This window comes from Streptococcus sp. 23.2 (assembly GCF_016648665.1).
GTDB lineage: Bacteria > Bacillota > Bacilli > Lactobacillales > Streptococcaceae > Streptococcus > Streptococcus salivarius_E.
In genome coordinates, this window is the sequence record NZ_JACLQJ010000006.1 from 1 (window position 1) to 57671 (window position 57671).

The following is a 57671-nucleotide window of genomic DNA, read 5'->3' on the forward strand; positions in this document are numbered from 1 at the left end:
ATTCTTGTAAATTGACAGGTTATAATTTCTTCTATCATAACCCTGCACTTGGTTTCTTATTCAGTTCTCAAAGGTCTTTGTCTCTCTCAAGACAACTCCTACATTCTAGCAAATCTAGAATAGCTTGTCAACACTTTTTTTGAAGTTTTTTACTTCTCGTGTTCGCCACCCCTTCCGAAGCAGCTTATTTATAATATCATCTCTGACTTATCTTGTCAATAACTTTTTTAAAGTTTTGGAACCTTTTCAAGTTTGTGGCAAGTCTGTTAAGACAACTTTTATATCTTAACACCCAAATAAGTTATTGTCAATAGGGTTTTGCAAAAAAATAAAGGAAGCATGTCTCTCAACCTACTTCCTTTTTTATTACTTAGCTTCAATCAGACCGTAGTTACCGTCTTCTCGTTTATAGAGAACATTAGTTGTATGATCTTCGCTATCAGTATAGATAAAGAAGTCATGACCCAACAATTCCATTTGAAGGATAGCTTCTTCAACATCCATTGGTTTCAACTCAATGTTTTTAGTTCTTACAACTTCAACAGCTGGTGCTTCTTCAACTTGTTCGTTATTAAAATCAGCTGAGAATACTTCTCCTGTTGGAACTTTTTCACGATGCTTACGTGCAATTTTTGTTTTGTTTTTACGGATTTGTCTTTCAATCTTATCAACCACTAGGTCAATAGAACCATACATATCTTGCGAAACATCTTCTGCTCTTAGTGTTACAGAACCTGTTGGAATGGTAACCTCTACTTTAGCTGTCTTTTCGCGATAAACCTTAAGATTTACACGTGCATTCAATTCTTGGTCTTCGTTGAAGTATTTTTCAACTTTGCTAAGTTTACTTTCAACATAGTCACGAAGTGCTTCAGTTACTTCGATGTTTTCGCCACGGATACTATATTTAATCATAAAAGACCTCTTTCTCGCTTGTTAGCGTTTTCTTTATCTTTATTATATCCTTTTCATGAAAATTTGCAAGGATTTTTATTATCTAGCTAGTGAAAAGGTCAAAACTTCTTTAATACCTATACCTTCTAACAGTTGAACCATCTGATATAAAGTGGAACCCGTTGTATAGATATCATCCACTATAATAATCTTATCTGGTAGATTTATACCTTCCTTGAGACAGAAGGCATTATCTTGATTTAGACGCTCCTCGCGTGTTTTTGAGGATTGCTTCTCAATATCTCTTTTCTCAAAGATATCCCGATAGGAAATTCCCTCTATCAATCCCTCAACTTGGTTGAATCCTCTTTCTGCCAAGCGTTCTTCCGATAATGGGACTGGCACTATGGTATAACCTTTCTTCAAAAATGGTTTTAAGTTGTTTTTAATATCTTGTTGAAATATTTTTCTAAGACAATAGTCTCCCATAAATTTATAGCGACTAAAATACTCTTTCATATTTTCTTCATATCGATAAATAGCAAGGTGCTTAGGAATATAGCCTTTTTTCATCCAAAGTTTACAATCAATACAAGCATCTCCATATAACTCTTTATTACAATTTTGACATCTTTCTTTTGAGAGGTTTTTAAACTGATGTTTACAAGATCGGCAAAAGTACTCCTTTCTTTGGTTAAACATAATAAGGTCTCTTAATTTTGGTAGTGATTCAATCCAATCATTACATAGCAGACACTTCATTGTTAAACCCTCCTTTTTTATTCATAGCTTTTATCTCTTCTCGACACCGAAGCATTGATTTGGATAGTCCTTCATGAAAGAAATAAAGCTTTCCTGTCGGTCTATCTGGTGATCTTCCAACTCGACCTCCAATCTGAATAAGACTCGAACTAGTGTATAAGTGATGATTTGCCATACAAACAAAAACATCTACTTGTGGAAAGGTTACACCACGTTCGAGGATAGTTGTTGTCACTAAGATAGACAGTTCTTTTTCTCGGAACTTCTCTACGATAGTTGAACGCTCCTCGCTTTTTGAGGAAACAAAGGCCATTTTTTCATCTGGAAGATATTTTTGTAGAATACTTGTAAACTTTTCACCTATCGCTATATTTGGAAAGAAGATTAATAGAGGAAATTTTGATTTACGTTGCTTTTTAATCTGATAAAGAAGAGGTCTTGGAAGCTTGCCTCTTGTCAGAGATTTTTGTAATCTGCCCTGCCAGAAGAATTTAGGAAGTACTAAAGGATTTCCATGGAAACGTCTAGCAAGGTGATGTTTTTCTAAAGTCCCAAGTCGAACTTGCTCTTCTAAAGATAATGTTGAAGTCGCTGTTAAGTAAATAAATCGACCGGTTTCGGTCTTCGCCTGTTCTACAGCATGATTTAACATGACATTTCCTACAAAAGGATATGCGTCTACTTCATCTACAATAACTAAGTCAAAACTCTGGTAAAACTTTAGTAGTTGATGTGTGGTAGCTATTACAAGCGGACTACCATCATATGGTTCACTCTCAGCATGAAGCAGGGAAATACTACAAGTAAAATCCCTTTTCATACGTAGAAATAATTCTCGACAAACATCAACCCGAGGACTTGCGATAGCTACATGACCTTTATTTTCAAGAACATAGGCAACGATGTTATAAATCATTTCTGTCTTACCAGCACCGGTCACAGCATGTACGAGACTATCTTTCTGTTTTTGATAAGTTCTCAAAAGTTTCTCTGAGACCTTAGCTTGATAGGGAGTCAGTTCTCCAAACCACTTCAAAACAGGAAATTCAATTTCTGATGTTTTGGAAGGAAAATAATAAAGTTCTTTTCCTTCTTGGTTTCTACCAAAGACAATACATGCTCTACAATAATACTGACCTCCCGGTAATTGCCAATCTTCCTCTATCCGACTGTAACATCTTTTACATCTAAGTTGTTTATCGACCTTTATCATACTTTCTAATGTTAAAGCCTCTGGGTGATAGTTCACTGGCAACTGCTCTTTCGTAAATAGTCGTCCATAATATTCTTTAGGTACCATATCTTTCTATTCGAAAATATGTTTGAATTCATCTTTTTATGATAAAATTTTTTTATGGATTACAAAACTATTGCCAACGATGGAATCGTTGAAGAAGAAATAAAAAAATCTCGTTTTATTTGTCACTTGAAACGTATCAGCCGTGAGGAAGAAGGAAGAGAATATATCGCTCAGATTAAGAAACAGCATCACAAGGCCAATCATTCTTGCTCTGCAATAATCGTTGGTGATGATGGCCAAATTAAGCGTTCCAGTGATGATGGTGAACCTTCTGGAACAGCTGGGGTTCCTATGCTTACTGTTCTAGAAAAACAAGGTCTTACTAATGTCGTAGCAGTTGTGACTCGTTATTTTGGAGGAATCAAGCTTGGGGCAGATGGTCTTATCCGAGCTTACTCTGGTAGCGTTGCCCATGCTATTGAAGAGATTGGCCGAGTTGAAGTCAAGGAATTAACAGGACTAACCGTAGAGTTAACCTACTCTCAATACCAAGTCTTTTCCAACTTCCTTGAAAAAGAAGGACTCCAAGAATTTGATACAACTTTCTTATCAGATGTTTCTACTACTTTATTTGTCGAAGAGTCTGAGATTGAAAGACTCGGTCAGGAACTAACCGAATTCTATCAAGGGAAAGTTACTTATGAAAAATCTGGAAAGAAAATCGTTGAAATTCCTATCTGATAGTCAAACGTTATCACAGTGATAAAGAAGATGTATTTTACAAGTTGGCCCTACCGTCGTATACTTAGAACCATCAATCAAAGATTAAGAGGATTTTAAATATGACAATTTACAACTCAATTACCGAACTTGTTGGAAAAACACCTGTTATTAAACTTAACTCTATTGTTCCAGAAGGGTCAGCAGATGTTTACGTTAAACTCGAAGCATTCAACCCTGGTTCTTCAGTAAAAGACCGTATTGCTCTTCGTATGATTGAAGATGCTGAAAAAGCTGGTACGATTAAACCTGGTGATACCATTGTTGAACCAACTTCAGGTAACACTGGTATCGGTCTTGCTTGGGTCGGTGCTGCTAAAGGCTATAAAGTTGTTATCGTAATGCCTGATACAATGAGTGTTGAACGTCGTAAAATCATCCAAGCTTATGGAGCTGAGCTTGTTTTGACTCCTGGTAGCGAAGGAATGAAGGGTGCAATTGCTAAGGCTAAAGAAGTTGCTGCTGAACGCAATGGTTGGGTACCTCTTCAATTTGCTAACCCATCAAACCCAGCTGTTCATGCGGCTACAACTGGCCAAGAAATTCTTGAAGATTTTGGTGCAGAAGGTTTGGATGCTTTTGTTGCTGGTATCGGTACTGGTGGTACTATTTCAGGTGTTTCAAAAACCCTTAAGGCTGCCAATCCAAATATCAAGGTTTATGGTATCGAAGCTGACGAATCTGCTGTCTTGAATGGTGATAAACCAGGACCACACAAAATCCAAGGTATCTCAACTGGTTTCATTCCTGACACATTGGATACAAAATCATATGACAGTGTTGTGCGTATTCCTTCTGATGAAGCTATCGCAACATCACGTACATTGGGTAGCCAAGAAGGTTTCCTAGCTGGTATCTCATCAGGTGCTGCTATTGCTGCTGCCCTAAAGGTTGCCGCTGAGCTTGGCGAGGGCAAAAAAGTCTTGACACTCTTGCCTGACAATGGTGAGCGCTACCTCTCTACAACACTTTACGATTTTCAAGACTAATAAAAAAGAAGCTGGAGCATAATGCTCTAGCCTCTTTTTATTGTATAAAGTTAAACCTGTAGTTCATTAATTACTAGAAAAAGTAAGGATTTTAATCTTATTTCCACTGAACTGTTCCTACAAACTTTCTGTTTTTTTTATCCTTGTTATTAGTCTAACTCTTTTGCTTCTGTTTCTGCAATTTCAGTAACTGTAAATCCTGATTCTACAAAAACCTTCTTGAGTTGTTCAATCCCAATCTCTCCTTCAACTTGAAGTTCAACACGAAGCACAGTGTCATTTTTAGGGGCAACAATTGTACGTTCGATGTTGAGATTCTCACTAGCAATAAGGTTCGCAATTTTTTCCAAAACACGTGGAGTATCTGTAACTTCCAACCCAATACGAATTCCAGCTTGACCATAACCGGAAATTTCCAAGAAAGCACGAAAGACATCTTTATCTGTGATAATTCCTGAAATTTGGTCATTGTCCACAACTGGAAGGACTCCAACCTTATTTTGAAGCATGATATAGATTGCATCCTCAAGGCTAGCATATTTGGAAACAGTAAGGACATTCTTGATCATGATATCTCCTACTTTTGTCTTATTAAGGAGATAGTTCATTTCATAAATTGACAAGCTTGTTGCTTTTGATGGTGAGGCCTCCGCCATTGTACCTTCTGTAACAAGCCCAACAAGTTTATCGTGTTCAATTACTGGCAAACGGCGCAAACCTTTCTCACGCATAATATCTGCAGTTGCTGCAACTGTTGTTTCTGGTGAGACATAAACTACACGTTTCGTCATAAAATCTTTTACTGCCATGTTTCATTTTCCTCCGAATGATTTCTTACTTGTATTATACCACACTAAGTGAAACCGATTGCAATATTTTACTGAAAAATTAGTATTTCACAATCAGCATGAGACGATAGAAAAACGCCCTCGGGCGCTTTTTCTTATCCTCCAAGATAGGCTTTACGAACTTCATCTGATGCAAGAAGTTCTTCACCAGTACCTGAAAGAACCACTTTACCTGTTTCAAGAACATAACCGCGATCAGCAATTGACAAAGCCTTATTGGCATTTTGTTCAATCAAAAGAACTGTAGTTCCTTGCGCCTTAATATCTTCGATAATATCAAAAATTTCTTGAATAAAGATTGGAGCAAGTCCCATTGAAGGTTCATCCAAAAGCAAAAGTTTTGGACGGCTCATAAGGGCACGACCCATTGCAAGCATTTGTTGCTCACCACCAGAAAGTGTCGCTGCATCTTGATTCTTACGTTCTTCTAGACGTGGGAAACGTTGGAAGACTTTTTTCAAGAGAGCTGCGTTCTCTTCTTTATTTGTATGAAGGAAAGCTCCCATTTCAAGATTTTCCATTACGGTTAATCCTGCAAATACATGACGTCCCTCAGGTACTTGAGCCAAACCTTCGGCAACAATCTTACGTGCTGGTGTTTTGTGGATGTCGTTTCCAAGATAAGAAATGGTTCCCTCAGTTGGACGAACAAGACCTGAGATGGTACGAAGAATTGATGTCTTACCTGCACCGTTAGCTCCGATAAGAGTTACGACTTCACCTTCATTAACTTCAAAGCTGACGTTTTTTACAGCTTCGATCGATCCATATTTAATTGAGAGATTTTCAACTTTCAACATTGCCATTACGCTTCACCTCCCAAGTAAGCTTCAATAACGCGTTTGTTATTCTTAATTTCATCAGGTGTTCCTTCGGCAATCAAGCGTCCATATTCCAAAACATAAATACGTTCAGTAACATCCATGACCAAACTCATATCGTGCTCAATCAAGATGATGGTAATTCCGAAGTCTTTTTGAATTTGACGAATATGAGCAGTCAATTCAGCCGTTTCTTGTGGGTTCATACCCGCAGCTGGTTCATCAAGGAAAAGAATTTTTGGTTCTGTTGCAAGTGCACGAACAATTTCCAAATGACGTTGTTGTCCGTAAGCCAAGTTTTTCGCAAGTGTATCTGCCTCACCATCCAAATTGAAGATAGCCAACAGTTTCATAGCTTTTGCTTTTAACTCTTCTTCACTTGAATAGTACTTAGGCAAACGCAAAAGAGATGCAAAGAAATTTGAAGGTTGCTTATTTGATAAACCAACAAGAACGTTTTCAAGTACAGTCATGTCTTTGAAAAGACGGATATTTTGGAAAGTACGTGACAAACCGAGTGAAGCGATTTTATAAGGTGCTTTACCGTTTAGGACTGTACCATCAAGTGTAACAGTCCCTTTACTTGGCTCATAGACACCTGTCAAAAGGTTAAACAAGGTTGTTTTACCAGCACCATTTGGTCCGATAAGCCCAACCAACTCACCTTCATTAAGTTCCATTGAAACATCACCAACGGCAGTCAAACCACCGAAGTTTTTAGTCAGATTTTTAACTTCAAGAAGTGCCATTTTTATTTGCCCTCCTTAGATTTATTGAAGAATTTTGAGAGATAGAGTTCTTTTGTTCCAAGAAGTCCACCTGGACGGAAGAGCATTACAAGAATCAAAGCCAAGGCGTAAATAATCATACGAAGGTTTGAAACATTTTGTAGGAACATGTTGATAATACCAAGAACAACAGCGGCAATGATAGTACCTGTGATAGATCCAAGACCACCAAGAACGGCAATGATAAGGTAATCAATTGATTTCATGATGGTGAAGTCTTTTGGCACGACTGTACCGATGTAGCTGACATAAAGTGAGCCAGCAATCGCTGAAATCATGGCACCGATAACAAAGATAAGAACCTTCATTTTTGTGACATTAACACCCATTGACTCAGCAGCAATTTCATCTTCACGAAGAGTGATTGCTTGACGTCCAGTTGCTGAACGTAAGAAATTAAGCACCAAAATTGTAATGATTACCACAAAGAAATAAATTACAGGCCAACTAGTATAGGGAAGGATACCTGTCAAACCAGCGGCACCATTGGTCAATTCACCACCATTAACGATAATGATACGGATGATTTCAGCCATACCAAGAGTTGCAATGGCAAGGTAGTCACCTTTCAAACGAAGGGTAGGTAGACCAAAGATAAGGGCAACAATAGCTGCGATGATGACACCGACAACCATTGAGAGGTAGAAACCGTCATATGTTGGCATCATACCAGTGATGATAGCTGATGAATAGGCACCAATTGCCATGAAACCAGCTTGCCCAAGTGTAAATTGCCCTGAGAAACCAAGAACCAAGTTAGTACCAAGTCCCATAAGGATTGAGATTCCAATCCCCATTAAGATTTGGATATAGTAAAGGTTCATGATACCTGAAAGTTCAAGAGCTTTCAAAACAAGGAAGAGCCCAATGATAAGACCAAACCAAATAAGGTTTACTTTTAGATTTTTCTTCATGTCTTACACCTTCTCTTTCACATTTTTACCGAGGATACCCGCTGGGCGAACCAAAAGGATAACAATCAAGACACCATAAACGATGGCATCACGGTAACTTGACAAACCAATTGCAGTTGATAATGTCTCCAAAATACCGATAACAAATCCACCAAGTGCTGCACCAGGGATAATACCGATACCACCAAGAACAGCGGCAACAAAGGCTTTAATACCTGGCGTCATACCCATAAGAGGTTCGATAGAGTTATAGTAAAGACCAATAAGGACACCCGCTGCCCCTGCTAGTGATGATCCAAGAGCAAAAGTGAAGCTAATAGTGTTATTAACATTAATACCCATCAATTCAGCGGCATCACTGTCTACAGATACGGCACGCATAGCTTTACCCATCTTAGTCTTTTTAACAATCAATTGAAGAGCAACCATAAGCACAAGCGCAACTACCAAGATAAGCAATTGCACATTTGTTACAGAGATTGATCCAAGATGATAAGTCTCAATTGCAATCTTTTGAGGGAATGAACGTGTATCTGCCCCTACAAATAGAACCATGATGTACTCAAGGAAGAATGAGACACCGATAGCTGTAATCAAGGCAGAAATACGTGTCGAATTACGGAGCGGGCGATAAGCCAAGAACTCAATAACAACCCCTAAAATCGCACAGACAAGCATAGCAAAGACAAGGGCAACCCAGAAATTCATTCCAAGGCTATTAATCGCATAGTAACCAACGAAGGCACCCATCATATAGATGTCTCCATGGGCAAAGTTAATCAATTTGATAATCCCATAAACCATGGTATATCCAAGGGCAAGTAGGGCATAGATACTACCCAAGATAATACCATTGACTAGTTGTTGGGGAAGTTGTTCAAAAAACATATATAACCAAACTTTCTAGTTCATTTTCAGTATAGATAATAGATTATTTTTCAATTTCAACGGCTTCCGCTGAAACTTCTTCACCATTATCTCTTTTAACCATAAGAGCTGCTTTAATAGGGTTATGATCCTTATCAATCGTCATTTTACCAGTAACCCCGACAAAGTTTTTCAAATGTGCTAAGTTATCAGCAATATCAACTGATGTTTTCGCATCTTTAGATGCTTCTGCAATCATATAAACTGAATCGTACGCTAGAGCAGCAAACATATTTGGTTCAGTTTTGTAAGCTTTTTTATATGCTTCGATGAATCCTGATGCTTTGTCAGAAAGAGAAACATTTGTTGAATATCCTGATACATAGTAGACGTTTGACGCATTCTTTTTACCTGCAAGCTCAGTGAATTTCGCATCACTGAATCCATCAGGTCCAAGGATTGGTTTATCAATTCCAAGGTCACGTGCTTGTTTAGTGATAATACCAGTCTCAGTATAGTAACCAGGCATTACAATCGCATCATAATCAAGGTCTTTAAATTTAGTCAAAGCTGACTGATAGTCCTTGTCACCTGAAGCAAAGGTAGCTTCAGTAACGATTTTACCTTTATATTCACGCTTGAATTCATCTGCAATCCCCTTAGCATAATCCGAAGCATTATCATAGTAGAGAACTACTTTCTTAGCATTCAAATTACTGTAAGAATAAGCTGCCAAAACTTTACCTTGGTAGCTATCTTTAAAGGTTGTACGGAAAACAAATTTCTTAGCTCCGTTAGCATCTACCGTAAGGTCATCCTGAGTACCAGAAGGTGTCAACAAAGGAACCCCTGTTTTTTGTGATACGAGGCTAGCCGCAGCGACAGCACCTGATGTCGCTGGACCAACGATAGCATTTACATTACTCTGAATAGCCAAGTTCGTTGAAGAGGTTGAAGCTTCAGCGTTTTCAGATTTATTATCTTTTGTGACAAGCTCAAGTTTTTTGCCATCGACGCCACCAGCTTTGTTAATTTCATCAACAGCCAACTTAATACCATTTTGCTCTGCCTTACCATAGGCTGCAACGGCACCTGTCAACTCCATATTAACACCAATTTTGATGGTATCGCCAATCTTAGTACCATTGGCATTAGCAGTCACATCTGGTGACTTGCCACAGGCAACCAAGAAAATGGAAGCAAAAAAGGCTAACACAATAAGTGTGATCTTTTTAGACATAAGATTTCTCCTTAATATTTTCTTAAAAAAGTCCACCTTATAGCTTACAGAATTATCAGACAATTGTCAACTACACATAACTAAGCTTTAGCCACAGTAATCGTTTCCATTACTTTAAGAATAACTTTTTGAAAATAAAAAAACTTTTCTCCTATTAAAGAGAAAAGTTCTTAAACGGTTCAGGAACTGAGGTGTCGTAGCGTTCCAGACTACCTACAAAGTCCATATCAATATCAGAATAGTAGGAAGGCAGAACTTTTTTCACTGCTTTCATTCCATCGAGCTCTTTCAAAATATCCTCGACCTTGTCCTCATCTACATAAAGGTGCACATAACGCATCTTATAAGAATGGTAGACAACATCCCCAAACTTGGTAATTTTACGTAAGTCTCTATTGTAGTATAAATAAACAATAATGCCTTGACGCTTAATCATGACTCATTTTCTCCTTTATGTTAGTGTCTCCCTTTTTATGATGCGGTTTGTGAGGGGCAAGAGGTAGCCCAGAATCGATAAAAATCTGGTCTGAAACAGCTTGGGCAATCTCCTCACCAAGATTGGCTAAAATAGTCTGCAAATCGAACTCTGCCTGACGATAGCCAATAACCACCTCGTTCAAATCAATTTGGCGCTTCATTCGCAAAACCTGACGTTTCAACTCTCTCACATCTGGTCTAAAAGCCTCGTACTCCTTAGCAGTATCATAGCTATCCTTTAATTCCTGAAATGCAAAGAGTTGCTCTTGAAGTTCTCTGTCATTTTCGAATTTCTGGCGTTTCAAACGGTAATTTTCTACCTCAGGTAGCTTTAGAAAATACGAAACAAGACAATCTATAGCTTGATCAATAGCAAGCAACTCCTCATTGATTATTAACATGTTTTCTATTATAACACAAAAAGCCAGATGAAACGGTCCTTATACAACCGATTTGCATCTGACTTTTATTTAAGACAAGCTCAGTCTATTTTAATTGGTTATTAGCCATGATTTCATCGATAAAGCCATATTCAAGCGTTTCTTGAGCACTCATCCAATTGTCACGTTCAGCGTCTGCATGAACTTTTTCAATTGGTTGTCCAGAATTATCTGCCAAGATTTGCTCCAAGTTATTACGTGTCTTGAGCAAGTGTTCAGCTGCGATAGCCATGTCTGTTTGTTGCGTACCGCCACCAGTACCACCCATTGGTTGGTGAATCATGTACTCTGCATTTGGCAACATGAAACGTTTACCTTTGGTACCGCTTGAAGCGATAATTGTTCCCATAGATGCTGCCATCCCCATAACGATAGTCTGAACATCAGACTTGATGAAGTTCATTGTATCAACAATGGCAAGACCTGCCGAAACGGATCCACCTGGTGTATTAACATAAAGATAGATATCTTTTGTATTGTCTTGAGCATCCAAGAACAAAAGTTGGGCGATAATTGAGTTTGCCATATTATCTTCAACAGGACCTGTTAACATGATGATACGATCCTTGAGCAAACGCGAGTAAATATCATAAGAACGCTCACCGCGTGATGTTTGTTCAATTACTACAGGAATCATATGAATCCTCCTTTTAATATTGTCTTGATGCTATTATATGATTTTAGTCAAATTAGGTCAAATAAAAAACATCATTCTTAGCACTCTTTTGGAAAGAGTGCTAAACTCCCCTAAAATAATTTCACTTTAAACTTATTAATCTAGTAAAAAAAGGGAAATTTTCCCTTTTCAACTTATTTTGTACCAAAGAGACGGTCACCTGCATCTCCAAGACCTGGAACAATATAACCGTTTTCATTAAGTTTCTCATCCAATGATGCTGTGTAGATATCAATATCTGGGTGAGCATCTTGCAATTTTTTGACACCTTCTGGTGCTGCAACCAAGCAAACAAACTTGATATTAGCTGCACCACGTTTTTTAAGTGAGTCTACTGCCAAGATTGCTGAACCACCAGTCGCAAGCATTGGGTCCACTACAAAAATCTGACGTTGATCAATGTCTTCTGGTAATTTAACCAAGTACTCAACCGGCTCAAGAGTTTCCTCATCACGATACATACCAATATGACCAACTTTAGCTGCTGGTACAAGGCTAAGGAAACCATCGACCATACCAATACCCGCACGAAGGATTGGAACAATTGCCAATTTCTTACCAGAAAGTTGTTTTTGTACTGTTTTTGTAATTGGTGTTTGAATTTCAACCTCTTCGAGAGGAAGGTCACGAGAAACTTCGTAACCCATGAGCATAGCAATTTCATTAACTAGCTCACGGAAGTCCTTAGTAGAAGTATCCTCACGACGGAGGATTGAAAGTTTATGTTGAATCAGTGGATGTGAAATAACTTGAAATTTACCCATAATAGTTTCTTCCTTTGCTTTATATTCACTCCATTATATCAAAAAGGCAAAAAAAACGCTTGCTTTACTGCAAACGTTTTTGAAAAGGATTATTTTTTAGGCAAATGAATCTTTCCTGTGACCAAACCATAGCCAAGAAGAGCTAGACTTGCAATGGCTGCAAAGATAGTCGCCAAGATTGAAAGAATGTTGCTGTTTGAACCTTCTGAATCACTTGGTGTCTTAGGAGTCGTAGCAAGTTTGGCAGCAACTTTAGTATTGTTGTCTTTACTTGACTCATCAGACTTAGTTACTTCATCAGCTTTAGCGACTCCGTGAGACTGAACTTCCTCTTCAGACTTAGCTGGTTTTGGAGCTTCTGTTTCAGTGACAGACTCTTCTTTAACAGGAGTCGTTGAAACAGTTGGTCCAGTTGCTACAATAGCCTCTGGTACTGGTGACGCAATCTCTGTAGCTTGAGCTACTGGACGACGATCACCAACAGAACCCTCTGTTGAAGGTTTCGCAGGAACCTCTACATGATGATCATCTGATGAATTATTATCATTAGATGGGCGGTCTGCGAAATAAGGGAACGGATTACGAACTGGAGAATCTGGATTCGTCGGCGTTGCTGGTTTATCTTCTTTATTAGTTGATGGTTGATTATTGTCTGCTGGTTTAGAAGGTGTATCTGGTTTGTTAGACTTATCATCAACAGAATGGTTACCTTCTGTTGGACTTACTGGTGTTTCTGGCTTATCTGCCTTCTTGTCTTCACCATCTTTAACAGTTACAGTCAAGACACCGTGAGCTTCAGAAACGCCTGTTGAACCATCAACTGTAGGATAAGTATGTGGTTTAAGACCATAACCCGATACCGCATAATAATCTACATTAAAGTCCTCGTTTGGCAATTTAGCACTGTTTTGATCGGCTACGTGTACCAAGCTTTCACTAGATTTATCCCAAATCCAGTCACCTTGATTCGTCATCTTAGGAAGAACTTCTGTAGTATCATCTGCATTCATCTTGATAAGGAAGCTTGGAGCCCATGTTGATTTATTCTCAGCACCGGCAATTCCACCACGGTTAGTCATGTAAGAAGTTACCAAAAGAGTATCTGATGAGCCTTCAACAGGAACCGCATAGTAAGAATAGGTAGATGTACGCCAGTCAGCTGGTACAGAGGCTGTCAAGACCACACCTGAGCCATTAAGTGGACGGTATTCTCCACGGAGGCTGTCTGATACGAATCCAAGCATGACAACATCATCACCGACAGCTTCACGCGCTGCCACAGTACCTTCAGCATCCGTAGATTTATTGATACGTGAAGCAGTGAAGAGGTAATACTTGTTACCCATCTTAACAACACTTGGACGTTCTACTTCATCAGTAACCATATGGCTAGTAACAAGTGGTGTATAAAGTTCAGCTACAGATGGATTTTTCTCGTTGTCGTCAAGTTTCAAGATACCAATAGAACCATTTGCCCATGAAGCAAGGTTATAAAGGTGTTTATTATTGACAATATTGAGGAATGACTTAAGGTTAAATGCGTCATCTCCTCCATAGTTTGACCAGTTGTAGATTTGTTTTTCGCCTTGGTAGTTTTCGTCACCTGTATTTGATTCGAAAATAAGGTAGCGACTACCGTTATCTTCAATGATGTGTGGGTCACGAAGACAGTAGTTATCTGTACGGTCTGGATTTCCATCGTGGTTGTGGTCGTCGTTGAAAGTACTCATGAATTTTGGATAACTTTGATAATGATAGTTATCCCCACCAAAGAGAATGTGGTCATTTTCAACTGACTTAATAACAACTTCGTCGTTTTCAACAGCTAGGTTAAGTGTAGCACTAGCCAATTGTTGCCAGTTCAATTTACCGCCACTAGTATCATTCTTAGTGTAGTAAAGTTGGATACTACCGTCAGAGTTTACCGTCGCTGAACCTGACCATTGTTGGTCATCTTCAAGGGCATTATAACCAAAGATTGGACCCGCATTTTTCCAATGTGTAAAGTCATTATCTCCGTATTTACTATAGAGCAAGTAAATGTGGTTTGAGTTTTTATTTGGTGCACCGGCCATTGAGATAACCAACTGATAACCGTTCCAGTTGCTTACTACACCTGACTCAGCATCTTGGACTGGCCAAGAATCCCAAACGTCGATTTCTTCTTTTTTCATCGTTTGGGCATCAACAGTGTTGAAAGCAGGCATATTGATGATTGTATCTGCTTTAAAGTAAGGAACTGCCAATTTGCTGTCTTGCTTCAAGAAGCTAGCAACGATATCTTTCAAGTTACGGTAAGTCAAGCTAGTACCTGTACCCTTGATAGCATCATCGCTAAAGTCAACTTTATTAAGTGCTTTAATTTCTTCCTCAGTCAAGGCAACGATTTGATCTGAGGTCATATTATCTTCAACAATAGACTTGATACGACCGTTAAGTTTGCTAAGGTTTGCATTAGCAGCACTGTTTTCAGTAGGTTTAAGGGCTACTTCAGTGTGTGTATCAGCTGTTTCTGAGCTTGCTGTTGAAGTTGGTGCCTCTACTGCAGCCTCTGATGTATGAGCTGGAGCAGAAACCGCAGCAACAGTTGCTGAAGGTGTTGTTGCATCTGATGAAGATGTCACTACTGTGCTAGACGCCTTTTCTTCGACTACTGATGGAGTTGTGTTGCTTGGTTGTGTCTCTGTAACTGGTGTAGTTGCAACCTCTGAATGTGCAACTGAAGATTCAACTGCTTCTGAAGTTGCCACACTTGTTGCTGTTTCACTGGCTACCGTTAGAGATGCTGTGCTTGTTTCTGGTGTTGCTGTCGCAGTAGCTACAGCTGGTACTGTTTCTGTAACTTGATCAGCTTTTACCTGAGTGGCACCCAAAAATGCCAAGGTACCAACGAGTGCTGATGTTGCCCCTACTGTGGCTACCTTACGGATGCTATAACGCATCTTTTTGCACTCTGCTTGCTTAGGTGCTACTGTATTTGACTGTGAATTAACTGTACTGTCCATATAAACTCTCCTTTTAGGTTTTCACATGTTTTATTCTATCATTTTTTAATCTAAATTCCAATCTTTTTTTAATGACAAATTGATATTTTTTGTAAAAAACTATTTTTTTGTTAAAATAATAACTATATAAAAAGCAATTTAATCAGGAATTATCACTATATGGAATCAAAATATCCTCCTCTAATCATTATTCTTATTTTTTTAATCTTATTTTTTGTTTTTATAATAAAAAATGAGAACGCTAACAATCCTTCCCAAAAAACAAATAAGGTTTCTATGAGTCAAACCTTTCATCTAGCATCTCATAAAGGATGGTCTAACGACCTACAGACTATCGTGTGGAATCAAGAAAAAAATTACTATGATATCTATTTTCTACATTCTGTAGATGGGGCTACTGATCCTTTTGGACCTAACGGTCAAGATTGGACACATACAACGACTAAAGATTTTATCACCTATAGTAAACAAGAGACTGCTATACCAGCAAAGGGTGGCGACTCTAAAGAAGGATGGCATTCTGCTTGGACAGGGAGTGTAGTCACAGATAGTCAGGGGATTTCTAGTAGCCAAAACGAAGAACCTGTCGCCTATTTTACTGGACTCATGGATGATGGAAGCCAAGCAATCTATGCTAGTGCATCAAATGACAAGGGAACTAGCTTTACTAAAGCCTTAAAAGATGGTAAACCTTTATTGACAAAGGAACAATCCTATAACGGTAAAGACTTCCGCGATCCTTATGTCTTCCACTTCAAAGACAAATTACTCATGTATGTCGCTGAAGGTGACGCCTTAGGTGTTTATCAATCTCAAGATGGTATCAACTGGACCAAAGCAGATAGCAAGGGAGACTCCAAAATCCTACCCGAAACATTTTTTAAGGGTCGTAACTGGCAGGACAACGCTCCTATCGAGTGTCCCGTTCTCAAAACAATGACAACAACTGATGGTCGGGACAAGCAAGTTCTCTTTTTTGGAGCTAAGGATACAGCCTCAGGCGAAACAACTGGAACCTACTATACTGTAGGGCATTTAGATGGTAACGGCTTATTTATTGCAGATACAGAAACAAAACGCTTAGATCAAGGCTCAGACTATTATGGCGCTAACTTCACTGGAAGCGATCGAATTGAAGAAAGCAACCATAACCTTATCAGTCTTGGCTGGGTTGGTAATTGGAACTACTTCACGTCAGGCATTCACAGTGACCAAGAGGCCAAGAGTGATTTTCTAAAAACTATCGGATTTTACGCTACACCCAGAAAGCTACAACTGGATAAAGACGGTATTATTCAGTCCGCCCCCCTCTATAAAAATGAACAATTAACCCTCAAAAATCAAAACGGCAACATTTCGAGTCAAAGGCCACTCACCAGTGACAATAGAAAACCTTGGATTGATAAAAGTCACAATCAGAATGCTAATGGCCTTCTTGATCTTGCTGGAAAAAATAGTGCAGGATATTACCAACTGCATTTTTCAAATATTAAGAAAGAAGGAGGCTATATCTACATTGATATCTGGCAAGGCTCTGATTACGTTAAAATCGGCTACCAAATAACAGGTAGTACCTATCAGGTCTCTGCTTATGCTGCTGAACTGAACAACAGCATGGATGGTAGCCAAACTGCCTCTTCTTACTATTACGATGGACTCTTGGGAAATGGTCAAGGTTATCAAGCTGACAGTCGCTATAAGGAAACTGATAATATTACTATAACGCTTATTACAGACAATCGTAGCTTGGAAATCTTCTTTCCAAATGGCCAAACCTACACTCTAGCTAGGTTTAATACTTCTGGCAAACAGGATGTCAAGGTCTTCTCCACTCAGAAAGACCTTCTACTAAACTTGAAAATCTACGATGTGCACTCATAAGAATAAGAAAAGTGATGCTATTTGCATCACTTTTCTTATTTTCCAAAGACAGAAACGAGGCGTTTCACCCCTTCTGCAACAACAGTAGTCGGTGTAGCTACGTTAAAACGGAAATGTTTTTCTCCTTCGGAACCAAAGGTAATACCGTCATTTAGCACTACCTTGGCTTCTTCTTTAAGCAAGCGTCCAAGTTCATTATGATCTTGATCATAGGCTGAAAAATCAAGCCATACCAAGTAGGTTCCCTCAGGTTTCATGACTTTGATATTAGTCTTTTCACTAAGTTCCTTGGTTAAAAGGTCAATATTAGTTTCAAAGACAGTCTTCAATTCCTCTAACCAAGGTTGCCCATAGGTCAAAGCTGCTTGCGTTGTAATCAAACCAATGGTTGGAATTTCATGTTGATTATTTGCCAATTGCTTTTGTTTAAAGGCTTTACGTAAGGCTTCATTTTCAATGATAGTAAAACTATTTTTAGTACCAGCAATATTAAAGGTTTTAGTGGCCGAACTAAGCACCAAGGTAAAGTCCTTGTAAGCATCTGAAATGGTATTCATAGAGATATGCTTATTCCCATATAAGGCTAAATCTTGGTGGATTTCATCAGATACTAAAAGGACACCATGTTTTTGGCAGAGGTCTGCCACCTTGGTCAATTCTTCCTTAGTCCAGACACGCCCACCTGGGTTATGTGGGCTACAGAAAACATAAAGTTTAACCTCATTATCGACGATATCACGTTCCAATTGTTCAAAATCAATTTCAAAATGCCCATTAACCTTAACAAGACTATTCTCAATCAACTGACGATTATTCAAACGGACAGAACGAGCAAAAGGCGGATAAACTGGTGTATTGATGAGAACAGCATCGCCTTCTTTCGTAAAGGCTTGAATAGCTGTTGAAATGGCTGGGACAACACCTTCAATAAGCACAATACTCTCTTTATCAACGACATAACCATGTTGATTTTTTTCCCAATTAATAATGGACTGATAAAGCTCATCACTTGGATAAGGATAACCAAAAATATGTGTCTCAGCATAGTTGATGACTGCATCCCTAATCTCAGGAACAGGTAGGAAGTCCATATCAGCAACCCAAAGCTCAAGGAGTTCTGGATTACTTTCAGCTTCGTGCCATTTCATGGTGTTTTGATTCAAGCGATTTGGTTGTGTTGTAAAATCATAACGTGTCATAGATAACTCCTTAAAGACTAAGGGCATTTTCCAAGTCAGCAATCAAATCTTGTGCTGCTTCAATACCAATTGAAAGACGAAGCAAGTCGTCTGTCAAACCATAGGAAGCACGTACATCACTTGGAATATCTGCGTGGGTTTGTGTCGTTGGGTAGGTAATCAAGCTTTCGACACCACCTAGGCTCTCCGCAAAGGTAAAGACCTTTAGAGAATTGATAATGGTTGGAATCTTGTCTTGATCAGCCACTTTGAAGGAAATCATCCCACCCTTGCCTGGATAGAGAACTTCCTTAACAGCCGGTGACTTTTCTAAGAAAGCTACAACTTCTTGAGCATTAGCTGTCGATGCCTCCATACGAAGTTTTAAGGTCTTAAGACCACGCATGAGCATATAGCTATCAAATGGTGATAAGGTAGGACCCGTAGTATTGAGGTTATAATAAAGTTTATCGTAAAATTCTTGGTTGCTAGTCACAACAACACCAGCCAAAACATCATTATGACCTGATAGGTATTTAGTAGCTGAATGTACAACGATATCAGCACCTTGAGTAATCGGTGTTTGATAGATTGGGCTATAGAAAGTATTATCAACAATAACCACTGCACCCTTATCATGAGCAATTTTTGCCACTTTTTCAATATCAAACTCAATCATAAGTGGATTTGTTGGTGTTTCGATGTAGACAATATCAGTATCATCAGTGATGGCCGCAATCATCTCGTCTTCGGTATTAGTGTATTCAAAAAAGAAGCGACCTTCTTTTTCCTTGTCATTAAACCAACGGAAAGAGCCTCCGTAAAGGTCACGCGCAGCTACAACCTTGCTACCTACTGGGAAAATTTCAAAGGCCAAAACAATGGCGCTCATCCCTGAACTTGTCGCAATAGCATAATCTGCTTTTTCAATAGCTGCAAGTGTTTTTTCCACTGTTGCGCGTGTTGGATTTTTAGTTCGTGTATAGTCAAAACCAGTAGAATGGCCAAATTCTGGATGTTGGTAGGTTGTTGAAAAATGAATCGGTGAAGCCAAGGCTCCTGTTGCTTCATCCGAATTGATTCCTGCGTGTGCCAAAATGGTTTCTAATTGATATTCTTGTGTCATAATGTGCCCTTTCTACATGGTAAAGTGGATATAATCCATATCTATGACCTCTATTTTATCACTATTTTCTGAAAATAATGGTAAGTTCATCATACGGATTCTTGATAGTTAGTTATAGTTTATTTCTATAACCTAAAAAGACAGATAGATACTGACTCTAATTTAAAATAAGGCCAATTTTTGAGATTGTCTAAAGTAGATTTTCAAGCATCAAAAAGTGCCTGAAACATCATAGTTTCAAGCACTAAGAAATGATTTAAAAGTCTCGCTGCAATCCGAAGTAAGCTACTGACTTACTTTTTATCAAATAAGCGATATCTGATTTCTTCCAAAGCCATAATAACAAACGGACAAGCAAGTAAATAGAGCCAATCATCAAGTCCAATAGGTGCAGTGTTAAATAGCGTGTGGAAGAAAGGCACGTAAGACAGGATGATAAAGAGAACAATTTCTAAAACAATCCCTAAGCTAATAATCCGATTAGCAAATGGTTTAACTTGGAATATAGACCCTCTACCTTTACGACTATTCATAGCCATACCAATTTGGGTAAAGATAATAGCACCTAAGGTCATAGTGGTTGCCTCTCGATAAAGAGGACCTGAGCTGGCCAAATGGTTTAAATTACCTTGATTAACCCAATAATTAAGGAAGAAAGCTCCCATAGCTAAGGCTGCTTCAATCAGTCCATACCAGACAAAAGCTTTAATCAATAATTGTCGATTGAGCAAGCGATCTGAAAGACGTCTTGGCGGTCTATCCATAACGCCCTCTTCAGGTGGTTCAACCCCCAATCCCAAAGCAGGTACCATATCTGTCCCCAAGTCAATAGCTAGGATTTGCATAACCGTTAAGGGAAGAGGTATGCGTCCCAAAGAGAACAAGAAGAAAGCAGAGGGTACGGCTTCTGGCGTGTTGGAATTAAAAATATAAGTCAGGAATTTTTGAATGTTTCTATAAACTGCACGACCTTCTTCAACAGCATGTACAATCGAAACAAAATGATCATCTGTTAAGATCATATCCGCAGATTCCTTGGCAACATCGGTTCCCGATACCCCCATAGCTACACCGATATCAGCTTTTTTAAGGGCAGGGGCATCATTAACACCATCACCAGTAACAGCGACAACCTCACCAAGCTCCTGAAGTGCATTGACCACACGGTATTTTTGTTCAGGTGCTACACGAGCAAAAACAATTTCCCCTTTAAGCGCTTCTTTGAGCTGGTCGTCATCCATGGCAGCTAGTTCAAGTCCCGAAACAACACGCGCATCATCACCTTGTACAATTCCGATTTTCTTGGCAATACTGAGAGCTGTCAAACCATAGTCACCTGTTACCATGATAATACGAATACTAGCTCTATGGCATTTCTCAATAGCCTCTCGCACCCCCTGACGTGGCGGATCACTCATGGCAACTAAACCTAGAAAGACCATACTGTCCTCCAGGGTCTGCATGTCCCACCGGTCTTCTCCAATATGCTCGCTATCTAAAGGTCTATAGGCCACAGCTAAAACACGTAGACCATCACGGGCAAACTTATCGTTAGCCGCAAGGATAGCCTGACGCTCAGTAGCTGTCAATGATTTAATCATCCCTTGATTATCAAAGTAATCTGAGCAAAGCTCCATCACTTCTTTTGGAGCACCTTTGGTGATAGATATATGATAACTACCATCCAATCCTGACTCAAGCTTATGCACTGTTGTCATCCGTTTACGATCAGAATCAAAGGGAATTTCCTTGATGCGAGGGGCCCAAGTATGATTGTCATTTAAATTAATTCCTGCTTTTTCAGCGAGAACATTAAGACAAGCCTCCGTCGGATCACCTAAAATCGTATAATTGGGATTATCAGCACTAGGAGCTACAACTTGAGCATTGCTAGCCAAATGTGAGAATCTGACCAAACGATTAAGGAGCTCATTTTCTTCAAGAGAAACAGGTTGTCCTTCCTGCTCAATCTGCCCTTCCGGTGCGTAACCTAGCCCAGTTACCCCATAACTGTCTGACAAGGTCCACAGGTGGTTAACCGTCATAGCATTTTGCGTCAAAGTCCCTGTTTTATCCGAACAAATAACAGAAGTTGCTCCTAGTGTCTCTACCGAAGACAACTTCTTAACCAAAGCATGATCCTTAGCCATACGCTGAACTGCCATGGCTAGAGAGAGAGTAACTGTGGGAAGAAGTCCCTCTGGAATAAAGGCCACAATCATCCCCAATGCAAAAATAAAGGCTTGAGACAAAGGCTGATGGACAAATAGAGTCGCTGCCACCATAAAGAAGAGACCTACAGATACTGCGATGACCGAAATCTGTTTGGTCAAATGGTCTAGTTCCTTTTGCAGTGGACTTTTTTCCTGAGCTAGGTTTTGCGTCAAGTCTGCAATTTGTCCGAACTCAGTTTTCATACCGATAGCAGATACTATAAAATGTCCAGAACCAGAAGAGACTGTCGTCCCTGCAAATACCATATTGTCATATTCTAACTCAGTCTTGTCGGGAGTCAAATCTGCTTGATCTGACTTATAAATAGGATTAGACTCACCAGTGAGGGCAGACTGGTTAACCTGCAAATCTGTCACGGCGACCAAGCGTCCATCTGCAGAAATACGGTCTCCTTCTTCAATGAAAACCAAGTCACCTGGCACCAAGTCCTGAGCTAGAATCTTATCCTCCTTACCATCACGAAGAACTCGCGTATAGGCTGGAAGAAGCTTGTTAAGAGCTGCCGTAGCCTGACTTGCTCTATATTCTTGAATAAAGCTAAAGAGACCATTAATAATGTTGACCAACCAGATTGCAATCCCCAACTCTAAACTATGAGAAAGCATAGCGATAAAACCACCGACCCACAATAAGAGTGCCATAAGACTGGTAAAATGCCTGAAAAAGACCAGCCAAATAGGCTCCTTCTTACTTTCCTTCAATTGGTTAGGGCCATAAGTCGCCTGCCTCTCCTTAACCTCTTGTAAGCTCAAACCTTGAGTGCTTGTCTGCAAGACTTGGTAAACTTGTTCGGGAGGATAGGTCCCTAATTTTATATTTTCTTGTCTAGAATCAACCATAATCCTTTCCTCGATTCTAAATCATTAAAACGATTTCATTTTTTCACCCTCATTATACTCCTTTTTCAGAAATTGTTGAAAAGAAAAAAACCAAGCCACACAACTTGGTTTAAATCTTATTTAATATGTAATTTAGCACGCAGACTAGCAGCTCGGGCACCAAGCAAGTGATCAGCCATACGAGTTACAAGAGCAAGAACGCCATAGACACCGATTCCAAGGCCTCCTCCAATGACCAAGTAAATCACACTACCCATACGGCTTGTTGGTGACAGTACAAACTGGAACAACCAATAGAAGACCGCAACTGGAATAGCCATGAGTACTGTAAGGATACAGATGAGCAAGGCTTTTCTAAACACTGTCTTACGACTAAAGTGCGTAACAGTGTGGAGGTGATTATACATGAGAGCAATTGGAACACCTAAACCGATGGCTGTTGAAATAACAGGGCCAAGGGCTCCTAGGAAAATAATCAATGGCAACTGTAGAACAGCCTTAACTAAAACCCCAATCGCAAAATAGTTAATAGCTTTACGGGTTTCAAAGATTGCCTGAAGCATTGGTGCTAAAACGCTATACAAGGCCAAGAAAATAACTTGAATCAGACTGGCTACAAATAGCAAGTGGGCCTGACTATCTGGGGCCCCATAAAAAACTGTATAAAGTGGTTTAGCTAAAATCACTGACCCCACAATAGCAGGAACAATAAAGAGCAAAAGCAACTGTAGGTTATTGATAATCAGTTTAGCCGCTCCCTTAAGATCTTTCTTAACCATATTTTCCGTCAAGAGTGGAATCCCAACCCCGGCAATAGAAAGAGCAACGGCAATCAAAATCATGGTAATCTTACTTGGGTTTGAAGACAAGTAAGCATAGAGAACCTGAAGTTGACTGTTACTATAGCTTGTAAACTTCTCCATAGTACGGATAAAGGTCCATTGATCAATCAGTTGGAAAAGCTGAATAGCAGATCCAGTGATAATAAAAGGGACAGCTTCCTTAAAGGTTTCAATAACAATTGCAGTTGGATTGATATCCGGATGAACAGCCTGCTTGCCAAAAAGGCTCTTGAGCTTGCCCTCCTTCCAAAGGTAGAAGAAAAGCACCCCATAACTAGCCAACATACCGATGAAAGCGGCAAAAGTCGATTGGACAACTGCCGTCACATAATCGCCTGTCCCAATTTTCATGATGAAGAAGGTAGCCAACAGCATCCAAATAACACGGATAATCTGTTCCGCAATCTGACTTAAGGCATATGGCTTCATATTGTTAAAGCCTTGGAAAAAGCCTCGTAAAACAGACATGGATGGGAAAATAACAACTGCCCAAGAAAGACTACGCATTACGCGAACCAGATCCTCATCTCCCCCAGAAAGGTAAGACATCCACGGCGAAGCAAAGTACATGAAAACGCCAAAGATCAATCCGAGACCAATCATGTAATACAAGATACGCTTGAGTAAGAAGAAACTCGTCTCCATCTTTCCAAGAGTGTTGTATTTAGACACCTGTTTGGCAATTGCGACTGGAATCCCTGCTGTAGAAATCAAAAGGAAAAGGGCATAAATGTTATACCCTTGACCAAAGAGGGCATTGGCTTGGTCGCCCTGTTTACCCATCCAAGCATACCAAGGAATAATGTAAAGTGCCCCTAATAGACGACTGATAATATTGGATGCTGTCATCCACGCCGTCCCTCTTAGCATCTGCTGCTGCTGTGTGTCAGTTTTAGTTTCAGTCATAATTTTCTTTCTAAAGAATAAAATATAATCTAGTTTATTATAAACTTTTGGCTGTGACTTGTAAAACAAGAACATTAAGGCTAAAATAGGAACTATGATTACTATTGAACAAGTTCTAGAGGTTCTCAAAAAGGACCGTAATTTTCGAGATATTATTGACCAAGACAACTACTACTATTCATGGACTGGAGTGACTTTTGATCATCTTTCTTACGACAGTCGTGATGTCACACCATCTTCCCTCTTTTTTGCCAAAGGGGCTGCCTTTAAGCCTGAATTTTTAGAGAATGCTGTCAAAGCTGGCTTGAGTTTCTACGTGGCTGAGAAAGATTATCAAGTGGGAATACCTGCCATTATCGTATCAGATATTAAACAGGCTATGAGCCTCGTTGCTCAGGCCTTCTACCAATACCCTCAAGACAAGCTTAAATTACTGGCTTTTACTGGGACAAAAGGGAAAACAACAGCAGCCTACTTTGCCTTCAATATTCTCAAGCAAAGTCATAAACCTGCTATGCTTTCAACCATGAACACGACATTAGACGGAAAAAACTTCTTCAAGTCTACCTTAACAACACCTGAGAGTTTGGATCTTTTCCGTATGATGGCTGAAGCTGTTGATAATGGCATGACCCATCTGATTATGGAAGTCTCAAGTCAAGCCTATCTGACTAAGCGTGTCTATGGACTGACTTTTGATGTGGGTGTCTTTCTTAACATCAGCCCAGACCATATTGGACCTATTGAACATCCAACCTTTGAAGACTACTTCTACCATAAGCGTCTTCTCTTGGAAAACAGTCGAGTTGTTATCGTCAATAGCGGTATGGATCACTTTGCTTTTGTCGCTGAGGAAGTTGCGGATAAAGAGCATGACTTCTATGGTAAAAACTCCGACAATGCTGTTAAACATGGCTCAGGTTTTAGCTTTAAGGCAAGTGGGAAATTAGCCGGCGACTATGATATCCAACTTATAGGTGACTTTAACCAGGACAATGCTATGGCTGCAGGTCTAGCCTGCCTACGTCTTGGAGCTAGCCTTCAAGACATCAAAGAAGGGATTACTCAGACCTCTGTTCCAGGGCGTATGGAAGTTCTTACACAAACTAAAGGAGCCAAGGTTTTTGTGGACTATGCTCACAATGGAGATAGCCTAGATAAGCTCTTACAAGTCGTAACCAGCCATCAAGATGGCCATATTAGCCTAATTCTAGGGGCTCCTGGAAATAAAGGTGAAAGTCGTCGTAAAGACTTCGGACATGTCCTCAATACCTACCCTGATGTTGATGTCTTCCTAACAGCCGACGATCCTAACAAGGAGGATCCTCTTGCTATCTGTCAAGAAATTGCCAGTCACATCAACCGTGAGGTACGTATCATTGTTGATCGAGAAGAAGCAATCAAAACAGCAATATCTGAGACTACAGACTCCAAAGATGCTGTGGTTATTGCCGGTAAAGGTGCTGATGCTTTCCAAATCGTAAATGGGAAACGTGATAACTATGCTGGCGATATAGAAGTCGCTAAGAAATATTTGTAAGCATTTAGTTAAAGCAATACTACCGATAACGTCTCAATTGAGGAGGCGTGTAGGACTGGACGAAAGCTTCAATTTCTGAAAAATCATCTGTAAAGAGGAATTTTGCTGCTGTTTCAGCCTCTAAAAAGTCATGAGTAACCATGGTATCCAACATTGTTTTCATAGCATCATAATAGCCATTGAGATTGAAGAAAACACAGGGTTTGTCCAGCTTACCGACGCGAGCAGCTGCAATAGCTTCAGAAATTTCTTCCAGTGTTCCTAGACCTCCTGGAAGGGCGATAAAGAGGTCTCCTTGCTCTAGCATAGCAGTCTTTCGTTCTGCCATGGTTTCTACTATGGTCATTGAAGTCAATCCCTCATAAGCTATCTCCCTATCTTTGAGGAATTGCGGCATAATTCCATGAGCCTCTCCCCCATTTTCCAAAATAGTGTCACCAAGAACTCCCATCAGCCCCATCTTACTACCACCATAGACTAGAGTATGCCCATTTTTAGCAATCCACTGGCCCAAGGCAATCGTTGCTTTCTTAAAGCTAGGATTGTCACCCATATTAGCTCCCAAATAGACCGTTACTTTCATTGAAGTTCTCCTTTTTATTCTATTATAACGCAAAATTCCTGCCATAACTGACAGGAATTTTTTCTTAGTCTTTACGCTCCAAATTACGAAGCATTTCATCAATTTTATTACCGTATTCGATAGACTCATCTTTAATAAAGGTCAAATCCGGAATCTTATACATAGTCAATTTTTTACCAAGTTCACGCTTGATTGTCCCAGTAGCCTTTTCAAGACCAGTTTGTGCTTTTTGGTTATCTGAGGCCAAGGTTGAATGAATAGTGTAAAAAATCTTAGCAGCTGACAAATCGCCTAGCATTTGCACATCTGTGATAGTGACATCTTGCACACGTGGGTCACGAACTTTCTTTTGAAGAATTTCATTGACCTCACGTTTGATTTCCATACCAACACGGTCTACACGAAATGAATTTCCCATAGTCTTATCCTTTCTCTCTTATTATGATGGAACAAAAGCCAGGCCAGATGACCTAGCTTTGTCTCCTAAGTAAGCTTTTTTTAAAGCTAACAAAATTAACGTTTAATTTCTTCCATAATGTAAGCTTCGATAACGTCATCAACTTTAATATCGTTATAGTTTTCAATCATCAAACCACCCTCTTGAGCGTTTCCGACTTCTTTAACGTCATCTTTAAAGTGTTTCAAGCTTGCCAATTTACCATCAAAAATAACGACACCATCACGAATCACACGGGCACTTGAATCACGAGTGATTTTACCACTAGTAACCATGAAGCCACCGATTGTTCCGACTTTAGAAACTTTGAAGGTTTCACGGATAATAGCTTCACCAATGACTTTTTCTTCAAATTCAGGATCAAGCATCCCTTTCATGGCATCTTCGATTTCTTCGATAACCTTGTAGATGATGCTGTGAAGACGAATTTCAACTTCATCAGTTTCCGCTTGTTGACGTGCTTGTGGTGTAGGACGAACGTTAAATCCGATAACAACAGCATCTGAAGCTTCCGCAAGAGTAATATCAGATTCGTTGATAGCACCTACTGCTGAGTGAACAACATTAACACGAACACCCTCAACATCAATCTTAAGAAGTGATGCTGCCAAGGCTTCAACAGAACCTTGTACGTCGGCCTTGATGATAACATTAACAGTCTTCAATTCACCAGCTTTAAGGGTATCAAAGAGGTTATCAAGACTAACACGATGTGTTTGTTGACGTTGTTTCATAAGGGCACGTTTGGCACGTTCTTCACCGGCTGCACGAGCTGCTTTTTCATCTTCATAAACGGCAAAATGGTCACCCGCCATAGGCGCTTCGTTCAAACCAGTAATTGAAACTGGTGTTGATGGTGCTGCAGTCTTAATACGACGACCAAGGTCATTGGTCATAGCACGGACACGTCCGAAGGTATTACCAACAACGATTGGGTCTTGAACATGCAAAGTACCTTGTTGAACAAGGAGGGTTGCAACCGCACCTTTACCTTTATCCAAACGCGCTTCAATAACGGTACCGATGGCACGAACTGTTGGGTCAGCTTTAAGTTCTTCCACTTCAGCCACAAGAAGAACTGTTTCAAGCAATTCTTCAATATTTTGACCAAACTTCGCTGAAATTTCAACGAATTCGCTATCCCCACCCCATGCAGTTGAGATAACGCCATGCTCTGCCAATTCACCGATTACACGCTCTGGGTTAGCACCTGGTTTATCAATCTTGTTAATCGCAACAATGATTGGAACACCAGCAGCCTTAGAGTGGTTGATGGCTTCAATAGTTTGTGGCATAACACCGTCATCCGCAGCGACAATCAAGATAGTAATATCTGTAACAGAAGCACCACGGGCACGCATAGATGTAAAGGCCGCGTGTCCTGGAGTATCAAGGAAGGTGATTTTCTTACCACCCTCTTCAATTTGATAGGCACCAATATGCTGTGTGATACCACCAGCTTCTCCAGTCGCAACACGTGAGTTACGAAGGGTATCAAGAAGGGTTGTTTTACCATGGTCAACGTGTCCCATGATAGTAACAACTGGTGCACGTTCTACCATAGCATCTTTATTGAGGTAGTCTTCGTCAACAAAGAAACGTTCGATATCAGCATTATCGACTTCTTCTTTCTTGGTTGCTTCAATACCGTAGTCAACCATCAACAACTCAATAGTATCCCCATCAAGAGATTGGTTTTGAGTTGCCATAACACCCATCATGAAGAGTTTCTTAACGATTTCAGCTGGCTCACGTTTAATACGTTTTGCGATTTCTGCAACCGTCATGCCTTCAGTGTATTCAAATTCTTTTGGTAATTCATGGAATTTACGCTCTGTTACTGGTTTTGGAGCTGAATTACCACGGTTATTTTTACCTTTTTTATTTTTGTTTTTATTCCAGTTACTATTTCGTTGATTTCTCACTTGGTTTTGATTATTCCACTTATTATTTCTTGTTTGCTTAGGTCCATCTTCATTCTCGCGACGATTATCACGTGATTTATCTGGACGTGCCTTTTTACGACGTGTATCTTGTGCTTGCGCAGCTGGAGCTGGTTGAGCAGCCGGTGCTGGTTTGGGAGCTGGCTTAGCTTCAGCAACTGCTTTTTGAGCAGCGACTTCAGCCTGTTGTTTTTCTTTTCTTGCCTTTTCTTGCTCTTTCGCACGGCGTTGCTCTGCAGCTTTTTCTTCACGGAAGCGTGTTTCACTTTGACGTGAATATTCTGCATTTTGCTCTGCTTTCAAGGCTGCTGCACGCGCTTTAAAGTCAATACGTGGACCTGCCTGATTGTTGCGGGCAGCATCGTTACGTTTATTTCGACCTTGATCATTGCGCTGTTTACCTTGGAAATTACGGTCACGATTACTATTGTTACCGCGGTTCCCATTATTACGGTTGCCTTGACCATTTCCATTTTGGTTGCGACGATCATTATTCTGACGTTTACCTTGATCGTTCCCTTGTTGATTTCGGTTACGATTACGGTTGTCACGGCCTCCGCCGTTTTGACGACGCTCTGCTTCTGCCTTGGCACGTGCTTCACGTTCTGCCTTAAAATTACGGCTTTGTGGTTTTTTCGGAGTCGCAGGGGCTTCTTTGACTTCAGCCTTTGATGTTTCTTTAGCTGGAGCTGATTTGGCAACAGGTACCTTATAAACCTTAGGCGCTACCTTTTCCTCTTTAGGAGTTGGTGTCGCTTTAGGAGCTGGCTTGCTTTCAGCCTTAGCTGTTCCCCCTTTTAAACTTGAAGTGATACGATTAGCATCAGCTTCTTCAACTGATGAGGAATGGCTCTTCACAGAAAGACCAAGTTCTTGAGCTTTTGCAACAACAACCTTGCTTTCTACACCAACCTCTTTTGCGATTTCATATAATCGTTTCTTTGACACGTGATGTCCTCCTATTCTTTATTCCATAAGAGTCCTCATTTTCTTTGAAAATCCAGCATCAACTACAGCAACCGTTTTTCTTGGTTTACCAATAGCCATGCTTAATTCCAGTGCGTTAAACACTGTGGAGACTTCTATATTATAGTAGTTACATTTATCAGTCGTCTTTTTAGTCACGTTACTACCAGCATCATTGGCAAGAAAAACTAGTCTCGCCTGCCCTGATTGAACTGCCTTGATGACAAGTTCTTCGCCAGAAATAAGTTTTCCAGCTCTTTGTGCCAGTCCTAACATATTTGACAATTTTTCTGTGTTATTCAAGACCTAACTCTCTTCTTTTGACCTTGTGATCCACATAAGCAATGAGTTCATCATAAAAACTTTCAGGAACATCCATTGAGAAACTATGGTTAAAAGCACGTTTCTTTTTAGCTTGGAGAGCTTCTTCATTATCTAGTTTAATGTAAGCACCTCTGCCATTTTTCTTTCCTGTTGGATCAATGAAAATCTCACCATCTTTAGTTTTTACGATGCGGAGCAAATCACGTTTATCAATGATTTCTCCTGAGACAACTGATTTGCGTAAAGGTATTTTTCGTGTTTTAGCCATCAAACACCTCTATGTTCTTCTTATTCTGCTTCTGTTGTTTCAATTACTTCTTCTGTTGTGACTTCAACAGGTGTAGCATCTTCTGCAACAATCTCGTCAACAACTTCCTCAGTAGCAGCCTCAGCTTTTTCAGCTTCGAGTGCTTCATATTCAGACGCTGACTTGATGTCAATACGGTAACCAGTCAAATGAGCTGCCAAACGAACGTTTTGTCCACGACGACCAATTGCAAGAGATAATTTGTTATCTGGTACAACTACTGTCGCACGTTTGCTATCATCTTCGTCGAAGAGAACATAGTCCACTTCAGCCGGTGCAATAGCATTGTAGATGAATTCAGCTGGATCTTCAACCCATTGAATAACATCAATATTTTCCTCAACAGGAACTTCAATACCTGTCTTAGCATCCAAACGTGTTGGGTGGAAACGGCTGACAACTTTCTTGATGTTGCTTCCACCACGACCAACGATTGTACCGATAGCATCAACGTTAGGGTTATGACTGCGAACAGCAACTTTAGTACGATCACCTGCTTCACGAGACACGCTCATGATTTCTACAGTTCCATCAAATACTTCTGGAATTTCTTGTTCCATGATACGTTTGATGAACTCTGGATGGCTACGACTTACAAAGACGTTAACACCTTTAGGGTTGTTTTCAACTTTATAAACATAAACATCAATGACATCGTGTGACTTAAAGCTTTCGCCAGGAATTTGGTCTTGGCGTGACAATTGGGCTTCAAGTGTTCCAAGATTCACATAAATGAAGCGTTGGTCAAAGCGCTCAACTGTCCCTTGCATGATTTCACCTTCATGTTGTTTATAGTCATTATAAGTGATTTCACGCATCTGCTTGCGCATTTTTTCCATAATGGTTTGTTTGGCAGATTGCGCTGCAACACGACCAAATTCATCGACTGACTCTTCAAAACGAATCTTGTCACCGAGCTCGTAAGCAGAGCTGATAGCAAGTGCATCTTTCAAGCTAATTTCCAAACGACTATCAAAGACTTCATCTACAACTTCACGAACGGTATAAACTTGAAAATCACCTGTTTTTTCATTGAATTCAACTACAGCTGATTCTGACTGACCATAACGACGCTTGTAGGCTGACTTAAGTGATTCAACCACAGCATCGATGATGTCTTCCTTGTTAATGTGTTTTTCTTCTTCCAAGACACGGAAGGCTTCTAGCATTTCTTTGCTCATATTCTTTGTTGTTTTAGCCTCTATTGGCCAAAACTGGCATCCTTTCTTTATTTACACTAAGAGTTTTAGAGTTTGACTGCCAAACGAGCTTTAGCAACTGTTTGATAGGGAATCTCAACAGTTTTATGGCGAGTCTTATCAAGGTAATCGATTGTTAGGGTTTCCCCATCAAAGGCCACCAAGTCACCTTGGAAAATCTTGATCTTATCAATAGCCTTGTAAAGACTAACATTGATATACTGACCAACAGCATTTGTCAAAGCTTCTTTGGTTTTTAAGGGACGCTCTAACCCTGGACTAGAAACTTCCAGCATGTATTGATCCGGGAAAGGATCAGGCTGAATAGTATCCAAGAGGGGACTGATAATTTCAGTCAAGTCTGCAGTATCTTCTACAGTAATACCACCTGGCTTATCAATCAAAACTGACAAGACATAGTCACCGCCAAGCTTTTCGTACTCGATATCGACCAGTTCGTATGGCTCAGGAATAGCTGGAGCTACGACTGCCGTCACGAGATCAATAATTTTTTGCGACATTATGACCTCCTTACACACACAAGAGACGAAGTTTCTACTCCGCCTCTCTTTCGTTATTTTCTTATATTATAGCATAGCTCAAAAGCCATTGCAAGGAATAACCATATCGCTGTCATTTCAAAGCAAAAAGGTTGGGAATCACCCAACCTCATTTATTGTGCCGCTGGAACAGTGCTATAGGTAGTCACACCCGATCCATTATTATTGTATGTAGGGGTTGTCGTACCTTGTTCCTGAACATAATTACCTGTATTTTCACTATAATTATTACTATAGTTAGAACCTCCATTATAGGTACTTACCGATCCACCACCTGCTGCCTCAGATGGCCCAGCCTCATAATTTGAAGATGCTTCACTTGAAGCCGCACTTCCTTTAGAATTAACGAAATCATCTGAACCATAGTTAGAGCTACCAGATCCATAGAGAACCAAACTAGTCTTAAGATTGGATTCAGAGACTTTTTTCTTACCAACTTCCTTCTTAATACGGTTTTGCACCTTAAGAATATCCTCAGTAGAGGCCACTTGATAGCTTCCTCCGTTGATCATGGCATCCGAACCAGCCAATTGGTATGACTTAATATTTTTAAGTGCATCGCTATAGCCCATCAAGCTACGCAGAGTATTGGTATCACCAAGATCAATGCTAGTTTGAACATTTGAACTTACAGCTGACAAGATTTTCTTGTAAGAACCAATCGAGTCCATCTTCAAGAGCTTAGCTACAACTTTTTGAATAACCTCACGTTGACGTTTTTGACGACCATAGTCACCATCAGGGTCATCGTAACGCATACGTGAATACACTAAGGCTTGCTCACCGTTGATTCTATGGGTTCCAGGCTCAACTTTTGCCTGAAATTCTGGTTCATTTTCTGCAATTGAAATAGGGAAATCAAAATGATTCGTTACCTCAATTCCACCCACGGCATCTACCAGATCAATCATACCCTGCATATTAATCAGTGCATAATAGTCAATATCAATATCTAAAACCTTTTGAATAGTTGAAATAGCCAAGTCAGCACCACCCTCAGCATAGGCTGAATTTAGTTTTGCTTCCCCCGACCCCTCAATATCTGTCAAAAGGTCACGTTCCAAACTGGTCATGGTTGTTTTCTTAGTCTTAGGGTTCACTGTTACCAAGATCATGGTATCAGAGTTACCTTCCCAGGTTTCCTTACGTTCTTTGGATCCTGTATCTACCCCCATCAACAGAATAGTTATAGGCTTAGTCTGTTGAATGGCCTTACTATTCCCAGAAGTTGCTTTAGAAGCCCTAAACGTTTTTGACAATTCGCCTGTGGCGTAATTATAAGTTGTCGTTAGGTAAATACCAGCAGCTACTACTGTCGTTGCAAAAATCGCCAACAACATCAATAAAATTTTTCGTCCAAGTTTCATGTTTTTTCCTAATCTATGAGTTTAGCCATAAGGTAAACATCTAGAAATTCTCCATTTTTAGTTCTTGCACCACGTTTCTTAGTGCCTTCAATGTCAAATCCAAATTTTTGATAGAGGTGAACCGCCCGTTTATTACGTGCTTGAACCGTCAACTCTAAGCGGCGGATAATCGGTGTATGATCTGCCCAGTCAATCATTGTTTCCATCAGAAACTGGCCAACACCATTTCCCCAGTAGGGTTTAGCAACCGCAATAAATACGTCACCAATATGACTAGTCTTAGTATCTTGATCAGAGGTTACATTACAAACACCAATGACCTCACGACCCAATTTTGCCACCAAACAAATCTCATTAAGCATATGCTGATGGCCCTCAATATAAGATGCTAACTGTTCGACACTCAGTATAGAACTTCTAGCATCTTGTGCTAGAAAATCCGATTCCAAGGCTACAGTCTCTAGTAAGCGAGCTAGAGAGGCAGCATCCTCTCTTTGAGCTTCCTCAATGACTAATTCTTGCTCAGCCATTTACCATTTCCTCCTGAATCTCCTTACTTCTAGGACCGAAAGATTCAAAAAGCAACCGACGCCCGTCTCCATGATGTGATATCGAAATTAGGAGATAGTCCCCTAACAAACTCTCATCTAGGAGCTCACCCCACTCTATGATTGTCACGCCTTCACCATACAGAAAATCATCCAAATCAATAGAATCAGGATCATCACCAATGCGGTAGACATCTAAATGATAGAGTGGCAGTCGCCCCTCATACTCCCTTACAATAGTATAGGTTGGACTCTTTATCATTTGAGAAATATCCAAACCTTTGGCAATTCCTTTAGTTAAGGTCGTTTTGCCAGCTCCCAGATCACCTGAGAGAACAATTATATCTCCAGAATTGAGCAGTCGCCCTAGCTTTTGACCGATACTAATCAATTCTTCTTCATTTTGACTGTAAATCATGTTTTCATTATATCAAAAAATAGAAATATGGACTAGAATCCACTGTAAAAATACAGTAGAAACTTATAAATATTGAATCATTTAAGTAAGAAATCAAAATCCGTGTTTTAATTTTGGATTTATCTTAGACACATCAAACGCTCATAAATTAGATTTTTTCGTGAAATTTCTATGGCATTGAAAATTCATCAAAAAAACCTCTCACCTTTCTTCCACATAAAAATTGCAAAAGAAAAAGCCTGACAAATGTACAGACTTTTTCTTTCAAGCTTTAGAACACAGCCATACTGATGAAGTTAAGGATAAACAAGATATCCAAAATCCACATAATAAAGTGGACATCCTTAGCTTGACCTTTGACAATTTTGACCAAAGTATAAGTAAGGAACCCAGCTGCGATACCATAGGTAATGCTATATGAGAATCCCATGAAAATAGAAGTAAAGAAAGCAGGAATTGCTTCAGACAAGTCTTCCCAATCGACACTCTTAAGGTTAGAGAGCATCATAACACCTACAATAATAAGAATAGGCGCTGTTGCCGCATTTGGAACGATTGACACCACTGGACTAAAGAAACTAGAAATGGCAAAGAGTACAGCAACCACAAGAGCTGTCAAACCAGTACGTCCACCAGCACCAATACCTGCTGCAGATTCAACGTAAGTTGTAACGTTTGAAGTCCCTGCAATGGCACCAATACTTGTACCAACAAGGTCAGAGTAAAGAGCACGGTCAAGAGCTTTTGATTCGTTGTTATCACCTGTTGAAGCAATGATACCAACCTTCTCACCAGTACCGATTAAGGTACCGATAGTATCGAAGATATCAGTCAATGAGAAGGCAAGGATAGCCATAAAGACACCAGGCAAACGAGAAACGTCTGCAAAGAGTGATCCCAATCCCTTAGATCCAAGCGCTGCACCAAAGACCTGACCAAGATCTTTAATAGATGATGTCAAGCTAGCTGCGTGCCAATCGATGCTTCCAAGATCAACGACACCAGCAAAAATAGCAATGATAGTCGTTACGAGGATTGAAAGAAGAACTCCACCACGAATACCTTTAACGATAAAGAAAATCGCAATCGCAAGACCAATCAAACCGACAATAACAGTTGGGTTATTGAAGGCAACCAAACCTGGTGTAGCTGATGATGAAGCTGTAATTGAAGCCTTGGCCATATCAGCACCTTTACCTGCTACAGTGTAGGTATGAGGATTAATTGAGAATTTCAAGAAACCAGCATTTTTAATCCCCACATAGGCAAGGAAAACACCTATACCTGCTGAAATCGCAGATTTAAGGGCTGTTGGAATAGACTCAATAATCATCTTACGTACTTTAGTTACTGTGATAATCAATGAAATAACACCACATAGAAAGACCATCGCTAAGGCCTCTTGCCAAGTGTACCCCAAAGAAAAGACCACTGTATAGGTGAAGAAGGCATTAAGTCCCATACCAGGCGCTTGAGCGTATGGTAGGTTGGCATAAAAGGCCATCATCAATGTCCCTGCAACCGCACCAATAATTGTTGCTAAGAACACACCTTGTGCAGGCATCCCTGTTTGAGCCAACATCGCTGGGTTAACAAAGAGGATGTAAGACATGGCAAAGAAAGTTGTCAATCCGGCAGTCACTTCTGTACGGACGTCAGTACCATGTTCTTTCAATTTGAAAAACTTTTCCATGAAAGTTTAGACTCCTTAATAAAAAATATTGTCAAAATCCGAATAATTTCGGAACATTCTCACGTAGAATGCAACGTTACTATTCTACATGAAATTATTTTACGGTGCAAGGTTTATTTCCTGAGACTTTTCTTATGAAAAACCGAACGTTCTTAGAAAGCTCTTTCTTAATCACCAACAAAGGACAGATTTTTGCTATAATGGGAACATGACAAAAAAATTGATTGCACTAGATCTTGATGGAACCCTCTTGCGTCCAGATGGAACTATTTCAGAATTTACACAAAAAACAATTAAAGATGTACAAAACAAAGGACACCAAGTCGTTATTGCTACAGGTCGTCCTTATCGTATGGCTATCGACCATTACAAAACACTTGGGTTAGAAACACCACTCATTACCTTTAATGGCTCCTTGACCAATCTTCCAGACCAAGACTGGGCCTATGAGCATTCGGTTAAATTAGACAAAAAATATCTGATTGACCTCCTACAACGACACGATGAGTTAGAAATGGATTTTCTGGCAAGTGAATACCGAAAACATTTCTATATCACTATGAATCACCCAGAGCGTATTCAACCACAACTCTTTGGTGTTGATAAAATCATTGAGGCTATGCGTTTGGAACCAGCAAAAATTACACGCAACCCAAATGCTCTTCTTATGCAAACTCGTCATGAGGATAAGTACCAACTAGCCGATGACATCAAGAAAGACTTCAAGGAAGAAATTGAAGTTGATTCTTGGGGTGGCCCACTTAATATTTTGGAATTTTCGCCTAAAGGCATCAACAAAGCCTACGCTCTAAACTACTTACTTAAGGCCATGCGTAAATCAACAAATGATTTGATTGCTTTTGGTGACGAACACAATGACACAGAGATGTTGGAACTTGCTAAAACTGGTTATGCCATGAAGAATGCTAGCTCTGTCCTTCTTCCCCACGCTAACGAACAAATTGAGTGGACTAATGAAGAGGATGGCGTTGCTCGCAAACTTCAAGAACTCTTTTTATAAACAAGAAAAGACACTGAAAATTTCTTCGGTGTCTTTTGTTCTGATTAAGGTAAAATAGCCACTGCACGCACTGGGGAACCTGTCGCCTTGTCCCAGTGAGGAAATGCAATTGAAATCAAAGCACCAACGGCTGGAACTTGATCCAATTGGTTCAAGACTTCTACCTGATAAATGTTTTGTTCCAAGAGGTAGTATTCGTTAACCAAGCCATGTTCTGCTGCTGGAATACCAGCATCTGTATCAAAAGTCTCATGACCGACAGCCTTAACATGGCGTTCATGAATCAAGAATTCTAGAGCTTCGCGGCTCCAACCTGGACTTTGCTGAACCCCATTTTCATCAAGGTTGCGCATAGCATCTTGATCTGGCCAACGCTTCGACCAATCACTACGAAAAGCGACAAAGGCCCCTTCAACAATTCGTCCATGTTCTGCTTCAAAGTCTAAGATATCTTGTTTGCTCAAGATAAAGTTTGGACTCGCAGCAACTTCTTTAGACTTGTCGATAACATAGAGTGGTAAAAGAAGATCTTTGAGGGCAATCTCATCCAACCAACGACCACCTTCTACAAAGTGAATCGGTGCATCAATATGCGTTCCGTATTGACCAACTACTGTAAATTTTTGAACATGGAAACCATCTTTTAATGTGAAAAGGTCTTCTTGTTTCAAAGCAGGGAGTGCTGGAAAGTGTGGACTTTCCGCATTAATTTTGTGGGTCAAGTCAACCCATTTCTTAGATTGCAATTCTTTATAAACACTTAGTAAATCTGACATAAGGAGGCCCTCTTTTCTTATAGATTTAACCTTAAATAGTTAATTGAAGAAATTATAGCAGCCATTACTAGCTATTACAAGCATTTATCTCATTTTTTCTTAATCCCATTTCTTCTAGTTAGATATAGCTTCAAACTATATCTAAATCCTTTTGTCTGAAAAAAAGTATATTTGCGATAATTTGATATTTTTTTCAATTTTATGACACTTTTGTTACGAAAAGCATTGACAAATTTATGATAACGTTTTACAATTAGATTGTTCTAATTTTCGAGGGACTAAAAAAATATTGTTGTCATTTTCATGTCATGAATGATAATACCAATAATCATTTTTCTATTCCTAAGAAGCAATATATAAAAGGAGGAAGAACACTAATGGGTATCGGTATTATTATTGCTAGCCATGGTAAATTCGCTGAAGGTATTCACCAATCAGGTTCTATGATTTTTGGTGAACAAGAGAAAGTTCAAGTGGTTACTTTCATGCCAAATGAAGGTCCAGACGACTTGTACGCTCACTTCAAAGATGCCATCGCTCAATTTGACGCTGACGACGAAATTCTTGTCCTTGCAGACCTTTGGTCTGGATCACCATTTAACCAGGCAAGCCGTATCAAGGAAGAAAATCCTGATCGCAAGATGGTTATCGTGACAGGACTCAACTTGCCAATGCTTATCCAAGCATATACGGAACGTATGGTAGCTCCTGACGCTGGGGTTGAAGAGATTGTCGCTAACATTTATAAGGAAACAAAAGAAGGCGTTAAAGTCCTTCCAGAAGGCCTTATTCCTGAAGAAGACACTAAACCAGCCGACGCTAAACCTTCTATTCCTAAAGGTACCATTCCTGAAGGAACCGTTCTTGGTGATGGAAAAATCAAATACGTTTTGGCTCGTGTTGACACACGTCTCCTCCACGGTCAGGTTGCGACTGGTTGGACTCACTCAACTCACCCAGACCGTATCATCGTTGTTTCAGACACTGTTTGTCATGATAAACTTCGTACAAGCATGATTAAACAAGCCGCTCCATCTGGTGTTCAAGTTCACGTTATCCCAATTAAAAACATGGTTAAAGCAAACAATGACCCACGTTTTGGAGATACACGTGCTATGCTTCTCTTTGAATCTGTTGAAGATGCTCTTGCTGCTGTTAAAGCAGGTGTTGATGTTAAAGAAATCAACCTTGGTTCTTCAGCTTATAAAGAAGGAAAAGTCAACGTTACTAAGGCTCTTTCATTTGACCAAACAGATGTGGATGCTATCAAAGAGTTGCAATCATTGGGTGTCAAGTTTGACGTTCGTGGGGTACCAAGTGATAGCCCAGCAAACGTTGATGCCTTGATTAAGTCAGCTGAAACTAAATTAGCAGAGAAGAAATAATTTTGGAGGATGCATAAATGAGTTTAGTACAAATTATTTTAGTCGTAATTGTTGCTTTCATCATCGGTTGTAGCTCAGTTAACGACCAAATCGAAACATACCAGCCAGTTGTGGCTTGTTCCCTTATCGGTCTTGTTACTGGTCATCTCGAACTCGGCGTAATGTTGGGTGGTAGCTTACAATTGATCACTATGGGATGGGCAAACGTTGGTGCTGCCATGGCACCAGATGCCTCACTTGCCGCTGTAGCTTCTACAATCATCCTTATCTTGGGTGGTCAAGGAGCTAAAGGAATTGGTCCAGCCATCGCCCTTGCGGTTCCTTTGGCTGTTGCCGGTCTTGCCTTGACAATGTTTGTCCGTACTGCAACTGTCTTCATCGCTCACATTATGGATAGTCGTGCTGAAGATGCTGATATCGCTGGTATTGAAAGATGGCACTTTATCGGTATGTCCCTCCAAGGTCTCCGTGTTGCTATCCCTGCCCTCCTCTTGCTATTGATTCCTGCACACCTTGTACAATCTGGTCTTGAATCTATGCCTGAATGGTTAACATCAGGTATGACAATCGGTGGTGGTATGGTTGTAGCCGTTGGTTATGCCATGGTTATCAACATGATGTCTAGTCGCGAAGTTTGGCCATTCTTCTTCCTTGGTTTTGCTTTGGCTGCCCTCAAAGAATTGACCTTGATTAGCTTGGGTATCATCGGCCTCTGTCTTGCCGTTATGTACCTTGCACTTGAAGCTAGTGGTTCAAATGGTTCTTCAAATGATGGAGGATCAGGTGATCCCCTCGGTGAAATTCTGGAAGACTTTTAATTAGGAGGAAAGAAAATGGCTGATTCAAAAATTAAATTAACAAAAGCAGATCGTTTCAAAGCTTTCTTGCGCTCATACTTCCTTTTAGCTTCATTCAACTATGAACGTATGCAAAATGGTGGTGTGGCTTACACCCTTATTCCTGCAATCAAAAAACTTTATCAAACAAAAGAAGAACGTGTAGCTGCTCTTAAACGTCACTTGGAATTCTTCAATACACAACCATTCATGGCTAACCCAATCTTTGGGGTTACACTTGCCTTGGAAGAAGAACGTGCTAACGGGGCGGACATCGATGATGCCGCTATCTCAGGGGTTAAGGTTGGTATGATGGGGCCTCTTGCAGGTGCCGGTGACCCTCTCTTCTGGTTTACCCTTCGCCCAATCTTCCTTTCATTAGGAGCAGGTTTGGCTGTTTCAGGTAACATCTTGGGACCTATCGTCTTCTTCGTACTTTGGAATGCTATGGTCGCTGCCGTTAAATGGTACACTCAAGAGTTTGGTTATAGAGCTGGTGCTGCGATTACAGACGACGTATCTGGTAACCTTCTTCAACAAGTAACTCGTGGCGCATCAATGATGGGGATGTTCGTTATCGGTTCTCTTATCCAACGTTGGGTAAGCATTACCTTCACACCAGTTGTCTCTACTGTTAAACAACAAGAAGGAGCTTATATCGATTGGGATAAACTTCCAAAAGGTATTGCCGGTGTTAAAGAAGCCTTCCATCAACAAGCTGCCGGTCGCTCTCTTGACGTTAACAAAGTGACAACCTTGCAAGATAACTTGGACCAATTGATTCCTGGTCTTGCTGCCCTTGGTTTGACTTTCCTCTGCATGTACCTTCTTAAGAGAAAAGTTTCTCCAATTGTTATCATCTTGGGTATCTTTGTTCTAGCTATTGTACTCCACATTATTGGTCTACTCTAATCGGAGCAAGGTATGGTTAAATCGCTCAATACCGAAATGGCTCACACATCTAAGGGAACTTGGTTCCGTGAAGGGCCTATTTACGGAAATATCATGGTCGGTGATAAGGCCTTCGAATTTTACAATGATACGAAGTTACAAGACTACGTTCAAATTCCTTGGGATGAAATCACTTATGTGATTGCCGATGTCTACTTCGGTGGTAAGTTCATCCCACGTTTTGAAATCCGTACTAAGCAAAATGGACGTTTCCGTTTTGCCAGTCGAAAAAGCCGAATAACTTTGAAAGAAATTCAAAAAAGAATTCCTCGAGAAAGTTTAAGAAAAGCACCTAGCTTCATCGTTGTTCTCAAACAAGGCTTTAAGAATCTTTTCCGACTCATTGTCAAGAAGAAATAATCTCCGAGTATTATAAAAAGATTGTCCAATCTAATGGTTGGGCAATCTTTTTATAATGTTTTGCTCATTTTTGAAAGAAATTGACTTCTTTTGAAATTTTTTCTCACTAGCTATTGACATCTGCGTGAAAGCGTTTTACAATATGATTGTTCTTGATTTCTTATGTTTAAAAAGATTGAGAGACGCTTTTTTTAGCGTCTTGATAAAAATCGGAGATAGTCTTTTTAAGCCTAGGAAAAAATAATTTATAAGGAGGAGAACACGAATGGGTATCGGTATTATTATTGCCAGCCATGGTAAGTTCGCTGAAGGGATCCACCAATCAGGCTCTATGATTTTTGGAGACCAAGAGAAAGTTCAAGTCGTAACTTTCATGCCAAGTGAAGGTCCTGATGACTTGTACGCTCACTTCAACGACGCCATTGCACAATTCGATGCTGATGATGAAATTCTTGTTTTGGCTGACCTTTGGTCTGGTTCACCATTTAACCAAGCTAGCCGAATTGCTGGAGAAAATCCAGATCGCAAGATTGCTATCATCACAGGACTTAACTTGCCAATGCTAATCCAAGCATACACTGAACGTATGATGGATGCTAACGCTACTGCAGAGCAAGTTGCTGCTAATATCATCAAGGAAGCTAAGGGTGGTATCAAGGCACTTCCAGAGGAGCTTAATCCAGCTGAGGAAACAACAGCAGCTCCTGTAGAAGCTGCTGCACCTCAAGGAGCTATCCCAGAAGGGACAGTTATCGGAGATGGTAAACTCAAGATTAACTTGGCACGTTTGGACACACGTCTCTTGCATGGTCAAGTAGCAACTAACTGGACACCTGCTTCTAAAGCAGACCGTATCATTGTTGCTTCAGACGATGTTGCTAAAGATGAGCTTCGTAAAGAATTGATCAAACAAGCAGCACCAAATGGGGTTAAAGCAAACGTTGTTCCAATTCAAAAATTGATTGATGCTTCTAAGGACCCTCGCTTTGGTAACACACACGCGCTTATCTTGTTCGAAACTGTTCAAGACGCACTTCGTGCTATCGAAGGTGGCGTGCCAATCAAAGAACTTAACGTTGGTTCTATGGCTCACTCAACTGGTAAAACAATGGTTAACAACGTTTTGTCTATGGACAAAGACGATGTTGCTTGCTTCGAAAAATTGCGTGACCTTGGTGTCGAATTCGACGTTCGTAAGGTACCAAATGATTCTAAGAAAGACTTGTTTGACCTTATCAAAAAAGCTAACGTTCAATAATCTTCATTCGGAAAAATTAGTTGATTATTTCAGCTAATCACAACTCAATAGAAAAGGAATTATTACCATGTCAGATATGTCAATTATTTCTGCAATTTTGGTCGTAGTTGTTGCCTTCCTTGCTGGTCTTGAAGGTATCCTTGACCAATTCCAATTCCACCAACCACTTGTTGCATGTACCCTCATCGGTGCTGCTACAGGTAACCTCACTGCAGGTATCATGCTTGGTGGTTCTCTTCAAATGATCGCCCTTGCTTGGGCTAATATCGGTGCCGCTGTCGCTCCTGACGCTGCCCTTGCCTCTGTTGCTGCTGCCATTATTTTGGTTAAAGGTGGTAACTTCACAACTGAAGGTATCGGTGTTGCGACTGCAACAGCTATCCCACTTGCGGTTGCCGGTCTCTTCCTAACTATGCTTGTTCGTACAGCTTCTGTTGCCCTTGTTCACGCTGCAGATAAAGCAGCAGAAAGCGGAAACATCGCTGGTGTTGAACGTGCACACTACCTCGCCCTCCTTCTTCAAGGTTTGCGTATCGCTGTGCCAGCTGCCCTTCTTCTTGCTATCCCAGCAGAATCTGTTCAACATGCCCTTGGATTGATGCCTGACTGGCTCAACCACGGTATGGTTGTCGGTGGTGGTATGGTCGTAGCCGTTGGTTACGCCATGGTTATCAACATGATGGCAACTCGTGAAGTTTGGCCATTCTTCGCCATCGGTTTTGCTTTTGCTGCTATTAGCCAATTGACACTTATCGCTCTTGGTGCTATCGGTGTCGCTATTGCCTTCATCTACCTCAACCTTTCTAAACAAGGTGGCGGAAATGGTGGCGGAACTTCAACTGGTTCAGGCGACCCAATCGGCGATATCTTGGAAGACTACTAGGAAGGGGTGCTCTCATGGCTGAAAAAATTCAATTATCTCAAGCGGATCGTAAAAAGGTTTGGTGGCGCTCACAATTCTTGCAAGGTTCATGGAACTATGAACGTATGCAAAACTTGGGTTGGGCTTACTCACTCATTCCTGCTATCAAAAAACTCTACACTAACAAAGAAGACCAAGCCGCAGCTCTTAAACGTCACTTGGAATTCTTCAATACCCACCCTTACGTAGCTGCTCCTATCATGGGGGTTACCTTGGCTCTTGAAGAAGAAAAAGCTAACGGTACTGACATCGAAGATGCTGCTATCCAAGGGGTTAAAATCGGTATGATGGGACCTCTTGCCGGTATCGGTGACCCTGTTTTCTGGTTCACAGTTCGTCCTATCCTTGGTGCCCTCGGTGCATCATTGGCACAAGCTGGTAACATCGCTGGTCCACTTATCTTCTTCATCGGTTGGAACCTTATCCGTATGGCCTTCTTGTGGTACACTCAAGAACTTGGTTACAAAGCAGGTTCAGAAATCACTAAAGACATGTCTGGTGGTATCTTGAAAGATATTACTAAAGGGGCATCAATCCTTGGTATGTTCATCTTGGCTGTCCTTGTTGAACGTTGGGTTTCTATCGTCTTCACTGTAAACCTTCCGGGTAAAGTTTTGTCTAAAGGTGCCTATATCGAATGGCCTAAAGGCAATGTCAGTGGTGACCAACTTAAGACTATCCTCGGCCAAGTTAATGACAAACTTAGCTTCGATAAGATTCAAGTTGATACCCTCCAAAAACAATTGGATTCATTGATTCCAGGTTTGATGGGACTTCTCCTTACTTTTGCATGTATGTGGTTGCTTAAGAAGAAAGTTTCACCAATCACAATCATCATCGGACTCTTTGTAGTTGGTATTGTTGCAAGCTTCTTCGGAATCATGTAAAAAGAGTAAGAGTTTAGCAAAGCTGAACTCTTTTCTTATGCTATAATAAAGGTACTACAATCAAAAAGCGAGATAGATATGGCACAATCACTAAACAAAACAGTTGAATTGCATACAACAGGCGTTTCCTACATGGCTATCGGAGGGAAAGTCGGTAAATTTCTAATCGGAGATGTGGCTCTTGAATTCTACCCAGATGTCAATGTCGAGCAATACATTCAAATTCCATGGACTAGCATCACACAAATCGGTGCAAATGTCTCAGGAAAGAGAATTAGCCGCCACTTTGAAGTGTTAACAGACAAGAGCAAATTCCTCTTTGCTTCTAAAGATTCTGGGAAGATTCTAAAAATTGCTAGGGAACACCTTGGCAATGAAAAAGTCGTCAAGCTACCAACTCTCATTCAAACTATTGGGGCTCGACTCAAAGGTTTATTTGCCAAAAAATCATAATTTTTGTATAATATAACAGACGGATAAGTACTAGCTAGACCCTTACAGAAAGCCTGCGGTTGCTGCGAGCAGGTAGGGTTAACCTACGAAATTCTACCGTTTCTAATAATTAAAAACATAAACAAGTGCACTCCTGTGAAGTTGGATGGAACCGTGGCCTATGTCACTCCAACACTTTCACTGGAGTGTTTTACTTTTTGGAGGAACTTATGTTAGATGTAAAACGTATTCGTAACGACTTCGATGCCCTTGCCGAAAAATTGGCTACACGTGGTGTCGCTGCTGAAACTTTAAATGAACTTAAAGAGCTTGATGTTAAACGTCGTGAACTTCTTATCAAATCTGAAGAACTCAAAGCTCAACGTAACATTGCTTCAGATGGTATCGCTCAAGCTAAGCGTAACAAAGAAGATGCTTCCAAACAAATCGCAGCAATGCAAAAAGTCTCTGCAGAAATTAAGGAAATCGATGCAGAACTTGCTGCTATCGATGAAAAGCTTAATGCCATCGTTGTAACACTTCCAAACACACCAAATGACTCTGTTCCAGTAGGTGCTAACGAAGACGAAAACGTAGAAGTTCGTCGTTGGGGAACACCTCGTGACTTTGATTTTGAAGTTAAAGCACACTGGGATCTTGGGGAAGACCTTGGTATCCTAGATTGGGAACGTGGTGCTAAAGTCACTGGTTCTCGCTTCCTCTTCTACAAAGGACTTGGAGCAAAATTGGAACGTGCAATCTACAACTTCATGTTGGATGAGCACGCTAAAGAAGGTTACACTGAGATGATCACACCTTACATGGTTAACCACGACTCAATGTTCGGTACTGGTCAATATCCAAAATTCAAGGAAGATACTTTCGAGCTTGACGGTACTGACTATGTCCTTATCCCAACAGCCGAAGTTCCTTTGACAAACTACTACCGTGGTGAAATCCTTGATGGTAAAGAATTGCCAATCTACTTCACTGCTATGAGCCCTTCATTCCGTTCAGAAGCTGGTTCAGCTGGTCGTGATACACGTGGTTTGATTCGTCTTCACCAATTCCACAAGGTTGAAATGGTCAAATTCTCAAAACCTGAAGACTCTTATGATGAATTGGAAAAAATGGTAGTTAACGCTGAAAACATTCTTCAAAAACTTAACTTGCCATACCGTGTCATCACTTTGTGTACTGGCGATATGGGATTCTCAGCTGCGAAAACTTACGACTTGGAAGTTTGGATTCCAGCACAAAATACTTACCGCGAAATTTCTTCATGTTCAAACACAGAAGATTTCCAAGCCCGTCGTGCACAAATCCGTTACCGTGACGAAGCCGATGGTAAGGTAAAACTTCTTCACACTCTCAACGGTTCAGGACTTGCTGTTGGACGTACAGTAGCCGCTATCCTTGAAAACTATCAAAACGAAGATGGTTCAGTAACTATCCCTGAAGTTCTTCGTCCTTACATGGGTGGTGCTGAAGTAATTGCACCAAAATAACAAGGAAAATCTCCAGAAAGAACCTGGAGATTTTTTAGTTTTTATTAGCTTTCTCGTAATAGGCTTTCAACTTATCAAATCCATCAGCAAGCTCTTCTACTAACTCTTCCATAGTTTTACTAGTAGTCACTACCACATCATACTTAACCAATACCTTGCGGATACGACCATCTCTAACTGCTGCTTTAATCATCTGACGATTCTCTTCAGTTCCTTCTACACGATGACTGACACCATCTTCCTGGGCAAAATAGTATAGAGAGGGGGCAATCGGTAAGTCTAGGACCTTATGTTGCTTAGCTAGAGTGGTATCTGATTTTTTCCGTTCGACAAAGCTAACCTCAACAGAAATCCCCCATTTTTTAGGCTGACCATAAAGGCGAATCGCCATGGCAACATCGTCTAAACTGTCCTCAGGGGCCCTATAATAGCACCAAAAGTGTGGGCGACATATTTGTGCCTGATTGGCCCAATTGCTGACACGATCCATCTTAAAGGGTGCCAAACGCTCCTCTAAAACTTTTGACAAAGTCTGCATTTCCTTACGGGCTGCTTGACCAAGTGCCTTGAGCACTTCCATCTCTTCTTGATGCGGACCCGCTTTTTCAGGTTTGATATACTTAACCCCTTGTTTAGATAAATAAGCTTTAATATTTTCTAACATCATTTCTCCTTACAATGACAAAAGACCAACCTTTAAAGATTCTATTCTGGTTGGTCTCTTTTTTTATTTACGTTTACGAGCAATCAAGTGGATTGGTGTTCCTTCAAAACCGAAGGCCTGACGAATTTGATTTTCCAAGAAACGCATGTATGAGAAGTGCATAAGCTCTTCTTCATTGACAAAGATAACAAATGTTGGTGGTTTAACCGAAACTTGTGTGCCGTAGAAAATCTTAAGGCGTTTTCCTTTGTCAGTTGGTGTTGGGTTGATGGCAATGGCATCCATAATAACATCATTCAAGACAGCCGATGAAATACGACGGTTTTGACTCTCACTGATGCGTTTAATCATCTCTGGCAACTTGTTAAGACGTTGTTTAGTTTCAGCCGATACAAAGATAATTGGTGCATAGCTCAAAAATTGGAACTGATCACGGATATCTGCTTCCCAGTTGGCAACAGTATGGTTGTCCTTCTTAATCGTATCCCATTTGTTAACTACGATGATAATCCCTTTACCAGCTTCATGGGCAAAACCAGCAATACGCTTGTCATACTCACGGATACCTTCCTCGGCATTGATAACCATAAGAACAATATCAGAACGGTCAATGGCACGCATAGAACGCATGACAGAGTATTTCTCTGTATTTTCATAAACCTTACCAGATTTACGCATACCAGCGGTGTCAATCATGGTATACTCTTGACCTTCACTGTCCACAAAGTTTGTATCAATGGCATCGCGAGTCGTACCAGCAATTGGGCTAGCAATTACACGGTCCTCTCCCAAAATGGCGTTAATCAAACTTGATTTTCCGACGTTTGGACGTCCAATCAAACTGAAACGGATGATATCTGGATTTTCTTCTTCAACTTCTGTTGGGAGGTTTTCAACGATAGCGTCGAGAACATCCCCTGTACCGATACCGTGAACAGATGAAACTGGATAGGGATCACCAAGACCAAGAGAATAGAAATCATAGATATCTGCACGCATCTCAGGGTTATCCACTTTATTTACCGCCAAGATAACTGGCTTGTTGGTCTTATAAAGAATACGGGCAACGTACTCATCCGCATCTGTCACGCCTTCCTTACCTGAAACAACAAAGACAATAACATCAGCTTCAGTCATGGCGATGTCGGCTTGGTGCTTAATTTGTTCCATAAATGGTGCATCAACATCATCGATACCACCAGTATCAATCAAGCTAAACTGGCGATTAAGCCATTCAGCAGAGGTATAAATACGGTCACGTGTTACCCCTTCAACGTCTTCGACGATAGAGATACGTTCACCCGCAATTCGGTTAAATAGGGTCGATTTCCCAACATTTGGGCGACCCACGATAGCAACTGTAGGTAATGTCATATGTTTAAGTCCCTGATAAAAATAGGGATTCCTTTCTTCATTTAGCAGTCTCACTTCCACCAAGGGAAGCAAACTCTCTTATTCTTTATCATTATGAGATTCAACTTAGCGGCGATTAACACCCTTCAAGTGAACCTCCTTGGCAAGAAAACGAATACGCTCCATCACACGTTTGGCCTGCCAAGTCTCGTCTCCTTGACGTCCATTGGATAACTTAGCTTCTAAATCCGCAAAACTATAGTTAGACGTAAAGAAAGTAGGCAGCTCTTCAATCATACGATGCTGGAGGATGACTTGCAAAACATCATCCCTAATCCAAGAAGAGAATTGCTCTGCACCAATATCATCTAGAACCAAAACTTCTGCTTGTTTGACAGCGTCTATTTGTTCCTTGACAGAACCGTCCTTAATTCCATTTTTAACATCAATGGTAAAAGATGGGTAATGAATAATGGTCGTCGCAACCTTCTTGGTTTCGGAAAGTTCATGAGCCATAGCAGCCAACATGAAGGATTTTCCAACCCCCATGTCTCCGTAGATGTAGAGGCCTTTCTGGTCTGGACTAGGGTAATTCGCCACAAAATCCACGAGACTCTCAAAGGTATCCACACGCGCCACATCATCTAGAGCAATATCCGTAAAGGTAATCTTACGATAAGACTGAGGCAGACTCACCAAATTAATCCGTTTAGCGATAGCCTGTTGTTCTTGTTGCTCTTTGAGCTGACGCGTCTCCTTATAGGTCACATCAGCGTAGCCTTCATTCATGGTCAGAATCGGCTCATACCCTTTAGCAATATAGGAGGCATCACCTTCTTTGACCTTACGGCATTCCACCAGGAATTGATTAAACTTAGGAAGACTACGTTTGATTTCATCCTGGCTTAGGCTATGCTCTTGAATAAAGCTAGCCACTCTTGGATCTGCCAAAATTTGCTTCGTTAAATCTGTTGCATTGCCAGACCCATGATGCCCTGTTCGGTTTAGGGTTTGTCCAACTCTTTCCATAGGCTACTCCTTTCCTTTTTCTAGTTTTGCCAAAGCCCGACGTCTAATTTCATCCAATTTAGCCTGATCAGCCTGACTGGTTTGATTATCATAATCTGGATTACTCCAGCTCGGCACATTTGTTTTCTTCTTAGAATCAGCTTTTGCTTGTTGTGATTTCTTGTTGTAACCACTACGCAAAGCTAAAAGCCCTTGTTCGGCAGTGAGGATATTCTTAAAGTCAAAGTCGTTAGCAAGTTTAGAGATATACTCTCGATTCACATTCGTTGAACGTGTCCGTCCCAAACTGTAGGCAACCATGAGGTTAATGACCTCATCCATAAAGCCTCTTTGTGCCAAATCTGTGAGAATCTTCTTCTCAGAATTAGTCACAGCACCACCAGGACCCTTGGCACTTTGTAGATAATCTATAGGTTTTTCAGACCTAACCGCTTTAAGAATTTTTTTCTCCGTCTCCGTCAAAGCAGAATCACCACCCAATGTTTGAGCTTGAGCCTGCTCTAATTGCACCTGCATACGCTTGACAATAATCTGGTGGTTCACGGCTGTCTTCTTAGCTAAGAGATAAGTATCATACCAATTCATGCCATGAGTTTCAGACAATTTATAGATTTCTGGCACATCTGTCTTTTCATCTTTAAATACAAGCCCATCAGCCTGCATACGATTCCTGAAACTGCTTAAATCAAATGAATTTTTGGGCTTGATTTCAGACACAGACTTTTGAGCCAAACGCTCATCGGTAAAGACATCCGAAAAACGTTTAGATAAATCTTGCAAGCCTTGTAGACCTGCCGGTTTCAAAGCGTCTACTGCTGGTTCACTAATCTTTTGCTCGAGAAGTGAACTATAAACGGCATGTTTTAGAAACTGCTCAATTGATAAGGGAGACTTAAGCTCTATAACATAAAACCCTTGAGGTGAGTGGTAAAAGGCCAAGAGATCTACTGCTGTCAGAACCGCCAGTGCTTCCTGAAGGGGCTGCATTCCAAAGTTAAGATGGTTCAGAATAGCCGCAAACTTATGGCGGTGATTACCATTGTCATAAAAAGCCACGAAATACTGGTAGAGAGCGTATCCTTCACTCCCAATAATGGGATAATAGCAACGCATCAAACTTGCCTGATCGGGAACGATAACCTGATTGCCAACATAGACAAATTCTTCAATAGGTCTCATTTTTTAGACTCTTTTTTCGCACGTACAGTTTTGGTGATTTCTTGAAGCAACTCTTCAATCTCATCAACATCTTTGAAAGAACGGTAGACACTGGCAAAACGTACATAAGTAATTTCATCAAGGTCAGCGAGTTCTTTCATCACTAAATTCCCAATGACATCACTATCAACCTCTCCATCATGGTTACGGCGAATGTTTTGCTCAATACGGGTGATGGCATTTTCGATATCCTCACTAGAAACCGGACGCTTCTGAGCACTCATCAAGATACCATTGAAAATCTTATCGCGAGAGAATTGTTCACGAGTACCGTCTTTTTTGACAACCAAAAGTGGAACTTCTTCCACACGCTCAAATGTTGTAAAACGAGCATGACAAGAATCACACTCACGACGACGACGAATGGTATTCCCATCTTCTGCCTGACGGCTATCGATAACACTAGATTTATTATGTTGACATTTTGGACAACGCATGCACTTCACCACCAATCTTTGAAATTCGGTACTCTATTTTACCATAAAAACACATAAAAAGCACGCCCTAAACGAGGCGTGCCCATGACCAAGAATCGCTCTAAGTCTCTTATAAATTGATTTAAAGCTCAAGTTGAGGTGTCGTCGTTTCTCCATCTGCAAATGGAATGTAAAGGTCGAAACGTGTTCCAACACCAAGTTCAGAACTAACCTCAATACGACATCGGTAGGCCTCCACAATCTGGTAAAGGATTGACAAACCAATACCAACACCAGATTGCGTTGTCGTACGGTTACGTGCCTTATCTGAACGGTAGAAGCGCTCAAAGATATGCTCAATATCTTCTTTAGAGATCCCTTCACCATTATCTTGCACTTGTACCAACATTTCATCTTCCAGAGCCTTAATTGTAACCTGGATTTCCTTGTTAACAGGAGAGTACTTGACCGCATTATCAATCAAAATAGTAATCGCCTGTTCAAAGTGTTGGCTGTAAATCTGTGCTGGGCGCTCTGAGCTCTCGAAATCATTGAGGTAGAATTGATAATCTTCATGCAAGACACGGAAATTACCAATAACCGTACGGATTGAAGAATTCAAATCACAAGTATCGTTTCTGTGATTTTCAAATGATCCTTTGACACGGATAGAATCCAACATGTCATTAATCATAATCGTCATACGGTTGGCCTCGTGACTGGCAGCCTCAAGACTTTCCTCAAGAATCTCAGGGTCATTTTTACCCCAACGTTGCAAGAGGTCCATATGCCCCTTAATAACCGCAATCGGCGTACGCAATTCATGACTGACGTCACTCAAGAAACGCATCTGCATCTGATTATTTTCTTGGATTTTATCCATCATACGGTTAAAGTTAACCGCCAAATCACCAATTTCATCGTGACTTTCAATCTTAGAACGAAGTTCCAAATCACTTGGCGAATCGGTGATAACTCCCATCGTTTCGTGCAACTGTCTCATCGGACGAAGAATAGATGTCAAGACAACCACAGTTGCTGCGATAACTAGAACCGTCATCCCCACTTCTAGGAAAATCAATAAGAAAATCAAACGCTCTTTCAGAGCATAGTAGAATTCCAAATCATGGAAAATCTGGGCATAACCAACGATGGTCTTTTTATCTTTACCGTAGATTGGAACTTGCAGCAAGAAACCACGCTTCCCTTTATAGGAAACTGACTTCAATTTGTTTACCTCGGACATACCTGGAGGCGAGTCTGTGTTCTCCTCAGAAGTAAAGATAAACGTTCCCTTTTTGTCATAAACAAAAACAGATTGGTTAGAATATAATTTATTAGAAATCGCAACCTGACCATCCAAAGAGTGCTTTTCGGAAAGCACACCATTAATGATCGATGCATAGATATTTTTAGGCGAATAAAGGGCAGCTAAAAGCGGTTCTGGACTCAACTCTTCGTCGGAGTCCCAGTCCTTTTCTATATAAGTAACAACTTTTGAGATTGTAGTGTTTACATTTTGACGTTCACGTTGTAAAAGTAGTGTATTGGCTGAGAAAATAACAACCAGAGTGAACATCGACAATACAAGAAAGAAGACCACAGCAGTTGTCATGGTCAACTTTTTTCTAATGGTTACTTTACCAAATAATTTATCTTGTAATTTACTCATTTTTCACGGATAACGTAACCCATTCCTCGTACTGTTTGAATATATGATTCCTTACCTGGAACGTCGATTTTTCCACGCAAGTAACGAATATAAACATCTACAACGTTTGTTTCGATGGCGTCATCATATTTCCAAACTTGAAGTAAGAGTTCCTCACGGGTCATCACTTGGTTCATATTGCTCAAAAGTGTGTTCAACAAATCAAACTCACGTTTTGTCAATGGAATTGCTTCATCACCACGAACAACTGTACGGTTTTGAACATCCAATTTCAAATCACGATAAGTTGACGCTTTAGCTGGTGCATTCTTAGCAGCTTCGATATCTTGGCGACGGAAGGTTGCACGAATACGTGCCAATAGTTCTTCAATCGCAAAAGGTTTTACAATATAGTCATCAGCACCACGGTCCAAACCAGCAACAATGTCCATGATTGAATCGCGGGCTGTCATCATCATAATATAAGTATCTTTTTCTTGTTGGAGACGACGTGTTACTTCAAAACCGTCCATCTCAGGCAACATAAGGTCCAAGAGAATAAGATCGAAATCTTTCTCGAGTGCCATTTCAAGTCCTTCACGTCCGTTGTCTGCTGTCACAACGTCGTATCCTTCGTGTTGAAGTTCAAGAGAGACAAAACGAGCAAGGTTTTTCTCATCTTCAACAATCAAAATGCGTTTGCTCATAATAAGTATTTACCACTTTCTTAAAATTTTTTGACTTCTATTTCCCTTAAAAAGTCTGTAGATTTACCCTATAAATAAATCCGAAAATTAACTTCTAATGATATAATAATACAGATTTTTAAAATTGTCAAATATTTTTAGTTTATTTTTTTGAATTAATTTTCGTCAAATAGACCGTTCAATTGGGCAAAGGGATTACTTGCTTCTTTTTTCTCCTGTTGAAGTGCGGCAAAATCCTCTTCTGACAAGACTTCCCAGTCATTACCTGAGAGCGAAATTTGTCCTGATTCTTCCTCAGGTGTTAATACTCTCAAAGGAATATTAAGAAGAATATTATCTAGAATACTCTCATCAAGATTAATGGTATCCCCATCCAAGATAAGAACTAGATTCTCTTCGACTAATTCCTTTTGAAGAGCTGCATCTGCCTCTTGTATAAAGGTTTCTGAAACTGGATAGTTAAAGCTAAGTGTCACAGGTTCAAGTGAACGGCTAGATGGCAAGGTAATATCATAGCTAAGTTGATAGTCCAAAAGGTACAAGCCATTATCATAGGCTACCTGACCACTTGCTTGAATCTTTTCAAGATTTAAAACTTGATTATAGCGTTCTTTAATAGACTCCAACAAAGAAGGTGCTTCGGTAAAGGCGAGCCCCTCTGGAGACTTTCTAACTTCTGAAAGATAAATCATTCTTAATCCTCAAATTAAATTTCCCCATAGGGATCTATTTTCAATCCACAAGACCATAATCCCCTACATTCACTTTTCATTAGAGAACATGATTATGATTTTAGACTTAATTAGTATTATATCAAATTTTTAAGAAAAAATAACACCTTTAATATTACATATTTCTTAAACTTAGAACTTTTTTCAAAGCTAATGAGAAACTTACTCAGACCCAGTTCCCATCTGTCCTATAGAGTTAGATGAAAGCTCTTAATTATGGTAAAATAAGAGCATTGAAACTAGATAAAAGGAATATATAATGACACCTGAAGATTTTTACAAGGCTCTGAAAGAACTGGGGTTCGATCTCAGCCAAAAACAAAAAGACCAATTCCAACGCTACTTTGAGCTTTTGGTAGAATGGAACGAAAAGATCAACCTTACTGCAATCACAGAAAGAGACGAGGTCTACCTCAAACATTTCTACGATTCCCTAGCTCCTGTGCTTCAAGGGCATATTAAAAATCAAAGTATTCGACTTCTGGATATCGGAGCTGGAGCTGGATTTCCAAGTCTCCCTATGAAAATCCTTTGCCCTGAGCTTGATGTGACTATCATCGACTCTCTTAATAAACGCATCAATTTCCTCAATCTCTTGGCTGATGAACTTGAGCTCAGCGGTGTTCACTTCTATCATGGACGTGCAGAGGATTTTGGACAAGACAAGGCCTTCCGTGCTCAGTTTGATATTGTTACTGCCCGTGCCGTCGCACGCATGCAAGTTCTCTCAGAATTGACTATTCCTTTCTTGAAGGTTGGTGGACAACTTATTGCACTTAAAGCTGTAGCAGCTGATGAAGAGTTAGCCGATGCTAAAAATGCCTTGAACTCGCTTTTTGCCAAGCCTATTCTCAACGAGAACTACAGACTGCCAAATGGGGATGGACGTAATGTCACTATTGTCGATAAGAAAAAAGAAACCCCAAATAAATACCCACGTCGTGCTGGAATTCCTAACAAGAAGCCGCTATAACGTTTATCCAAGGAGGTGTCTTACTCCTTGGATTATTATTTACTCTTATGATAACTTGGAGGTTTTCATTGATTAATCGTCTTTCTGTCACGCAAAAGCTTGTGCTCAGCTTTGTCTTTGTCATTATAGTGGGAAGTATTTTACTTAGCCTTCCCATAAGCCACTATGCTAATAGTCCAGAAACAAGCTACCTGGATCATCTCTTCAATACTGTGTCAATGGTCTGTGTAACTGGACTTTCTGTTGTCCCGGTCAGTAAGGCATACAATGGTCTCGGTCAAATTTTCTCTATGCTTCTCATGCAGACGGGAGGACTTGGGCTCGTCTCTCTTATAGCCTTTAGCACCTATACCCTGAAAAATAAATTAGGACTGAGTGATCAAGATCTCCTTCAATCCGCACTTAGCAGGGATAACCAAAAAGATTTGAAAGCTTATCTTTTTAAGGTCTATAAAATTACTTTTTCTATTGAAGTTTTGGCAGCACTTGTGATTATGACTGATTTCATTCCTCGTTTTGGACTTGGTCACGGCATTTTTAATAGTCTCTTTCTAGCTGTCTCTGCCTTTTGTAATGCTGGATTTGACAACTTAGGTTCTAACAGTTTACAGGATTATGCAACCAATCCAACCATTAACCTTGCTGTAGCTTTTCTCATTATGTCTGGAAGTTTGGGATTTGCAGTTTGGATTGATTTGATTCAACTATTGCGACGTTATATTAAAGATCGTCCAAGGAATTGGAAATTAGCTTGTAGACCTTTCAGCAATCAAAGCCGTCTTGTTCTTATAAGTACAGGCTGTCTCCTCTTAGGAGGAACACTACTTGCTTGGTTACTGGAAATGGATAACTCTAAGACAATCGGTACTCTCAATGTCTGGCAACAACTTCTGGTAAGTTTCTTTCAGACTGTAACCATGCGTACCGCTGGCTTTGCAACTATTTCCTATACCAATGCCGATTTCTCCACAAATCTTCTTTTTATGATTCAAATGATTATTGGGGGTGGTCCTGGAGGAACTGCGGGTGGTATCAAGGTGACAACTGCCACTATCATGTTCCTGCTTTTTAAGTCAGAGCTATCTGGTAACTCGAGCGTTGTTTTTCGAAATCGTATTATATCTAATAAGACTGTTTTACAAGCATTCACAGTTATACTCTTTTTCCTAACAATGCTCTTTGTCGGCTATGTTATTTTGCTGGAGACTAATCCTACGCTATCGCCCCTAGGCCTACTTTTTGAGAGTGTGTCAGCCATTGCTACTGTTGGTGTTTCAATGGATTTGACCCCTAATCTAAATACTCTAGGACGACTCGTTATCATATCTCTGATGTTCATTGGCCGTGTTGGACCTATCACTGTTCTCTTGAGCTTGATGACCAAAAAAGAAAAGCATGTCTCTTATGCCCCAACTGATATTTCAGTTGGCTAAACAATTTTATTCATTGACAATATTCTGAAAGGATTTTATATGAAAACACAAATTATTGGGGTCCTCGGTTTGGGAATCTTTGGACAAACCATTGCAACCGAACTCTCCTCTTTTGGACAAGATGTTATTGCCTTAGATAATAACTCTACAACAATTGATTCCCTTGCTGATCAGGTGACTAAGGCCGCTGTTGGTGACATTACTGACATTGACTTTCTACGTTCTGCTGGTATTGATACTTGCGATACGGTCATTATTGCAACTGGAGAACACTTAGAATCTTCTGCACTGGCGCTCCTGCAATGTAAAAAACTTGGCATTACAAATATTATTGCTAAAGCTATGAATAACAATTATGAGGAAGTCCTTTACGGAATGGGGGCCAACTGGGTCATCACTCCTGAGCGTAGCACAGCAAAAGAATTGGCTTCAAACATCCTCCGTTATAACATTTCAAATGTTTTTCATTTAGAGGACGACGTGGCTTTAATTGAACTTAAAATTCCAAAGGAATGGGCTGGAAAGTCTTTGCATACATTAAATCTAAGACAAAATTATAACGTCAACGTTATTGGTTTTAGAGATGAGCAAAATGGCAAGTTAAACACTCACTTTGACCCAATTAAGAAACTACCTGACGAAGGAATCATCCTAGTTGTCGCCGACAATCGGACACTAGAAAAATTTGATTATTTAGGCTATTTGAAATAACAAAAAACGTTCCAATCTCGTTCATCTGGACA

Annotated in this window: 55 protein-coding genes; 17 read left to right on the forward strand and 38 right to left on the reverse strand. The window is 40.3% G+C overall.

Translation table 11 applies throughout. The features are described 5' to 3' along the window. Window positions 1–366 precede the first annotated feature (366 nt). The 3 genes from hpf to H7T98_RS04520 form a co-directional block, all read right to left on the reverse strand. The gene (gene hpf / locus H7T98_RS04510) at window positions 367–915 is read right to left on the reverse strand and encodes a ribosome hibernation-promoting factor, HPF/YfiA family (RefSeq protein ID WP_002883786.1); all 549 of its coding nucleotides are present in this window, start codon (window positions 913–915) and stop codon (window positions 367–369) included. A gap of 78 nt (window positions 916–993) precedes the next feature. After that, window positions 994–1656 (reverse strand): ComF family protein, encoded by a 663-nt coding sequence (locus tag H7T98_RS04515; RefSeq protein WP_195519981.1) that lies wholly within the window; start codon window positions 1654–1656, stop codon window positions 994–996. Next, a complete protein-coding gene (locus H7T98_RS04520; protein WP_195519980.1) occupies window positions 1637–2956 on the reverse strand; it encodes a DEAD/DEAH box helicase in 1320 nt (439 codons plus the stop codon). The genes H7T98_RS04515 and H7T98_RS04520 overlap by 20 nt, the downstream gene beginning before the upstream one ends. Before the next feature lie 54 nt (window positions 2957–3010). Between H7T98_RS04520 and H7T98_RS04525 the strand changes: the two genes are divergently transcribed. Both H7T98_RS04525 and cysK read left to right on the forward strand, forming a co-directional pair. Continuing rightward, the gene (locus H7T98_RS04525) at window positions 3011–3637 is read left to right on the forward strand and encodes a YigZ family protein (RefSeq protein WP_201061365.1); all 627 of its coding nucleotides are present in this window, start codon (window positions 3011–3013) and stop codon (window positions 3635–3637) included. Between the two features lie 101 nt (window positions 3638–3738). Continuing rightward, window positions 3739–4665: a cysteine synthase A gene (gene cysK, locus H7T98_RS04530; protein WP_002883742.1), complete on the forward strand. Its 927-nt coding sequence runs from the start codon at window positions 3739–3741 to the stop codon at window positions 4663–4665. Window positions 4666–4814: 149 nt separating this feature from the next. Here the strand turns inward: cysK and H7T98_RS04535 are convergent, their stop codons facing one another. The 11 genes from H7T98_RS04535 to H7T98_RS04585 form a co-directional block, all read right to left on the reverse strand. Continuing rightward, entirely contained in the window at window positions 4815–5474 is a 660-nt protein-coding gene (locus H7T98_RS04535) for a CBS and ACT domain-containing protein (protein ID WP_201061367.1), read from the reverse strand. A gap of 134 nt (window positions 5475–5608) precedes the next feature. Continuing rightward, a complete protein-coding gene (locus H7T98_RS04540; RefSeq protein ID WP_002883761.1) occupies window positions 5609–6319 on the reverse strand; it encodes an ABC transporter ATP-binding protein in 711 nt (236 codons plus the stop codon). After that, entirely contained in the window at window positions 6319–7083 is a 765-nt protein-coding gene (locus tag H7T98_RS04545; RefSeq protein ID WP_195519979.1) for an ABC transporter ATP-binding protein, read from the reverse strand. Before H7T98_RS04545 ends, H7T98_RS04540 begins: the two co-directional genes overlap by 1 nt. A gap of 2 nt (window positions 7084–7085) precedes the next feature. Next, entirely contained in the window at window positions 7086–8036 is a 951-nt protein-coding gene (locus tag H7T98_RS04550) for a branched-chain amino acid ABC transporter permease (RefSeq protein WP_037600371.1), read from the reverse strand. A gap of 3 nt (window positions 8037–8039) precedes the next feature. Beyond that, a complete protein-coding gene (locus H7T98_RS04555) occupies window positions 8040–8924 on the reverse strand; it encodes a branched-chain amino acid ABC transporter permease (RefSeq protein WP_002890014.1) in 885 nt (294 codons plus the stop codon). A gap of 43 nt (window positions 8925–8967) precedes the next feature. Then, the gene (locus H7T98_RS04560; RefSeq protein WP_014633924.1) at window positions 8968–10143 is read right to left on the reverse strand and encodes an ABC transporter substrate-binding protein; all 1176 of its coding nucleotides are present in this window, start codon (window positions 10141–10143) and stop codon (window positions 8968–8970) included. A gap of 154 nt (window positions 10144–10297) precedes the next feature. Then, window positions 10298–10579 carry a DUF2129 domain-containing protein gene (locus tag H7T98_RS04565; protein ID WP_014633923.1) on the reverse strand — a complete coding sequence of 94 codons (282 nt, stop codon included), beginning with the start codon at window positions 10577–10579 and terminating at the stop codon, window positions 10298–10300. Next, on the reverse strand, window positions 10572–11021 hold the full coding sequence (locus tag H7T98_RS04570; RefSeq protein WP_080611199.1) for a YlbF family regulator: 450 nt from the start codon (window positions 11019–11021) through the stop codon (window positions 10572–10574). The genes H7T98_RS04565 and H7T98_RS04570 overlap by 8 nt, the downstream gene beginning before the upstream one ends. Before the next feature lie 85 nt (window positions 11022–11106). Further along, window positions 11107–11697, reverse strand: coding sequence for an ATP-dependent Clp protease proteolytic subunit ClpP (gene clpP, locus H7T98_RS04575; protein ID WP_070655552.1), 591 nt, complete (start codon window positions 11695–11697; stop codon window positions 11107–11109). A gap of 173 nt (window positions 11698–11870) precedes the next feature. Continuing rightward, window positions 11871–12500: a uracil phosphoribosyltransferase gene (gene upp / locus H7T98_RS04580; RefSeq protein WP_002883819.1), complete on the reverse strand. Its 630-nt coding sequence runs from the start codon at window positions 12498–12500 to the stop codon at window positions 11871–11873. 89 nt (window positions 12501–12589) lie between these two features. Continuing rightward, window positions 12590–15505, reverse strand: coding sequence for a glycoside hydrolase family 68 protein (locus H7T98_RS04585; protein WP_148512950.1), 2916 nt, complete (start codon window positions 15503–15505; stop codon window positions 12590–12592). Between the two features lie 276 nt (window positions 15506–15781). Between H7T98_RS04585 and H7T98_RS04590 the strand changes: the two genes are divergently transcribed. Beyond that, on the forward strand, window positions 15782–17386 hold the full coding sequence (locus H7T98_RS04590) for a GH32 C-terminal domain-containing protein (protein ID WP_260319153.1): 1605 nt from the start codon (window positions 15782–15784) through the stop codon (window positions 17384–17386). Window positions 17387–17421: 35 nt separating this feature from the next. Here H7T98_RS04590 and H7T98_RS04595 read toward each other — a convergent pair whose 3' ends face one another. From H7T98_RS04595 to H7T98_RS04610, 4 genes are all read right to left on the reverse strand, one after another. Beyond that, window positions 17422–18585, reverse strand: a complete 1164-nt coding sequence (locus tag H7T98_RS04595; RefSeq protein ID WP_038675327.1) for a MalY/PatB family protein — start codon at window positions 18583–18585, stop codon at window positions 17422–17424. Between the two features lie 10 nt (window positions 18586–18595). Then, entirely contained in the window at window positions 18596–19690 is a 1095-nt protein-coding gene (locus H7T98_RS04600) for a cystathionine gamma-synthase (protein ID WP_038675324.1), read from the reverse strand. A 293-nt stretch (window positions 19691–19983) separates the two neighbouring features. After that, window positions 19984–22764, reverse strand: a complete 2781-nt coding sequence (locus tag H7T98_RS04605; protein ID WP_070575947.1) for a cation-translocating P-type ATPase — start codon at window positions 22762–22764, stop codon at window positions 19984–19986. A 116-nt stretch (window positions 22765–22880) separates the two neighbouring features. Then, window positions 22881–24512, reverse strand: a complete 1632-nt coding sequence (locus H7T98_RS04610; RefSeq protein ID WP_070575944.1) for a polysaccharide biosynthesis protein — start codon at window positions 24510–24512, stop codon at window positions 22881–22883. Between the two features lie 94 nt (window positions 24513–24606). Here H7T98_RS04610 and H7T98_RS04615 point away from each other — a divergent pair, with 94 nt between their 5' ends. Then, window positions 24607–26052, forward strand: a complete 1446-nt coding sequence (locus H7T98_RS04615) for a UDP-N-acetylmuramoyl-L-alanyl-D-glutamate--L-lysine ligase (RefSeq protein ID WP_175057405.1) — start codon at window positions 24607–24609, stop codon at window positions 26050–26052. A 19-nt stretch (window positions 26053–26071) separates the two neighbouring features. Here H7T98_RS04615 and H7T98_RS04620 read toward each other — a convergent pair whose 3' ends face one another. From H7T98_RS04620 to H7T98_RS04670, 11 genes are all read right to left on the reverse strand, one after another. Then, a complete protein-coding gene (locus H7T98_RS04620) occupies window positions 26072–26635 on the reverse strand; it encodes a TIGR00730 family Rossman fold protein (protein WP_060973188.1) in 564 nt (187 codons plus the stop codon). A gap of 64 nt (window positions 26636–26699) precedes the next feature. Continuing rightward, window positions 26700–27053 carry a 30S ribosome-binding factor RbfA gene (gene rbfA, locus H7T98_RS04625; RefSeq protein ID WP_002883798.1) on the reverse strand — a complete coding sequence of 118 codons (354 nt, stop codon included), beginning with the start codon at window positions 27051–27053 and terminating at the stop codon, window positions 26700–26702. 95 nt (window positions 27054–27148) lie between these two features. After that, entirely contained in the window at window positions 27149–29983 is a 2835-nt protein-coding gene (infB, locus tag H7T98_RS04630; RefSeq protein ID WP_038675312.1) for a translation initiation factor IF-2, read from the reverse strand. 18 nt (window positions 29984–30001) lie between these two features. Beyond that, window positions 30002–30304, reverse strand: coding sequence for a YlxQ-related RNA-binding protein (locus tag H7T98_RS04635; RefSeq protein ID WP_002947460.1), 303 nt, complete (start codon window positions 30302–30304; stop codon window positions 30002–30004). Beyond that, a complete protein-coding gene (gene rnpM, locus H7T98_RS04640) occupies window positions 30297–30593 on the reverse strand; it encodes an RNase P modulator RnpM (protein WP_002883779.1) in 297 nt (98 codons plus the stop codon). The genes H7T98_RS04635 and rnpM overlap by 8 nt, the downstream gene beginning before the upstream one ends. 20 nt (window positions 30594–30613) lie before the next feature. Further along, window positions 30614–31813, reverse strand: a complete 1200-nt coding sequence (nusA, locus tag H7T98_RS04645; protein ID WP_002883755.1) for a transcription termination factor NusA — start codon at window positions 31811–31813, stop codon at window positions 30614–30616. A gap of 65 nt (window positions 31814–31878) precedes the next feature. After that, a complete protein-coding gene (gene rimP / locus H7T98_RS04650) occupies window positions 31879–32352 on the reverse strand; it encodes a ribosome maturation factor RimP (protein ID WP_002883745.1) in 474 nt (157 codons plus the stop codon). A gap of 152 nt (window positions 32353–32504) precedes the next feature. After that, window positions 32505–33758 carry a biofilm formation/cell division transcriptional regulator BrpA gene (gene brpA / locus H7T98_RS04655; protein ID WP_155211770.1) on the reverse strand — a complete coding sequence of 418 codons (1254 nt, stop codon included), beginning with the start codon at window positions 33756–33758 and terminating at the stop codon, window positions 32505–32507. Between the two features lie 8 nt (window positions 33759–33766). Continuing rightward, window positions 33767–34288, reverse strand: coding sequence for a GNAT family N-acetyltransferase (locus H7T98_RS04660; protein ID WP_155211772.1), 522 nt, complete (start codon window positions 34286–34288; stop codon window positions 33767–33769). After that, on the reverse strand, window positions 34281–34724 hold the full coding sequence (gene tsaE, locus H7T98_RS04665) for a tRNA (adenosine(37)-N6)-threonylcarbamoyltransferase complex ATPase subunit type 1 TsaE (RefSeq protein ID WP_155211774.1): 444 nt from the start codon (window positions 34722–34724) through the stop codon (window positions 34281–34283). The genes H7T98_RS04660 and tsaE overlap by 8 nt, the downstream gene beginning before the upstream one ends. 271 nt (window positions 34725–34995) lie before the next feature. After that, window positions 34996–36417 (reverse strand): NCS2 family permease, encoded by a 1422-nt coding sequence (locus tag H7T98_RS04670; protein WP_002883789.1) that lies wholly within the window; start codon window positions 36415–36417, stop codon window positions 34996–34998. Between the two features lie 208 nt (window positions 36418–36625). Here H7T98_RS04670 and H7T98_RS04675 point away from each other — a divergent pair, with 208 nt between their 5' ends. Further along, window positions 36626–37438 carry a Cof-type HAD-IIB family hydrolase gene (locus tag H7T98_RS04675; RefSeq protein WP_201061370.1) on the forward strand — a complete coding sequence of 271 codons (813 nt, stop codon included), beginning with the start codon at window positions 36626–36628 and terminating at the stop codon, window positions 37436–37438. Between the two features lie 44 nt (window positions 37439–37482). Here H7T98_RS04675 and H7T98_RS04680 read toward each other — a convergent pair whose 3' ends face one another. After that, a complete protein-coding gene (locus H7T98_RS04680) occupies window positions 37483–38214 on the reverse strand; it encodes a cyclase family protein (protein ID WP_201061372.1) in 732 nt (243 codons plus the stop codon). A gap of 377 nt (window positions 38215–38591) precedes the next feature. On the opposite strand from H7T98_RS04680, the gene H7T98_RS04685 reads away from it, so the two are divergent. The 9 genes from H7T98_RS04685 to serS all read left to right on the forward strand — a co-directional run bounded on the left by H7T98_RS04685 (window position 38592) and on the right by serS (window position 46753). Further along, window positions 38592–39599 (forward strand): PTS sugar transporter subunit IIB, encoded by a 1008-nt coding sequence (locus tag H7T98_RS04685; protein ID WP_049553975.1) that lies wholly within the window; start codon window positions 38592–38594, stop codon window positions 39597–39599. A gap of 17 nt (window positions 39600–39616) precedes the next feature. Further along, window positions 39617–40417 (forward strand): PTS mannose/fructose/sorbose transporter subunit IIC, encoded by an 801-nt coding sequence (locus tag H7T98_RS04690; RefSeq protein WP_021145048.1) that lies wholly within the window; start codon window positions 39617–39619, stop codon window positions 40415–40417. Window positions 40418–40432: 15 nt separating this feature from the next. Next, the gene (locus H7T98_RS04695) at window positions 40433–41347 is read left to right on the forward strand and encodes a PTS system mannose/fructose/sorbose family transporter subunit IID (protein ID WP_049545731.1); all 915 of its coding nucleotides are present in this window, start codon (window positions 40433–40435) and stop codon (window positions 41345–41347) included. 12 nt (window positions 41348–41359) lie between these two features. Next, window positions 41360–41746, forward strand: a complete 387-nt coding sequence (locus tag H7T98_RS04700) for a DUF956 family protein (RefSeq protein WP_021145046.1) — start codon at window positions 41360–41362, stop codon at window positions 41744–41746. A gap of 265 nt (window positions 41747–42011) precedes the next feature. Further along, on the forward strand, window positions 42012–43004 hold the full coding sequence (locus H7T98_RS04705) for a PTS sugar transporter subunit IIB (protein WP_002883770.1): 993 nt from the start codon (window positions 42012–42014) through the stop codon (window positions 43002–43004). Window positions 43005–43071: 67 nt separating this feature from the next. Further along, a complete protein-coding gene (locus tag H7T98_RS04710; protein WP_048790689.1) occupies window positions 43072–43887 on the forward strand; it encodes a PTS mannose/fructose/sorbose transporter subunit IIC in 816 nt (271 codons plus the stop codon). 14 nt (window positions 43888–43901) lie between these two features. After that, window positions 43902–44813 carry a PTS system mannose/fructose/sorbose family transporter subunit IID gene (locus H7T98_RS04715; protein ID WP_002883717.1) on the forward strand — a complete coding sequence of 304 codons (912 nt, stop codon included), beginning with the start codon at window positions 43902–43904 and terminating at the stop codon, window positions 44811–44813. A 78-nt stretch (window positions 44814–44891) separates the two neighbouring features. Next, the gene (locus H7T98_RS04720; RefSeq protein ID WP_002883765.1) at window positions 44892–45266 is read left to right on the forward strand and encodes a DUF956 family protein; all 375 of its coding nucleotides are present in this window, start codon (window positions 44892–44894) and stop codon (window positions 45264–45266) included. Between the two features lie 209 nt (window positions 45267–45475). Next, the gene (serS, locus tag H7T98_RS04725; RefSeq protein WP_201061375.1) at window positions 45476–46753 is read left to right on the forward strand and encodes a serine--tRNA ligase; all 1278 of its coding nucleotides are present in this window, start codon (window positions 45476–45478) and stop codon (window positions 46751–46753) included. Between the two features lie 34 nt (window positions 46754–46787). On the opposite strand, the gene H7T98_RS04730 is transcribed toward serS, so the two are convergent. From H7T98_RS04730 to H7T98_RS04765, 8 genes are all read right to left on the reverse strand, one after another. Next, window positions 46788–47417, reverse strand: a complete 630-nt coding sequence (locus tag H7T98_RS04730) for a ribonuclease P (RefSeq protein WP_201061377.1) — start codon at window positions 47415–47417, stop codon at window positions 46788–46790. Between the two features lie 63 nt (window positions 47418–47480). Then, the gene (gene der / locus H7T98_RS04735) at window positions 47481–48791 is read right to left on the reverse strand and encodes a ribosome biogenesis GTPase Der (RefSeq protein ID WP_002886596.1); all 1311 of its coding nucleotides are present in this window, start codon (window positions 48789–48791) and stop codon (window positions 47481–47483) included. Window positions 48792–48896: 105 nt separating this feature from the next. Continuing rightward, window positions 48897–49799 (reverse strand): primosomal protein DnaI, encoded by a 903-nt coding sequence (gene dnaI, locus H7T98_RS04740; protein WP_201061379.1) that lies wholly within the window; start codon window positions 49797–49799, stop codon window positions 48897–48899. A 3-nt stretch (window positions 49800–49802) separates the two neighbouring features. After that, window positions 49803–50978: a DnaD domain protein gene (locus tag H7T98_RS04745; protein ID WP_201061381.1), complete on the reverse strand. Its 1176-nt coding sequence runs from the start codon at window positions 50976–50978 to the stop codon at window positions 49803–49805. Then, complete coding sequence (gene nrdR / locus H7T98_RS04750) at window positions 50975–51454, reverse strand: transcriptional regulator NrdR (protein WP_002883820.1); 480 nt, start codon at window positions 51452–51454, stop codon at window positions 50975–50977. Before nrdR ends, H7T98_RS04745 begins: the two co-directional genes overlap by 4 nt. A 121-nt stretch (window positions 51455–51575) precedes the next feature. Then, window positions 51576–53105, reverse strand: a complete 1530-nt coding sequence (locus tag H7T98_RS04755; protein WP_201061383.1) for a HAMP domain-containing histidine kinase — start codon at window positions 53103–53105, stop codon at window positions 51576–51578. Then, window positions 53102–53791, reverse strand: coding sequence for a response regulator transcription factor (locus H7T98_RS04760; RefSeq protein WP_002883757.1), 690 nt, complete (start codon window positions 53789–53791; stop codon window positions 53102–53104). The genes H7T98_RS04755 and H7T98_RS04760 overlap by 4 nt, the downstream gene beginning before the upstream one ends. A gap of 155 nt (window positions 53792–53946) precedes the next feature. Further along, window positions 53947–54483: a DUF177 domain-containing protein gene (locus tag H7T98_RS04765; protein WP_002889961.1), complete on the reverse strand. Its 537-nt coding sequence runs from the start codon at window positions 54481–54483 to the stop codon at window positions 53947–53949. A gap of 298 nt (window positions 54484–54781) precedes the next feature. Here H7T98_RS04765 and rsmG point away from each other — a divergent pair, with 298 nt between their 5' ends. The 3 genes from rsmG (at window position 54782) to H7T98_RS04780 (ending at window position 57639) form a co-directional block, all read left to right on the forward strand. Continuing rightward, window positions 54782–55495 carry a 16S rRNA (guanine(527)-N(7))-methyltransferase RsmG gene (gene rsmG, locus H7T98_RS04770; protein WP_155222411.1) on the forward strand — a complete coding sequence of 238 codons (714 nt, stop codon included), beginning with the start codon at window positions 54782–54784 and terminating at the stop codon, window positions 55493–55495. 68 nt (window positions 55496–55563) lie between these two features. Continuing rightward, complete coding sequence (locus H7T98_RS04775) at window positions 55564–56928, forward strand: TrkH family potassium uptake protein (protein WP_014633891.1); 1365 nt, start codon at window positions 55564–55566, stop codon at window positions 56926–56928. A gap of 39 nt (window positions 56929–56967) precedes the next feature. Next, entirely contained in the window at window positions 56968–57639 is a 672-nt protein-coding gene (locus H7T98_RS04780; RefSeq protein ID WP_002889958.1) for a potassium channel family protein, read from the forward strand. Window positions 57640–57671 lie beyond the last annotated feature (32 nt).

Coding starts and splice junctions, on each gene's coding strand:
- clpP (WP_070655552.1), bottom strand. CDS start 11,697: ATGATTCCTGTAGTAATTGAACAAACATCACGCGGTGAGCGTTCTTAT.
- dnaI (WP_201061379.1), bottom strand. CDS start 49,799: ATGGAAAGAGTTGGACAAACCCTAAACCGAACAGGGCATCATGGGTCT.
- H7T98_RS04680 (WP_201061372.1), bottom strand. CDS start 38,214: ATGTCAGATTTACTAAGTGTTTATAAAGAATTGCAATCTAAGAAATGG.
- H7T98_RS04615 (WP_175057405.1), top strand. CDS start 24,607: ATGATTACTATTGAACAAGTTCTAGAGGTTCTCAAAAAGGACCGTAAT.
- hpf (WP_002883786.1), bottom strand. CDS start 915: ATGATTAAATATAGTATCCGTGGCGAAAACATCGAAGTAACTGAAGCA.
- H7T98_RS04560 (WP_014633924.1), bottom strand. CDS start 10,143: ATGTCTAAAAAGATCACACTTATTGTGTTAGCCTTTTTTGCTTCCATT.
- H7T98_RS04710 (WP_048790689.1), top strand. CDS start 43,072: ATGTCAGATATGTCAATTATTTCTGCAATTTTGGTCGTAGTTGTTGCC.
- nusA (WP_002883755.1), bottom strand. CDS start 31,813: ATGAGCAAAGAAATGCTAGAAGCCTTCCGTGTCTTGGAAGAAGAAAAA.
- H7T98_RS04700 (WP_021145046.1), top strand. CDS start 41,360: ATGGTTAAATCGCTCAATACCGAAATGGCTCACACATCTAAGGGAACT.
- H7T98_RS04570 (WP_080611199.1), bottom strand. CDS start 11,021: ATGTTAATAATCAATGAGGAGTTGCTTGCTATTGATCAAGCTATAGAT.
- H7T98_RS04515 (WP_195519981.1), bottom strand. CDS start 1,656: ATGAAGTGTCTGCTATGTAATGATTGGATTGAATCACTACCAAAATTA.
- H7T98_RS04685 (WP_049553975.1), top strand. CDS start 38,592: ATGGGTATCGGTATTATTATTGCTAGCCATGGTAAATTCGCTGAAGGT.
- H7T98_RS04765 (WP_002889961.1), bottom strand. CDS start 54,483: ATGATTTATCTTTCAGAAGTTAGAAAGTCTCCAGAGGGGCTCGCCTTT.
- cysK (WP_002883742.1), top strand. CDS start 3,739: ATGACAATTTACAACTCAATTACCGAACTTGTTGGAAAAACACCTGTT.
- der (WP_002886596.1), bottom strand. CDS start 48,791: ATGACATTACCTACAGTTGCTATCGTGGGTCGCCCAAATGTTGGGAAA.
- nrdR (WP_002883820.1), bottom strand. CDS start 51,454: ATGCGTTGTCCAAAATGTCAACATAATAAATCTAGTGTTATCGATAGC.
- H7T98_RS04755 (WP_201061383.1), bottom strand. CDS start 53,105: ATGAGTAAATTACAAGATAAATTATTTGGTAAAGTAACCATTAGAAAA.
- H7T98_RS04610 (WP_070575944.1), bottom strand. CDS start 24,512: ATGACTGAAACTAAAACTGACACACAGCAGCAGCAGATGCTAAGAGGG.
- rimP (WP_002883745.1), bottom strand. CDS start 32,352: ATGTCGCAAAAAATTATTGATCTCGTGACGGCAGTCGTAGCTCCAGCT.
- H7T98_RS04535 (WP_201061367.1), bottom strand. CDS start 5,474: ATGGCAGTAAAAGATTTTATGACGAAACGTGTAGTTTATGTCTCACCA.
- H7T98_RS04745 (WP_201061381.1), bottom strand. CDS start 50,978: ATGAGACCTATTGAAGAATTTGTCTATGTTGGCAATCAGGTTATCGTT.
- H7T98_RS04720 (WP_002883765.1), top strand. CDS start 44,892: ATGGCACAATCACTAAACAAAACAGTTGAATTGCATACAACAGGCGTT.
- H7T98_RS04565 (WP_014633923.1), bottom strand. CDS start 10,579: ATGATTAAGCGTCAAGGCATTATTGTTTATTTATACTACAATAGAGAC.
- H7T98_RS04730 (WP_201061377.1), bottom strand. CDS start 47,417: ATGTTAGAAAATATTAAAGCTTATTTATCTAAACAAGGGGTTAAGTAT.
- H7T98_RS04690 (WP_021145048.1), top strand. CDS start 39,617: ATGAGTTTAGTACAAATTATTTTAGTCGTAATTGTTGCTTTCATCATC.
- H7T98_RS04520 (WP_195519980.1), bottom strand. CDS start 2,956: ATGGTACCTAAAGAATATTATGGACGACTATTTACGAAAGAGCAGTTG.
- H7T98_RS04715 (WP_002883717.1), top strand. CDS start 43,902: ATGGCTGAAAAAATTCAATTATCTCAAGCGGATCGTAAAAAGGTTTGG.
- upp (WP_002883819.1), bottom strand. CDS start 12,500: ATGGGTAAATTTCAAGTTATTTCACATCCACTGATTCAACATAAACTT.
- H7T98_RS04660 (WP_155211772.1), bottom strand. CDS start 34,288: ATGGCTGAGCAAGAATTAGTCATTGAGGAAGCTCAAAGAGAGGATGCT.
- brpA (WP_155211770.1), bottom strand. CDS start 33,758: ATGAAACTTGGACGAAAAATTTTATTGATGTTGTTGGCGATTTTTGCA.
- rbfA (WP_002883798.1), bottom strand. CDS start 27,053: ATGGGAAATTCATTTCGTGTAGACCGTGTTGGTATGGAAATCAAACGT.
- H7T98_RS04545 (WP_195519979.1), bottom strand. CDS start 7,083: ATGGCACTTCTTGAAGTTAAAAATCTGACTAAAAACTTCGGTGGTTTG.
- H7T98_RS04590 (WP_260319153.1), top strand. CDS start 15,782: ATGAGTCAAACCTTTCATCTAGCATCTCATAAAGGATGGTCTAACGAC.
- H7T98_RS04675 (WP_201061370.1), top strand. CDS start 36,626: ATGACAAAAAAATTGATTGCACTAGATCTTGATGGAACCCTCTTGCGT.
- H7T98_RS04555 (WP_002890014.1), bottom strand. CDS start 8,924: ATGTTTTTTGAACAACTTCCCCAACAACTAGTCAATGGTATTATCTTG.
- H7T98_RS04585 (WP_148512950.1), bottom strand. CDS start 15,505: ATGGACAGTACAGTTAATTCACAGTCAAATACAGTAGCACCTAAGCAA.
- rnpM (WP_002883779.1), bottom strand. CDS start 30,593: ATGGCTAAAACACGAAAAATACCTTTACGCAAATCAGTTGTCTCAGGA.
- tsaE (WP_155211774.1), bottom strand. CDS start 34,724: ATGATTTACAGTCAAAATGAAGAAGAATTGATTAGTATCGGTCAAAAG.
- H7T98_RS04705 (WP_002883770.1), top strand. CDS start 42,012: ATGGGTATCGGTATTATTATTGCCAGCCATGGTAAGTTCGCTGAAGGG.
- H7T98_RS04605 (WP_070575947.1), bottom strand. CDS start 22,764: ATGGTTGATTCTAGACAAGAAAATATAAAATTAGGGACCTATCCTCCC.
- H7T98_RS04695 (WP_049545731.1), top strand. CDS start 40,433: ATGGCTGATTCAAAAATTAAATTAACAAAAGCAGATCGTTTCAAAGCT.
- H7T98_RS04540 (WP_002883761.1), bottom strand. CDS start 6,319: ATGGCAATGTTGAAAGTTGAAAATCTCTCAATTAAATATGGATCGATC.
- H7T98_RS04600 (WP_038675324.1), bottom strand. CDS start 19,690: ATGACACAAGAATATCAATTAGAAACCATTTTGGCACACGCAGGAATC.
- H7T98_RS04620 (WP_060973188.1), bottom strand. CDS start 26,635: ATGAAAGTAACGGTCTATTTGGGAGCTAATATGGGTGACAATCCTAGC.
- H7T98_RS04780 (WP_002889958.1), top strand. CDS start 56,968: ATGAAAACACAAATTATTGGGGTCCTCGGTTTGGGAATCTTTGGACAA.
- H7T98_RS04595 (WP_038675327.1), bottom strand. CDS start 18,585: ATGACACGTTATGATTTTACAACACAACCAAATCGCTTGAATCAAAAC.
- H7T98_RS04760 (WP_002883757.1), bottom strand. CDS start 53,791: ATGAGCAAACGCATTTTGATTGTTGAAGATGAGAAAAACCTTGCTCGT.
- rsmG (WP_155222411.1), top strand. CDS start 54,782: ATGACACCTGAAGATTTTTACAAGGCTCTGAAAGAACTGGGGTTCGAT.
- H7T98_RS04550 (WP_037600371.1), bottom strand. CDS start 8,036: ATGAAGAAAAATCTAAAAGTAAACCTTATTTGGTTTGGTCTTATCATT.
- H7T98_RS04670 (WP_002883789.1), bottom strand. CDS start 36,417: ATGGAAAAGTTTTTCAAATTGAAAGAACATGGTACTGACGTCCGTACA.
- serS (WP_201061375.1), top strand. CDS start 45,476: ATGTTAGATGTAAAACGTATTCGTAACGACTTCGATGCCCTTGCCGAA.
- H7T98_RS04525 (WP_201061365.1), top strand. CDS start 3,011: ATGGATTACAAAACTATTGCCAACGATGGAATCGTTGAAGAAGAAATA.